Here is a 56259-nt window from a genome sequence, read left to right on the forward strand (position 1 = left end):
CGGCAAAACCGCGTCCCTGTTCGCCGGCGCGCGCCGCCTCGACCGCGGCGTTCAGCGCCAGGATGTTGGTCTGGAAAGCGATGCCGTCGATGACGCCGATGATTTCGGCGATCCGCTTGGACGAGTCATTAATCGACGCCATCGTGCCGACCACTTCCGACACCACTTCGCCGCCCTTGACCGCCACTTCCGATGCCGACACCGCCAGCTTGCTGGCCTGGTGGGCGTGGTCGGCGTTCTGCTTGACGGTGACGGTGAGCTGCTCCATCGACGACGCCGTTTCTTCAAGCGACGCCGCCTGCTGCTCGGTGCGCGCGCACAGGTCGATGCTGCCGGTGGAAATTTCGCCGGCGCCGCAAGTGATCGATTCGGTGCCGGAGCGCACCTGCACGATCATGCCGACCAGCTTGTCGCTCATGTCCTGCATGGTGCGCAGCAGCAAGCCCGCTTCGCCACGCGCCGAGCTGTCGATCTTGGTGCTGAGGTCGCCCGCGGCGACGCGCCGCGCCACCAGCACCGCCTCGTGGATCGGGCGCGCCACTTCGGCCGCCAGCCAGATGCACAGCACTACGGCCACCACCAGGTTCAGCGCCAGCAACACCATGCTCCAGCTGCGCACCGCGCCAAATTCCGCCTGCGTTGCCTTGGCGCCGGCCTGCACCACCAATTCGCTGATCTGCGCCATCTGTCCCAGCAGCCACACCGAGGTCATCACGCCAAGCAAGAGGACGATGGCGAAGCACGCAAACAGCTTGGTGCTGGTTTTCAGCTGGCGAATCGATTTCATGGAGAATCCTTTGCGCAGACAGGGGGCGGGTTCTTTATGTTAGGGAAACTGTATGCCAACACTATTGCGTGAAATCAAATTAGCAGGCGGGTGGGGAACGGCGCGGTGGCCAGTTTTATGTGGCGAAAATCATCAGAATGCGAAAAAACTGCAGAAAATAGGTGTTTAACTATTGCCTTGTGGAAATAATCTGCCAAAATGGGATGGCGCATAGAAAGTTGCGATCAAGGCAAACAGACCCATGGCGATTACCATTCCAGCACCGCAGCCGATACCGATGACGACAGTCGCGTCCCCGCACGCGCAATTGGATGCGCTCGTTGTGCTTGCCACGGGCCAGCTCAACGAGCAACTGATGCCGATGATCACCCGGCTGGTCGGCGTGATGCTCGACATTACCGATCCGGCGCTCGACGCCCATAGCGTCTACCACCGCGTCAAGTCCGGCAACCTGCTCAAGAATAACGCCTACGCCTATTTCCACTTGGCCTGCACCGCGATCGACCGTAGCCTGCGCAAGGAAATTGCGCTGCTGGCGCCGCTGCGCAAGAAAGCCAGCGCCGCGGCCGAAGCGCTGACCCTGGTACCGCTGGCCGACATGGACCGCAGCGTCGCCTTCGGCGGCATCAGCCGCCCGTTCGAGGCCGTCTGCGCCGAGCAGCTCGCCACCCTCAACGTGCGCCTTGGCTACCTGATGGGGCGCGACACGCTGCGCATCGGCCAGAACCCGTTCCGGCCCGACCTGATCTTGATGGGGCTGCACCAGGCCTGGACCGAATTCGAGCCCGACGCCGAAGCCCACGCCTTGCTCGCGCCACTGCTGCGCCCGGCCGTGCTGTTCGATTTCGCCCCCGTCTACGAGGCCTTGAACCAGTCGCTGATGGATGGCGGCGGCCAGGGCGACTCGCTGCGCATCCGCAAGACCGATAACGCCGCCCGCGCCAAGGCGCAGCGCGCCACCGGCCAGGCCGCGCTGGCCGAACAGCTGCGCCAGTTCTTTTCCGGCACCGACGCCAGCCTGGCGGACGAATCGGGCATCCCGCTGATTCCCGATTTACCGTCAATGCCTTCCGGGGCAGGCGGCTGGCGCCCGAGCGGCGCCGAAGCGTTCCGCGGCGCTATTGCCGCCCAGCCGGCCGTTGAGCCGGCCGCCGCCGGTCCGATGCTGGCCGGCACACATGACGGCCGCGCGCCCCAGGTCGCGCAGTTTCACGGCGCCCCCGGCCAGGCGGGCGCGGCGCAGTGCATAGGCGCACCGGGCCAGCCGGGCGCGGCGTACCCGGGGTTTGCCGTGCAGCCCGGCGCCCATCATGGCGCCCAGCAGGCGATGCAAGTACCCTCCGGCGCCAGCCATCCGGGCCTGCTCGAGATGCTTGCCAAGCTCCAGTTGCATTTGCCTCAACAAACTGGCGGCAGCCGCGGCCTTCATGGTCCTGCCGCCGCGGCCGGCGCACCTGGCAACGTGTTCTACTTGCCACGGCTGAAAGAAAGCCTGCCGAAGGGCAGCCTGACGCGCGGCGACGAGAGCACCATCGACTTGCTGACGCGCATCTTCGAAACCGTCTACGTCGACGAGAACATCCCGCAGGAAACGCGCGACCTGATCCAGTACTTGCAGGCGCCGGTGCTGAAGGCGGCACTGCAGGACAAGAATTTCTTCTTCCAGGATGCGCATCCGGCGCGCCGCATGATCGACCTGATGTCGCGCATGGGCTGGGAGCAGCGCCACGGCGCCGACGATCCGCTGTTCCAGGCGATGCAGCGCGGGGTCAATCGCGTCGGGCGCGACTTCGATGCCGAGGTCAGCGTGTTCGCCGATGCCGTCGCCGAGCTCGAAGCGAGCATCGCCGCCGAAGACAGTGTCGCGACGGCCGAGATTTCCGCGCCGATCGCCGCCGCGCTGAAGCAGGAAAAAGTCACTGCCGCCAACAAGTCGGCGAAAACGGCGGTTGCGATGCGCGTCGGCATCGGCGACGTCGTCGCGGTTGTCGAAACCTTCCTCGAAAAGAAATGGACGTCGGTGCTGACGATCGCCTACAGCGTCGAGCCAGACAAGCCGGGTGCAGTCGGCAGCGCCACCCGCACCATGGACGACCTGATCTGGAGCGTCAAGCCCAAGATCACGCAGGAGCAGCGCAAGCAGCTCATCGGCAAGTTGCCGGGCCTGCTCGCCACGCTCAACAAGTGGCTCGACATCATCAAGTGGCAGGATGCCGAGCGGCTGCAGTTCTTTGCCGAACTGGCCGAATGCCACGCTTCGATCGTGCGCGCGCCGATCGTGCTGTCGCCCGAGCGCCAGCTGGAAATTGCGATCGAGGTCGCGCAGCAGGACGCCCAGAGGCGCCTCGAGAATGAGCAGGCGCTGGCGGCGGCCGAGCAAGCCGAGGCGCAGCAGGCCGAAGCGGACCCGGCGGTCGTCACCATCGACGGGCTCGAACGTGGCATGTGGCTCGAATTTAGCCAGCCCGACGGCAGCGCGCAGACGGTCAAGCTAGCTTGGATCAGTCCGCTGCGGACACTGTTCATCTTCTCGACTGGCGCGCGCAAAGAAGCGTTTTCACTGACGGTCGAAAAGCTGGCCGAGGCTTACCGCGACGACACGGTGCGCATGGTGCGCCAGGATGGGGTGGTCGCCCGCGCGCTGGCCGAGGCGATGGGGCAGGCTGTCAACGACGTCAACGTCGCCGCTACCGCCTAGCCGACTACGCGATTTCCTTGAGCTGCACTACATCTGCTTGAACTGCTCCAGATAATTGCGGCTCACCACCAGCTGCTCGCTGCGCCCCTTCAGCTTCACCATCAGCCGTCCGCGAAAATCGGTATGCGTTGCCTCGATAAACTTTGCCGCCACAATCATGCCCCGATGAATCTGCCAGAACTGCGCCTCCGGCAACTGCTCGCGCAACTGCCGCAGCGGCGTGCGGATCAGGCTCTCGCCGTCCTGCAGGAACACGCTGGTGTACTTGTCGTTGCTCTGAAAATACACCACCTCCTCGATCGAGATCAGCCTGGTCTCGCGCCCATGCGCGGCGCGGATCCATTGCAGTGGCGCCACCGCCGGCACTGCCGCCGGCGCCACGCCCAGCTGGCGCAGCAGCGCGCGCAAGGAGTCGACTTCGCCCGCCGGCTTGTCGCGCAGCGCCGCCTTGAGCTTGCCGACGGTGCGCGCCAGGCGTTCCAGGCTGGCCGGCTTCAACAGGTAGTCGCAGGCCGAATGCTCGAACGCATCGACCGCGTAATGGTCGTGCGCGGTAATGAAGACGATGTGCGGCCCGCTCCCACTGGCGGCCAGCCGCGCCGCGACGTCGAGGCCGGTCATGGCGGGCATCTGAATGTCGAGAAACACGATGTCGGGCGACAGTTCGTCGATCAGGCGAACAGCGTCGATGCCGTTGGCCGCCTTGTCGAGCACGCGTAGTTCAGGCCAGACGCTGGCCAGCTGGGTTTCCAGATAGTCACGCAGGTGCGGTTCGTCGTCTGCGATCAGGGCGGTGGGTTGGTCGATGGCGACACCATTTCTTCAGGCAGCAGCACGCGTACAGTCATGCCGCAAGGTTGATTTTCAAGAAGTTGAAGTTGCGCGCCGGCGCCGTACAGGCTGCGCAGGCGCGAGCGCAGATTGGCCAGGCCGACGCCGCCGCCGTCACGCGGCGGCGCCGCACTGATCCCGGCGCCGGTGTCGGCCACCTCGATGAGCAGGTGCGCGCCATCGAACAGCGCGCGCAGCACGATCTCGCCGCCGTCGATCTTCGGCTCCAGACCGTGCATGACGGCGTTCTCGACGATCGGCTGCAGCAGCATCGGCGCGATGCGGGCGGCGCGCGCGGCGCCGTCGGCCTCGATGCGGTAGCGCAGCCGCTCGCCCAAGCGCACGGTCAGCACGTCGAGATAGGCCGCCGCCAGGTCGAGTTCGGCGCCCAATGTGGCGTGCTCGGCGCGGCTGGCGGTCAGGCTGGCGCGCAGGAAATCGATAAAGCGCTCGAGCATGTGGCGCGCCTTGGCCGGTTGCGTGTCGATCAGGCCGAGCACGTTGGCCAGCGTGTTGTACAGAAAATGCGGCTCGATCTGCGCCTGCAGCCCGCGCAACCGCGCTTCGGCGAGCAGTTGCCCAGCGGCGGCGATCTGCTCGCTCTGGCGCGCCGCCAGCGTTTCGTTGGCGATCCGCTTCTCGCTCGACATCAGCACCAGGAACACGAACAGCGCCATCAGCAAGGCAAACGGTACCAGCGGCGCGAGCTGCGTGGCGCGTTCGAGATAGTGAAACGGCGGCAAGCCTTTTAGCACGGCATTGCCGATCGCGATTCCAAGCAGTACGCAGATGCTGATGACGGTCACGTGATAGGCCGCCGTCGGCAGACCCTTGATGCGCGAAGGCCAGCCGCGCAGCAGGTAGTCGAGCCCGCTCAGGGTGCCGTGGACCATGTAGCCGATCACGTTCGAGATCAGCCACACCGGCACGAAGTGCTCCAGGAAACTGCCGTCGTGGCGGTCGAACATCATGCCGGCGCCGGTCAGGAACACGGCGATCAGCGTATTCCATACGCCGGTGTAGACAATGTTGCGAAAGTGCGAACGCGGCCAGCGCCGGAACAGCGGAATCAGGTCCAGCGGGTGGGAGCCGCACTCAGCGGTTGTATAAGTCATGGTGAACGATTCAACAATACGTTAAGTCGGCAAGAAGTTACCATGAAAACATATCGGCGTCCGATATCCCAGCCGCGCCAGCGCCAGCGGGCCGTCGGCCACATGTGCCGCATCGAAAACCGACAGCAACGTGTCGCCGCGCCGCGCGTCCTGTACCACGCCGAGCAGGTAGCCGTCCGTTTCCGAGCGGGCATTGCGGCGCGGCACCAGCACATGCTCCTCTGCCAGCCAGCCTGCGTCGAAGCGGAAGCTGTCGCCCTTGCCGGTGTCGGTGTCGACCAGGTTGACGGTGTCAAGGATATGCTCGGCATTGCGCGCCGCGCTGCTGAGCACCGCCAGCTTGCGGTGCCGCCGGCCCACCGACTGCGGCATCACGCGGGGAAACTCGCTGTTGCCGAACAGACGCACCTGCTGCGCCTTGCCGCTCGCATAGTCAAGTGTGATCTGCGCCGTAAAACTGGGCTCGTCCAGGTTACCCGCGCGTTCGCCCCGCATGAGCGCGCCAAACGACGCCAGCGCGCCGCCGCCATGCAGCACCGCATCGAAGCGCGTGGTCTGGCCATCGTCGAACGCATTACCGAAGTGAAAGACCAGATGCGGATCGAGCTCGAACACCTGGCGCAGCTGCAGCGTTGCCTTGGACACCACTACCGCCCGCATCGGCCGCGCCGCCACTCCGCTGCCTGCCCACGCATGGCGCTCGGCATAGCTGAGCGACGTGTCGGCCAGCAGATCGTACGGCGGCACCAAAAAGACCAGGTGCTGCCCGCTGATGACGAAGTCGTGCACCATCGCCAGTTGCGGCACCTGCACCGCGCCGGCCGCCAGCAGCGTGCCGTCGGCGCCGATGTGGTACACCGCCAGGCGGCCGGCGCCGGGCAGGCCGCCGAAATTCCACATGCTGCCGTCCTGGTCGATCTTCGGGTGCGCCGAAAACGGCATCGACTTCAGGTCGTCGCGCCAGGTGCGGATGCCGACAGTGTCGAGCGTGCGCGGATCGAGTTCGATGGCCGAGCCGCCTTCCCACAGCGCGTAAAGGCGCCCGCCGAACGGTAGCAGGTTGGTGTTGGCCGCATTCATCGTGTCGTTGCCTTTGATGCCGCGCCGCGTGATCTGCGTACCGAAGCCCGGGTACAGGAACTGGCCGGCCTCCGACTCGTCGATAAATTTTTGGGTGGCGACGAACTTGCCGCGATGGCTGACCTTGCCCTGCGAAATCTGCCAGCGCTGGGCGAAGCCGTCGCCGTCGAACCAGTGGTGGTAGCGTTCGCCGCCCAGCTCGAAGCGGCCGGGGCCGTTGCGAAAGAACACGCCATCGAGGTCGGCGGGGATACGGCCCTTGACGATGGCGTCGCCGGCGCGCTCGCCGACCATGTTGGCCAGCACCGCGAGGGTCGGGTCGCGCTCGAGCGCGGTGTGAAATTGCTTGAAGGTATCGGTATTGGCAGAGGCGCTGCCCGGCAGCAGGGCGATGGCGGCGCTCGAGGCGAGCAGTTGGCGGCGATTCATCCTGTTCTCCCGGTCAGCGAAGGCTGACGCGCACGGTGGCGCCGGCGGCCGGCAGCGTGAAGCGGGCGCTGTCGTAGCTCGGCGGCCCCATCTTGCCGACGGCGTTGTTGCTAAATGCGTAGTCCTCGGTCGGGATGCCGAACATGTTCTTGTCGAGCTTCTCGTTCGCATTCGCGTCGTGGAACAGCGCGAACGCGTACTCGCCTGCCGGCAGGTTCTTCAGCACGATCGTGTCGGCCTGGCCGGTCGCCGCCGTCTTGCCGATGCCGGCGACGGACTTCATGAAGCTGTCCGCCGAATTGTAGAGTGCTACGTGGATCATGCCGCCGGCCGCGTTGACGTCGTCGACATGGATGGTCAGGTCGGCCGCGCCGGCCGGGGCAGCGGCCAGCACTGCGGTGCAGAAGGACAGGGTGCCAAGGGGGGTCATGCTCGTCTCCGTTGTGTTCGATGGAGACCACTGTATCTGGCAGTTGGCCGGCCTGGGGGCCGATGCGACCAAGCGCCACGGCGCGGCGCGAGTGGCGCCCGGCTGGCGCGAAATGCGGCGGCCGCTGCGCGCTCGCCGGGCTCAGCTGTCCGCCCAGGCCTTGAGACGGGCGAGGATCGACGTTCGCGCCGGCTTTGCCCGAATGCGCGCGCTGGCGCTGGCGACCAGCGGCGCCCATTGCTGCGAAAGTTGCGTGCAGGTGCCGCGCAATACCGGCGCCACGCCCGGCATGCTCGACAAGGCCTGGAAATGGCGTTCGATCGCAACCGACAGATTGGCCCCGGTTCCGGCGGTGTCCATGTCGACAACGTAGTGCGACATCAGGTGCAGCAACGACGCAATCAGCATTTCGGGTGCGGGCGTCGCGGCGGTGGACCGGTCATCGTCAGCCATTGCATATCCTCAAAATTGCAGCCACGGAAATCCATAGATGCGAATGATTCGCATTCAATATAAGTCCGATGGTCGCCGGATGCAAGCGCTATTTGCAAAGCTGGCTGCGGTCCGCAAGGGGCCCCCACGCCAGCCGGTCCCTAGTCTCCCGGGCCGTCGCCTGGCATGGTGTCGGCCATCAGCCGCAGTTCTTCCGCCGTCAGTTCCGGTTCGGCCGGCGCAGCGTCCGCGGCGCCCTTTTTGTCGGCGTCCGGCTGTTCACCGGCAGTGGGCGTCTGTTCGGCAGCTTGCTGGTTTGCGCTGCCGTCTGGCGAACAAGGAAACGGCACCGCGCCCTTGTCTTGGGAAGTCGGAAAATGGATCTCGGACGATTGCTTCGTATGCATGATATCGGCTCGAATGAAAGGGTGAACGCCATTGGACCGCACCGGCGCGCCGCAGTTCAGGCTGACAAATAATCACTAATTTCCAAATTGCAACACGATCTTGGCGAGGGCCAAAGCAACAAATGGTATGATCATCGCTTTCCTGTTTTCGACCTCGCCATAGGATAGTCCAAGCAACGTGCGCCTCTCTTCCATCAAATTGTCGGGATTTAAGTCATTCGTCGATCCCACCAATTTCCAGGTGCCGGGCCAGCTTGTCGGCGTAGTCGGCCCGAACGGCTGCGGCAAGTCGAACATCATCGACGCGGTGCGCTGGGTGCTGGGCGAGTCGAAGGCGTCGGAGCTGCGTGGCGAATCGATGCAGGACGTCATCTTCAACGGCTCGACGCACAGGAAGCCGGCCGGACGCGCGTCGGTCGAACTGGTGTTCGACAACAACGACGGCAAGGCCGCCGGCCAGTGGGGCCAGTACGCCGAGATCGCCGTCAAGCGCACGCTGACGCGCGACGGCACCTCCACCTATTACATCAACGGCCAGCCGGTGCGCCGGCGCGACATCCAGGACATCTTCCTCGGCACCGGCCTTGGGCCGCGCGCCTACGCCATCATCGGCCAGGGCATGATCTCGCGCATCATCGAGTCGCGCCCGGAAGAGTTGCGCGTGTTCCTTGAGGAGGCCGCCGGCGTCTCCAAGTACAAGGAGCGCCGCCGCGAGACCGAGAACCGCCTGGGCGACACGCGCGAAAACCTGCTGCGCGTCGAAGACATCCTGCGCGAGCTGAACGCCAACCTCGAAAAACTCGAGGCGCAGGCAGTGGTGGCGAACCGCTTCCACGCGCTGCAGGGCGACCAGGAAGAAAAGCAGAAGCTGCTTTGGCTGCTGCGCAAGAACGAAGCGCACGCCGAGCAGACCCGGTACTTCCGCGAGATGGAACAGGCGCAGACCGACCTGGAACAGCAGACCGCCAAGCTGCGCCACGTCGAACTCGAGCTCGAACACATGCGCCAGGGGCACTTCGCCGTCGGCGACCGCCTGCACACGGCGCAAGGCCACCTGTACCAGACCAACTCCGAGATCGGCAGCCTGGAGGCGCAGATCAAGTTCGTCATCGAGTCGCGCAGCCGGCTGCAAAACCAGCTCGCCACCCTGGGCGCCCAGCGCAACCAGTGGCAGGCGCAGGGCCAGGATTACCGGGAGCAGCTCTCCGAAGCCGAGTTCACGCTGGAAGAACTGGGCGCGCGCGTCGAGCAGTCGCAGATGGCGGCCGAACAGCATACCGAGGGCCTGCCGGCGCTGGACGCCGCCTGGCGCGAAGCGCAGCACAAGACGACCGAATCGCGCTCGCGCATCATGCAGGCGCAGCAGCAGATCGAACTGTCGTCGGCGCACCAGCGCAACGCCTCGAACATCCTGGCCGGTCTCGCCACGCGGCGCGAGCGCCTGCAGCAGGAGAAAAATGGCCTGAACCTGCCCGACAGCGCGCACCTGTCGAACCTGCGCATGCAGCTCGAAGAAAAGCAGCAGGCGCTCGAAGAGCAGACCATGGTGCTCGAAGAAGCGGTCGAACAGCAGGAGCACCTGGAGCAGGAACGCGCCACCGCGCAGGCCCAGGTCAACGCCGAGACGGCCGCCAACGCGCAGCTCGAAGCGCGCCTGGCGGCCCTGAAGCAGATGCAGGAGCGCGTGCAGACCGAAGGCAAGGTACAGCCCTGGCTGAAAAAACACGAACTTGAATCGCTGCCGCGCCTGTGGCAAAAGCTGCACATCGAGCAGGGCTGGGAGACCGCCCTCGAAGCGGTGCTGCGCGAGCGCACCGCGGCGCTCGAGATGTCCAACATCGAGTGGGCCAAGGCCTTCTTCGCCGATGCGCCGCCGGCCAAGCTGGCGCTGTATGCGCCGTCGCTGGCCAGCGCGCAGTCGGCCGAGATCCCCGGTTTCAGGCCCTTCACCAGCCTCCTGAAGATCAACGAAGCGGGCCTGCGCGGCGTGCTGCACGACTGGCTGCACAACGTCTTCGTCGCCGACGACGCTGCCAGCGCCTTCGCCGCGCGCGCCTCGCTGCCGGCCGGCGGCTCGTTTATCACGCGCCAGGGCCACGTCGTCACCGCGTCGAGCGTGCGCTTCTACGCCGCCGACTCCGAGCAGGACGGCATGCTCGGGCGCCAGCAGGAAATCGACAACATCGGCAAGCAGTTGCGCGCGCAGGCGTTGCTGGCCGACGAGGCGCGCGCGCGATCGGTGCGCGCCGACGCCGCCGTGTCCGACCTGTCGCGCCGCCTGCAGGACGCGCGCCTGCGCATCGGCACCCTGACCCAATCGGTCCATACGCTGCAGATCGAGGTCGTCAAGCAGTCCGAGGTCGAGGCGCGCTTCAACCAGCGCAGCACGCAGATCGAAGCCGACCTGGCCGAGATCGCGATGCACGAGGAAGAGCAGCAGCAGGTGCGCATGGAGTCGGAAGAAAAATTCGAGCAGCTCGACATGGAGCTGGCCGAGCTGCAGGGCGCCCACGAGGACGGCCAGACCGCCTTCCTCGAGCGCGAGCAGGCGCTGGCCGACGCGCGCGACAAGCTGCGCGAACTCGAACGCGCGGCGCAGGAAGCGCAGTTCGCCGAGAAGTCACAGCGCAGCAAGATCGAGGAACTGCGCCGCAATATCGCCACCGCCACGCAGCAGGCGTCGCAGGTCGGCGAAAGCCTGGAGCTCGGCCAGCAGGAACTCGAGTCGCTCGAGACCGGCGCCGCCAACGACGGCCTGCAGGACCTGCTCGATCGCCGCACCACACAGGAGCGGGCGCTGTCGGACGCGCGCCACGAACTCGACCAGATCACCCAGCAGCTGCGCCACGCCGATGAGTCGCGCATGGCGGCCGAACGCAGCCTGCAGCCGCAGCGCGACAAGATATCCGAGATGCAGCTCAAGGAACAGGCCGCGCGCCTGAACCAGGAACAGTTCGCCGAAGCGCTCAAAGCGGTCGACGCGGACGAGGCGGCGCTGGCGGAAAAACTGCTGCCGGAGATGAAGGCGCAATACCTGCAAAGCGAGGTGACGCGCCTGACCAACTCGATCGCCGCGCTTGGCGCGGTCAACCTGGCCGCGCTCGACGAACTGGCGCAGGCGTCCGAGCGCAAGAACTTCCTCGACGCCCAGAACCAGGACCTGACCGAGGCGATCAACACGCTGCAGGACGCGATCCACAAGATCGACAAGGAAACGCGCGAGCTGCTGCAGGATACCTTCGACAAGGTGAACCTGCATTTTTCCGAGCTGTTCCCGATCCTGTTCGGCGGCGGCAACGCGCGACTTGTCATGACGGGCGACGAGATCCTCGACTCCGGCGTGCAGGTGATGGCCCAGCCGCCGGGCAAAAAGAACGCCACCATCCATCTGCTGTCGGGCGGAGAAAAAGCGCTGACGGCGACGGCGCTGGTGTTTTCGATGTTCCGCCTGAACCCGGCGCCATTCTGCCTGCTCGACGAGGTCGACGCGCCGCTCGACGACGCCAACACCGAGCGCTTCTGCCGCATGGTCAAGCGGATGTCCGAGCACACCCAGTTCCTGTTCATCTCGCACAACAAGATCGCCATGGAGATGGCGCACCAGCTGATCGGCGTGACGATGCAGGAGCAGGGCGTGTCGCGCATCGTCGCTGTCGACATGGAGGCGGCGGCCGGCTTCGCCGCCGAGGCGCAAGCGGCATAAATTCTGTCGGGAAATTTTGCAAGGGCTGCAGAAACAAATCTAACTGGCATTCACGGTCTGGCCGGTTTGCGCCGCCAGCGCCGCACGCTGAGCTGATCGCGCTTTCCCGCTAGGCGAAGGCCGGCCGCGCGCGGGCTTTTTGCGGCCACGGGCGCGGGCGCGCGCGCCGAGGCCTGCCGTGCATGGCGTAGACCCCTTGTTATTGGTATCATGGTAGCTATTTTGCTACCTGCGGCGTGTTACCCTCGCAGCTATGCGGCGCAAATGCGCAACTGACACGCCATGACCGAATTATTCAGTACTTAAAGGGCCTTGCACATGCTGGGAAATCTTAACGTTGCAGCAGACATCGCGTTCGCCGCGAAATTCGCTAGCGGGGCATACACAGCATGACCGATCTTCAAATGAGCCTGATTGGCGGCGCCGTCGTTTTTGTCGGCGCCGTATTCGTCTATAACAAGTGGCAGGAGCACAAGGCGCGTAAAAGCGTCGAGCGCGCCTTTTCGTCCGAGCACGACGACGTGCTGATGCGCGCCGGCGAAGCGCCGGCGCCGGTGCCTGCCACCGCGCGCCAAGAGCCGAGCTTTGAGCTCGGCAGCGGCGGGCGCGGCGGCGACAGCGGCGACGCCGAACAGCGCTACGAGCCGGTCGTCTCCGACACCGTCATCGGCGCCGACGACGTCGTCGCGCCTGCCACCGAGCAGGCCACCAGCCTGGTCGACCCGCTGATCGATTGCCTGATTCCGCTGGCGCTGGAGAATGCCGTGCGCGGCGACAAGATCCTGCCGGTGCTGCACACGCTGCGCCACGTCGGCAACAAGCCGATCCACTATATCGGCCTGGCCGTCTCCGGCGAGTGGGAGCCGATCGCCCACGGCGGCGTCTACACCAAGCTGCAAGCGGGCGTGCAGCTGGCCAGCCGCACCACCGCGCTCAACGAACTCGAATACTCCGAGCTGGTAACGCGTCTGCGCACGGTGGCAGACGAAATCGGCGCCGAAGCCGAAATCCCCGACATGATCGACGTGATGGCCGAAGCGAAAACGCTGCACCGCTTCGTCGCCGGCCACGACGCCCAGCTGGGCGTGAACCTGATGTCGAACGGTGCCCCGTGGGCGATGTCGACCTTGATCGGCGCGCTTGAAAAGCAGGGCTTCGACGTGCGCCCGGACGGCCGCTTCGCCATGCCCGACGGCGACGGCGGCGTGCTGTTTACGCTGTCGACCAACGTCACGCTCGGCGCCGACACCACCTCGCACCTGACGTTGCTGCTCGACGTGCCTGTGGTGGCGCCGGCGCGCGACGGCTTCGGCAGCATGGTGGCGTGCGCGCGCTCGATGGTGGCGCGCCTGGACGCGACCATCGTCGACGACAGCAACCAGCCGCTGATGGACGAGGCGCTAGGAGAGATCAACGGCCAGGTGCTCGAGTTCTACCAGGAGATGGAAGCGGCCGACATCCCGGCCGGCTCGATCCGCGCGCTGCGCCTGTTTAGCTAGACGCAGGCGATCGTGACGAAAGAGGCAAGCATGGAATCGGCATTTCGCGAGCGGATGGCGTGGCTGACGACTGAACTCAATCGCCACATCTACGCCTACCACGTGCTCGACGCGCCGACCATTCCGGACGCCGAGTACGACAGCATGTTCCACGAACTGCAGCAGCTCGAAGCGGCCCATCCCGAATCGATGACGCAGGATTCGCCGACGTTCCGCGTCGGCGCCGCGCCGATCCCCGAGTTCAGGCAGGTCACCCACACGGTGCCGATGCTCTCGCTCAGTAACGGCTTCTCGGAGGAAGACGTCGACAACTTCGACCGCCGCGTGCGCGAAGGCCTCGGCGCCGAGCAGGTCGAGTATTGCGGCGAACTCAAATTCGACGGCCTGGCCATCAGCCTGCGTTACGAGAACGGCGTGTTCGTACAGGCGGCCACGCGCGGCGACGGCGCCACCGGCGAAGACGTCACCACCAACATGCGCACCGTGCGCGCCATTCCACTGCGCCTGCATGGCGACGACGTCCCCGGCGTACTTGAAGTGCGCGGCGAAGCGCTGATGTTCAAGGCCGATTTCGCCAGGCTCAATGCGCGCCAGCGCGAGGCCGGTCTGAAGGAGTACATGAACCCGCGCAATGCGGCCGCCGGCAGCTTGCGCCAGCTCGATTCGCGCATCACGGCCGCGCGCAACCTGCGCTTTTTCAGCTACGGCATCGGCGCGCTGGAAGGCGCGGACATGCCCGAATCGCATTCCAAGCTGCTCGACTGGCTCGACCAGCTTGGCCTGCCGGTATCGAAAGAGCGCGCCGTGGTGGTGGGCGCCGCCGGCATGCTCGGCTACTTCACCGACATCGGCCAGCGCCGCGCCGACCTGGTGTACGAAATCGACGGCGTCGTCTACAAGGTCGACCGGCTCGAAGACCAGCGCAAGCTTGGCTTCGTGTCGCGCGCGCCTCGCTTTGCGATGGCACACAAGTTCCCGGCCGAGGAAGCGCTGACGCAGGTGAAAGACATCGGCGTGCAGGTCGGCCGCACCGGCGCGATCACCCCGGTGGCGCGCCTGGCGCCGGTGTTTGTCGGCGGCGTGACGGTCGAAAACGCCACCTTGCACAACGAAAGCGAAGTGCGCCGCAAGGACATTCGCATCGGCGACACCGTCATCGTGCGCCGCGCCGGCGACGTCATTCCCGAAGTGGTCGCGTACGTGCCCGAAAAGCGCCCGGCCGACGCGCGCGAATTCGTCATGCCGGTGAGCTGCCCGGTGTGCGGCTCGCCGATCGTGCGGCTCGAAGACGAAGCGGTGGCGCGCTGCTCCGGCGGCTGGACCCATTGCAGCGCGCAGAAAAAGGGCGGCCTGATGCACTTCGTTTCGCGCCGCGCGATCGATGTCGAGGGCCTCGGCGACCAGCTGATCGAGCAGCTGGTCGACAAGGGCGTGATCGACACCGCCGCCGACCTGTACCTGCTCGACCAGGACAAGCTGTGCGCGCTCGACCGCATGGCCACGAAGTCGGCGCAGAACGTGCTCGCCGCGCTCGAAAAATCGAAGGACACGACGCTGGCGCGCTTCATCTTCGGGCTTGGCATCCGCAACGTCGGCGAGTCCACCGCCAAGGCGCTGGCCCAGCACTTCGGCAACCTCGACGCGCTGCTGCACGCGGCCAGCTTCGAAGGCGGCCTGCAACTGCTGGAGGTGGCCGACGTCGGCCCGGTGGTGGCGCGCTCGATCGCCGAGTTCCTCACCGATCCTGAAAATATCCAGCTGGTGCAACAACTGCGTTCGCACCTGCGCTGGAAAGAGGGCGAGCACGTGCTCAAAAATACCGGCGCGCTGGCCGGCAAGACCTTCGTGCTGACCGGTACGTTGCCCACGCTCAGCCGCGACGAAGCGGCCGCGCTGATCGAAGCGGCCGGCGGCAAGGTGGCCGGCTCGGTATCGAAGAAGACGTCGTACGTGGTCGCGGGCGAAGAGGCCGGCAGCAAGCTGGTCAAGGCGCAGGAACTTGGCATCGCCATCCTCGACGAGGCCGCGCTGCAGCACCTGCTCGCGCTCCCATCACCAACTGAAGAATGACCATGAAAAAAATCACCAAGGCTGTCTTTCCAGTCGCGGGGCTGGGCAGCCGTTTCCTGCCTGCGACCAAGGCGCAGCCGAAGGAGATGCTGCCGATCGTCGACAAGCCGCTGATCCAGTACGCGGTGGAGGAGGCGGTCGCCGCCGGCATCGACGAGATGATCTTCATCACCGGCCGCAACAAGCGCGCCATCGAGGACCATTTCGACAAGGCCTACGAGCTCGAAAGCGAGCTCGAAGCGGCCGGCAAGGAACAGCTGCTCGAGTTCGTGCGCAACGTCATCCCGAAGCACATCACCTGCATCTACATCCGCCAGTCGGCACCGCTGGGCCTCGGCCACGCGGTGCTGTGCGCGCGCCCGGTGGTCGGCAACGAGCCGTTCGCGGTGCTGCTGGCCGACGACTTCATGGACACCGCGCCTGGCCGAAAACCGGTGCTGGCGCAGATGACCGACATCTACGGCTACGAGAAATGCAGCATCCTGGCGGTGCAGGACGTGGCGCGCGCGGACACCCGCCATTACGGCATCGTCAGCGCATCGTCGTACCGCGCCGACCTCGAACTGGTCTCCGGCATCGTCGAGAAACCGCAGCCCGATGAGGCTCCGTCGACGCTGGCCGTGGTCGGCCGCTACGTGCTGTCGCCGAAGATCTTCGACTACCTGCAGCACCTCGGCAGCGGCGCCGGCGGCGAGATCCAGCTCACTGACGGCATCGCCGCCCTGATGGCAGCCGAACGTGTGCTGGCCTACCGCTACGCCGGCCAGCGCTACGATTGCGGCTCCAAGCTCGGTTACCTGAAGGCGATGACGGCGATGGGCCTGAAGCACCCCGAAACCGGCGAGGGCTACCGAGCTTTTCTCGAACAGATGCACTTGGGAGCCGAAGCAAAATGACCGTACGTGAAATCCTCAAGATGGGCGATCCGCGGCTGCTGCGCGTGGCCGAGCCGGTACGCGAATTCAACACGCCCGAAATGGACGCGCTGATCGCCGACATGTTCGACACCATGCACGCGGCCAACGGCGCCGGGCTGGCGGCGCCGCAGATCGGCGTCAACCTGCAGCTGGTGATCTACGGCTTCAAGGAAAACCAGCGCTACCCGGACGCGCCGCCGGTGCCCGAAACGGTGCTGATCAACCCGGTGCTGACGCCTTTGTCGGACCAGATGGACGAGCAGTTCGAAGGCTGCCTGTCGGTGCCCGGCCTGCGCGGCGTGGTGTCGCGCTACACCAGATTGCATTACGAAGGCGTCGACCAGCACGGCGAGCCAATCGTGCGCGACGCCGAAGGTTTTCATGCGCGCGTGGTGCAGCACGAAGTCGACCATCTGCTGGGCATCCTGTACCCGATGCGGATCACCGACTTTTCGCAGTTCGGCTACACCAGCGTGATGTTCCCGGACCTCGATCCGGACGACGACGAGTAACGCCTGCGGCGCGGGTCGGCCGTCAGCGCTTTACTTTGCCGAGCGGGTCATCCCGATTCCAGACAGGCAGCGCCGTCGCGTTCGCCACCGCGTAGCCCAGGTTCAGCGTGAACTGCGCCTGCTGCACCATGCCCGACAAGTCCCAGTCCGGATTGTATTGGTCGCTGACCTGGTGGTAGTCCTGCTTGAAGGCGACCATGCGCGCGCGCGAGGCGTCCGGATCGGTCGCGAACGCGAACGAGCCGTCGCCGGAAAACACCGCCGAGCCGACGTTAAAGGCGGGAACACCTGCCTTGGCGAACATGAAATGGTCGGCGCGGAAGTAGGCGCCGCCCAGGTCCGGCACGGTGGGCGCCAGACGCAGGCCCATGCGCCTGGCCACCTGCTCGGCGCTTGCGTGCAGGCTGCTGCGTTCACTGCCGGCCACGCCCATGTCGCGCGTCTTGCCGACAAAATTCATGCTGTCGAGGTTCAGGTCGGCGGCCGTCTTCGCCAGGGGCCATAACGGGTTGCGCACATACGCGAGGGCGCCGAGCAGGCCCTGCTCCTCCGCGCACGGCCACAGGAAGATTTGCGTGCGGCGTGCCGGCTTTGCCAGCGCCGCCTGCGCCATCGCCAGCAGCGCGGCCGAGCCGGAGGCGTTGTCGATCGCGCCGTTCCAGATGTGGTCCGGTTTGCCGTCCGCCGCGCCGATGCCGAGGTGGTCCCAATGCGCCGAGTAGATCACCGCCTGGTCTTTCAGCGCCGGGTCGGTGCCCGGCACGAGGCCGGCGACGTTGAACTGCTCGACCTGCCGGATGGTGCTGTCGACTGCGGCGTGGGCGACTATCCCCAGGTCGACCGGCTTGAAGCCGCGCACCTCGGCTTGGGCGCGCAGTGCGTCGAGGTCTTTGCCGGCGGCGGCGAACAGCGTACGGGCGGCGTCCTCATGAATCCAGCCCTGCAGCGCGTTGCCGGCGCCGGCCAGCTGGAAGCGTTCGTGGCTGAAGCTGGTGGCCGGCACGCTCCATGGATACGACGCCGATTCGGTCGTGTGGATCAGCAGGATGCCGGCCGCGCCTTGGCGCACCGCCTCCTCGTACTTGTACATCCAGCGGCCGTAATAGGTCAGCGATTTGCCGCCGAAGCGATTCGGCTCGGCAGCGGTCGGGCGCGGATCGTTGACCATCACGATCAGCAGCTTGCCCTTGACGTTGACGCCGCGAAAGTCGTTCCACCGCTCGTCGGCGCCGTCGATGCCGTAGCCGGCGAAGAGCACCGGCGCATCGAAGCGCACCGCGGCGTTGCCGTTGGCGTTGCCGAGCAAGATCGCGCTGCCAAGCGCCGGCGCGATGACCTTGCCGGCCACCTCGAAACGCACCGTGCTCGTTGGCAGCGTGCTCGTCCCCACCAGCTGCACCGATTGCCGGTAGCTCTTGCCGGCGGCCGGCTTCAGGCCAATTGCCGCCGCCTGCGTTTCGAGGTAACGCACCGCCAGATCGCCGCCGCGCTGGCCGGTGCCGCGTCCTTCCAGCAGGTCGTCGGCAAGAAACGCCAGATGGGCGCGCAGCGGCGCTTCGGCTACCACCGGCTGCTGCCGCGCGACCGCGCTCAGGCTCGTCAGTGCGAGGCAGGCGGCAAAAAGAGGAAAACGATGCATCGATGCTCCTGGAGAAAAGGCGCGGCAAGAGCGCGCCATTGATAATTGGTCACCAACGCAATGCCATCGGGCACCGCTGCGCGCAATGAAACACTGGTGTCAGGTCTGACATTCGGACATTTGGAAAATGAAATGTCCGAATGTCAGACCTGACACCAGAACGCCGCATCACGAGCACGCCCGCTCAGACGGCGTGCCGCGGCGCGACTGGCCGCACAGCTCGCGCCAGAAACGGGCGGTAAATTCGGGGTAGGCGCGCCGGAATCGTTTGCTAACCGGTGCGTAGCGCTGCGTCTCCCGTACCGGCGGCAGCAGCCGGCGCACCGCGCGTGCCTCGGCGCCGGACAAATAGGGGCCCACCACAACGTCGGGCTCGAGGATGACGTCGACCCTGCCGGCGATGAGCTTGCGGACATCGGCCTGCGGCGTTGGCGCCGATTCGATCGACCAGCCATGCGAGCGCGCGGTCGCCGCGGTGGCGCCGCCACCGGTCGAACTACCGACCAGCCGATTCGGGCTCGTGAGCGTGACGCCGTCCCAATGAACGCGCGCGTCGCCCGCGCGGACGTACAGCGACACGCTGTCGCTCAGTAGCGCAAGGCCAGGATTGACGCTGCCATCCTTCATCGGAAACGCCATTTCACTGTCGACGCCGGGGACAAACGAGAAGCCGGGCAGCACGTCGATCTGGCCGCTGGCCAGTTCGGCCAGCTGGCGATTCGGCGGCCGCCGTACGACCACGATGCGCGGCTTGCATCCGCTTCGCGCCAGCGCAGCGCGGGTCCATTCCACCAGCAACCCGGGTGGCTCCGGTACCTCGTCGGTGCCAAGCACGTACGGCGCGATTTCGAAGTTCGGCAGGCTCACGCGCACTTCGGCGGGGCAGTTCATCGCCGCGGCGGCCCCGCGCCATAGCAGCACGGCGGCGCAGAAAATGGCAAGACGGATCATCGGCGGCTCAGAACTGTTCATCCGGGCGCAGGTAGCGCCACTGCCCGACCGGCAGGTCGCCCAGCTTGACCTTGCCGATGCGCACGCGCTTGAGGCCAATGACCTTCAACCCGACCATGTCGCACATGCGGCGGATCTGGCGCTTCTTGCCTTCGCGCAGGGTGAAACTGAGCTGGTCGTCGTTCTGCCAGCGCACCTTGGCCGGCAGCAGCGCCTTGCCGTCCATCCAAAGGCCGAAGCACAGCTTCTTCAGGTCCGAGTCGGGCAGGGTGCCCGGCTTGCTGTACTGCACCCTCACCAGGTATTCCTTCTCGATCGCGGTGTCCTGGCCGATCAAGGTCTTGGCCACGCGGCCGTCCTGGGTCAGCACCAGCAGGCCGACCGAATCGATGTCGAGCCGGCCGGCCGGCACCAGCGAGCGCAATTGGGTCGGGTGGAACTGCTCCGGCGACGGGTCGTCCGGCCAGCGGTTCTCGGCCTTGATCAGCGCGATCGCCGGCGTGTAGCCGTCTTCGGCCTGGCCGCTGACGTAGCCCATCGGCTTGTTGATCAACACCGTGACGCGCTTGGACTGCTCGGCGGCGGCCTGGCGCTCGACCGTGATCTTCTGCTCGGGAATGACCTTGCTGCCCAGTTCGGACACAACCTGGCCATCGACCCGCACCCAGCCGCGGGCGATCCATTCATCGGCTTCGCGGCGCGAGCACAGCCCGAGTTCGGACATGCGTTTGGAGAGGCGTAACAGTTCACTCATTGGTTCGGTCGTCTTTACTTAAACTTAAACTTTAAACTTTTAAGGCGTCCAGCAGCGCCGTTTCGAGCTGGATCTGGTTGCGTTGGCTGGAGAGCACGGCGCCGTCGACCAGGAACACGTCCTCGACGCGCTCGCCGAGCGTCATGATCTTGGCGGTGTGCACGTTGATGCGGTAGCGCGTCAGCACGTTGGCGATCGAGTACAACAGGCCGGTGCGGTCGTTGGCCGAAATCGACAGCAGGTAGTGCTGGCCGCGCTCGTCGGGCCGCAGGTCGACCGTCGGCGTGATCGGGAAGGTGCGCGACAGGCGCGACAGGCGCCCGTGCGAGGGCCCCGGCAGCGGCGCCTGCGACGTCAACAGCTCGCACAGTTCGTGCTCGATCAGGTTGATGATGTCGCGGTAGCTCTTGGCGAAATTCTGCTCGGTGACCATGAAGGTGTCGAGCGCGTAGCCGTTGCGCGTGGTGTGGATCTTGGCGTCGAGGATGCTGAAGTTCTTGCGGTCGAAATAGCTGCAGATGCGCGCGAACAGGTCCGGCTGGTCCTTGATGTAGACGGCCACCTGCAAGCCTTCGCCGATCGGCGCCAGGCGGCACTTGATGACCGGCTTTTGCGCGTCGATGCGGTCGTGCAGCGCGCGCGTCTGCCAGGCGATGTCGGCGGCGTCGTGGCGCAGGAACCAGGCCACGTCGAGCTGGTTCCACAGCGCTTCGTGCGCGTTCACCGGCAGCCCCCACAGGCGCAGCATGGCGCGCGCCTCGTCCTGGCGGTTCTTCAGTTCGCGGTCGGCAGAATGCGGCTCGCCGCCCAGCACCCGCAAGGTGACGCGGTACAGGTCTTCGAGCAGCTTGGCCTTCCACGCGTTCCACACCTTCGGGCTGGTGCCGCGGATGTCGGCCACTGTCAGCAGGTACAGCGCCGTCAGGTGGCGCTCGTCGCCGACCACCTTGGCGAACGCGGAAATGACGTCCGGGTCCGACAGGTCCTGCTTTTGCGCCACCTGCGACATCGTCAGGTGCTGCTCGACCATGAACGTCACCAGTTCGGTGTCTTCTTCATCGATGCCGTGCTCCTCGCAGAACTGGCGCGCGTCGGCGATGCCGAGCTTGGAATGGTCGCCGCCGCGGCCCTTGGCGATATCGTGGAACAGCGCGGCGACGTACAGCAGCCACGGGTCGCGGAAGTTGGCGATCAGCTGGCTGCAGAACGGGTATTCGTGCGCGTGCTCGCTCATTGTGAAGCGGCGCATGTTCCGCACCACCATCATGATGTGCTGGTCGACCGTGTAGACGTGAAACAGGTCGTGCTGCATCTGGCCGACGATGCGGCGAAACACCGGCAGGTAGCGACCGAGGATGCTCATGTCGTTCATCCGGCGCAGCGCGTGCACCACGCCGACCGGCGCCTGCAGGATGCGCAGGAACAGCGCGCGGTTGACCGGGTCGGCGCGAAAGGGCGCGTCGATGCGGTCGCGCGCGTGCCACAGCGCGCGGATGGTGCGCGCCGTCATGCCCTTGATGTCGGGGCGCTCGGTCATCACGACGAAGATCGCCAGCATCGACGACGGATGCTTTTCGAACGTGTCGTCGTCGCGGATGTCGATGAAGCTGCTGACGGCGTTGAAGTAGTCGTCGATGATGACCGCTTCGGACGGCTGCGGGAACAGCTGCGCCTCGATGTTTTGCAGCAGGATCGTGTTGAGCTGGGTGACCGCCTTGGCGGCCCAGTAGTAGCGCTGCATCAGAAATTCGCTGGCGCGGCGCGCGTTCGGCCCGGCGCCGCTGTCGCGCAGCCCGAGCGAGCGGGCGATCGCGTCCTGCACGTCGAACACCAGCCGGTCTTCGCGCCGGTTGGTGTGCAGGTGCAGGCGCACGCGGATGTCCTTGAAGGCGCGCTCCTTTTCCATCAGCGCGCGCGCTTCGGTCTGGGTGATCAGCCCGCGCGCGGCGAGCTGGCCGAACGAACTGGCCAAACCGGCCGCCTTGGCCACCCACAGGATCACCTGCAGGTCGCGCAGGCCGCCCGGGCTCTCCTTGCAGTTCGGCTCGAGCGAGAAAGCGGTGTCTTCGTACTTGGCGTGGCGCAGGCGCATCTCGGCCGTCTTGGCCTGAAAAAAAGCCTGCGGATCCATCGCTGCCTGGTAGCGCTGGTGCAGCTGGTCGAACACGGCACTGTCGCCGGCGACCAGGCGCGCCTCGAGCAGGCTCGTTTGCACCGTGATGTCGGCCTGCGACTCGGTCATGCATTCGTCGACGGTGCGGATGCTGCTGCCGATCTCCAGGCCCAGGTCCCACAGCAGCTGCACCAGCTCTTCCAGCTTGCCGCGGGTGATGGCGTCGGCCGGCTCGGACAGCAAGATGAGCAGGTCGACGTCGGAGTAGGGGAACAGTTCGCCGCGGCCGTAGCCGCCGACGCCGACCAGCGCGCTGGTGGCCGGCAGGCCGGCTTCGTTCCACGCCACGGTGAGCACCGTGTCGACGCTCTGGCGCAGCGCGCGCAGCAGCTTTTCCGGCTTGCCGTCTTCGTGGAAGGCGGCAGTCAGCAGCGCGCGGTCGGCCTTGAGCTGAGCCTTGAGCTGGTCGCGCGTGTCGGCTTTGCGTTCGGCGGCCGGCATTGGCTTACGCCGCTACCGCGGGCGCCTGCTTGACAACAATGGCCGGCGGCGGCGGCGTGCCGGCCGAGGTGGTCAGCACTTCGTAGCCGGTTTCGGTCACCAGCACCGTGTGCTCCCACTGCGCCGACAGGCTGCGGTCCTTCGTCTTGATGGTCCAGCCGTCGCCCATTTCGCGAATGTCGCGCCGGCCGGCGTTGATCATCGGCTCGATCGTGAAGATCATGCCAGCTTCCAGGCGCTCGAGCGTGCCCGGTTTGCCGTAATGGAGAACCTGCGGCTCTTCGTGGAACACGGTGCCGATGCCGTGGCCGCAAAATTCACGCACCACGCTGTAGCCGTGCTTTTCGGCGTGCTGCTGGATCACGTGGCCAATGTCGCCCAGGTGCGCGCCCGGCTTGACCTTCGAGATGCCCAGCCACATGCATTCGTACGTCACTTCCGACAGGCGGCGCGCCAGGATCGACGGCTCGCCGATGAAGAACATGCGGCTGTTGTCGCCGTGGAAACCGTCCTTGATGACGGTGATGTCGAGGTTGACGACGTCGCCGTTCTTCAGCACCTTGTCGCCCGGAATGCCGTGGCAGATGACGTCGTTGACCGAGGTGCAGATCGCCTTCGGGTATGGCGTGTAGCCGGGCGGGCAGTAGTTCAGCGGCGCCGGGATCGAGCCCTGGACGTTGGTCATATATTCGTGGCACAGACGGTCGAGCTCGCCCGTGGTGACGCCAGGCTGGACGAACGGGGTGATGTAATCGAGCACTTCGGCGCCGAGCCGGCCCGCCACGCGCATGCCGGCGATTTCTTCGGGGGTCTTGATGGAGATAGAGGACATAGAGATCGCAATCGGCTAAGAAACAATAAGAATGGTGCTCATTATAAGGGAAGTGCGGTGCGACCGTTACGTTCGGGCCCGGTCGTTATTACTGGAAGTGCGATGCGAGCGTCACCTGCGGCGTGCGCCCCCCCCCACCATCGTCATTCCCGCGAAGGCGGGAACCCATACTGAGCTGGCAGGGGCGGTGCTGCATGCTCAGCAGGGATTCGCGCCTTCGCGGGAATGACGGTGCGGGGGGCTGCCGAGCGGGCAAGAGGCGCTGCAAGGCTTCTGTTTTACTTGAACTAAACCCCATTCCGGGTTAGAATCTTGGGTTGCTTGATCTGGTTTTTCGAGCAAAGAAGTAAATCAGCAGCAAATTATTGTTAAATCGCGAGTCCGGTCGCAAAGGGTGCCTGAATGGTGACTGACCGGATTCCAGACCCAACCCTGGAGAAATACATGTCCGTAACAATGCGTGAAATGCTGGAAGCCGGTGTCCACTTCGGTCACCAAACCCGTTTTTGGAACCCAAAAATGGCGCCGTTCATCTTCGGCCACCGCAACAAGATCCACATCATCAACCTCGAAAAGACGATGGCGATGTATCAGGAAGCGATGAAAACCGTCAAGCAAGTAGCAGCTTCGCGCGGCACCATCCTGATGGTCGGCACCAAGCGCCAGGCGCGCGACATCATCGCCGCTGAAGCCCAGCGCGCAGGTGTCCCTTACGTCGACCAGCGCTGGCTCGGCGGCATGCTGACCAATTTCAAGACCATCAAGACCTCGATCAAGCGCCTGAAGGACATGGAAGCCCAGATCGAAGACGGTTCGGTCGAGAAGCTGTCGAAAAAAGAAGGCCTGATGTTCGAACGCGAAATGATCAAGCTGCAAAAGTCCATCGGCGGCATCAAGGACATGGGCGGCGTTCCTGACGCAATCTTCGTCGTCGACGTCGGCTACCACAAGGGCGCGATCACCGAAGCGGGCAAGCTGGGCATCCCGGTCATCGGCATCGTCGATACCAACCACTCGCCAGAAGGCGTCACCCACATCATCCCGGGTAACGACGACTCAAGCAAAGCGATCATGCTGTACGCCCGCGGCGTCGCTGACGCGATCATCGAAGGCCGCGCCAGCGCGACCAACGAAGTGGCCGACATGGTCAAAGCTTCCGGCGGCGACGAATTCGTCGAAGTGTCCGAGCAGGCGTAATAATGACAGCGGCGCCTCGGCGCCGCATCATTGAAAAAAGGGTGGCATCGAGCTCACCCTTTTTTTTAAACAGAATATGCATCACGCGCGGCGCCCGAGCGGCGCCCCATTCGAATTGACTAATTAGGAGAAACACATGGCAGCGATTACAGCAGCGATGGTAGGCGAACTGCGCGGCAAGACCGACGCACCGATGATGGAATGCAAAAAAGCACTGACCGAAGCCGAAGGCGACATGGGCCGTGCGGAAGAAATCCTGCGCGTCAAGCTCGGCGGCAAGGCCTCGAAGGCGTCGTCGCGCATCACCGCCGAAGGCGTGGTCGTTGCCTACATCGCCGGCAACATCGGCGCGCTGCTGGAAATTAACAGCGAAACGGACTTCGTCGCCAAGAACGACGACTTCCTGGCGCTGGCCAACAACGCCGCCAAGCTGGTCGCGGAAAACAATCCGGCCGACGTCGCCGCGCTGCTGGCCCTGCCGCTCGACGGCAAGACGCTCGACGACGTGCGCGCCGCACTGATCGGTAAAATCGGCGAGAACATGTCGATCCGCCGTTTCCAGCGTTTCGACACCACCGGCAAGCTCGCTTCGTACCTGCATAACTCGCGGATCGGCGTGATCGTCGAATTCGACGGCGCCGACGAGCAGATCGGCAAGGACATCGCCATGCACATCGCGGCGATGAAGCCAGTGTCGCTGTCGTCGGACCAGGTGCCGGCCGAAATGATCGAGAAAGAGCGTTCGGTCGCCGCCCTGAAAGCACAGGAAGACGCCGACAAGGCCGCCGCTGAAGGCAAGCCGGCGCAGTCGCCGGAAATCCTGGCCAAGCGCCTCGAGGGTTCGGTCCAGAAGTACCTGAAGGAAGTGTCGCTGCTGAACCAGCCGTTCGTCAAGAACGACAAGCAGTCGGTCGAGCAGACCTTGAAGGCGGCAAACACCACCGTCAAGTCGTTCACGATGTATGTCGTCGGCGAAGGCATCGAGAAGAAGCAGGACGACTTCGCGGCAGAAGTTGCAGCGCAAATGGCTGCCTCGAAGCAGTAAGTTGACAAGCGGGCCGGAAGGCCCGTTTTCTTAACTGAAGTAAAATTCTGCACCTGCCCCCCGCGCGGGGCGGTGCGACTGCCGCGCGGCCCACCAGGCTGCCAGGGCCAGTCAGAACCGAATAAACCGTCACTCAGGAGCCTCTACATGACCAAACCAGCCTACAAACGCGTACTCCTCAAATTGTCTGGCGAAGCACTGATGGGCGATGATCCTTACGGTATCAACCGCGGCACCATCGAGCGCATGGTCGCCGATGTGGCGGAAGTGGCGAAGGCGGGCGTGGAACTGGCGGTCGTCATCGGCGGCGGCAACATCTTCCGCGGCGTCGCCCCCGGCGCCCAGGGCATGGACCGCGCCACCGCCGACTACATGGGCATGCTGGCCACCGTGATGAATGCGCTGGCCCTGGCCGACGCCATGCGCCACGCCGGCATTACCGCGCGCGTGATGTCGGCGATCGGCATCGACCAGGTCGTCGAGCCGTACGTGCGCCCGAAGGCGCTGCAGTACCTGGAAGAGGGCAAGGTCGTCGTGTTTGCCGCCGGCACCGGCAACCCGTTCTTCACCACCGATACCGCGGCCGCGCTGCGCGGCGCCGAAATGAGCGCCGAGATCGTGCTCAAGGCAACCAAGGTCGATGGCGTATATACTGCCGATCCACAGAAGGACCCGCATGCGACGCGCTATGAATCGATCACGTTCGATGAGGCAATCTCGAAGCACCTGCAGGTGATGGACGCGACCGCGTTCGCCCTGTGCCGCGACCAGAAATTGCCGATCAAGGTGTTCTCCATCGTCAAGCCGGGCGCGCTGATGCGCGTCATCATGGGCGAGGATGAGGGAACGCTGGTTCACGTGTAAAATAACGCAATACCTAAAAGCAACAATTCCAGAAGATACAGGAGAGCAGCATGACAATCGCTGACATCAAGAAAAACGCGCAAGAGCGCATGAGCAAATCGATCGAAACCTTGCGCGCCGACCTGGCCAAGGTCCGTACCGGCCGCGCCCACACCGGCATCCTCGACCACATCACGGTCGACTACTACGGTTCGCCGACGGCGCTCAGCCAGGTCGCCAACATCACCCTGATCGACGCCCGCACCATCGGCGTGGCGCCGTTCGAAAAGAAGATGGCCGCCGCCATCGAGCGCGCGATCCGCGATTCGGACCTGGGCCTGAACCCGTCGTCGCAAGGCGAGCAGATCCGCGTGCCGACGCCGATGCTGACCGAAGAGCGCCGCAAGGAAATGGTCAAGCTGGTCAAGAACGAGGCGGAAGACGCCAAGATCGCGATCCGCAACATCCGCCGCGACGGCAACGAGCAGGTCAAGAAGCTGGTCAAGGACAAGCTGGCGTCGGAAGACGACGAGCGCCGCGCCACCGACGAGATCCAGAAGCTGACCGACAAGTTCATCAGCGACGTCGACCGGATGGTTGTCGACAAGGAAAAAGAAGTGCTGACGGTATAGATCGACGGTATTGATGCGCAACTACAGTCTGGATTTATGATCTTTAACAGTTCGACGACAGCGGTGCCGGAAGTTGCCGCGGTACCGCGCCATGTCGCCATCATCATGGACGGCAACGGCCGCTGGGCCACCAAGCGCCTGTTGCCGCGCGTCGCCGGCCACGTCAAGGGCGTCGAGGCCGTGCGCGGCTGCGTCGAGTCGTGCGTCGAGCGCGGCATCGAATACCTGACCCTGTTCGCTTTCTCGTCCGAAAACTGGCGCCGCCCCGAAGAAGAAGTGTCGCTGCTGATGCGCCTGTTCGTCACCGCGCTCGGGCGCGAAGTGTCGAAGATGCACGCCAACGACATCCGCCTGAAGGTGGTCGGCGACCTGTCGCGCTTCGACGCCAAGCTGCGCGACATGATCGCCAACGCCGAGCGGCGCACCGCCAATAACAGCCGCCTGACCCTGACCATCTGCGCCAACTATGGCGGCCGCTGGGACATCATGCAGGCGACCAACAAGATGGTGGCGGCCAATCCGGGCGTGACCGACTTTACCGAAGCGCAGCTGGCAGCGCACCTGGCGATGGCCTACGCGCCGGAGCCGGACCTGTTCATCCGCACCGGCGGCGAAGAGCGCATCTCGAATTTCCTGCTGTGGCAGCTGGCCTATTCGGAGCTGTACTTCACCGACACCTTCTGGCCCGACTTTTCAATCGAATCGCTCGACACCGCGATCGCCTCCTACCAGAGCCGGGAACGGCGCTTTGGCCGCACCGGCGACCAACTCGCCGAAAAGAAGACCTAATGCTCAAAACCCGGATCATCACCGCAATCGTCCTGCTGGCGGTATTGCTGCCGGTGCTGTACTTCAACAATCCAATCGCCTTTGCCGTCATCGTCACGCTGTTTTTCGGCGCCGCGATCTGGGAAGGCTTTCGCCTGTTCAATCCGGCCTCGAAAAACGCGCTCGTCATCAGCGTGTTCTGGGCGGCGGCGTTCTGCTACACCTTCTTCTACGCCGAGCCGCGCCAGGCCACGTTCTGGTTCGTCATCAGCGTCATGGTCTGGCTGCTGCGGCTGGTGCCGTCGCTGAAGATCGGCCTGCCGGCGCTCGACAGCGGCGGCAACACCTTGCTGAGCATGACGTACGCCGTTGCCATCGTCGCCTGCTTTGCCGCCATCGTGGTGCTGTACCGCCATTCGCCGCTGTACCTGCTGTCGGTGATGGTGCTGGTATGGATCGCCGACATCGGCGCCTACGCCGCCGGCCGCGCGTTCGGCAAGCGCAAGCTGGCGCCGACCATTTCGCCGGGCAAGTCGTGGGAAGGCGCCATCGGCGGCGCCATCGCCGTCGTGCTGCTGGCGAGCTTGTCGGTGCTGTTCGGCGGCCCGGCGCTGGCCGACACCTTCGCCGTGCGCGTGCAGGCGAGCCTGGGCTGGGCCGGGTTGACGGCTATACTGCTGTTGATCGCTGCCGCCAGCGTCGTCGGCGACCTGTTCGAATCGCAACTGAAGCGCCGCGCCGGCGCCAAGGACAGCAGCCGCCTGCTGCCTGGCCACGGCGGCGTGCTCGACCGGATCGACGCCCTGATCCCCGTATTGCCGCTGGCTGCCTTGATCGACACCTGGCTCTGAGAGAGTTTCATGCAATTTATTACCATCCTAGGCGCCACCGGTTCGATCGGCGTGTCGACCCTCGACGTGCTCGCGCGTCATCCCGATAAATACCAGGTCTACGCGCTGACGGCGCACAGCAAGGTCGACGAGCTGGCCGCGCAGTGCGCGCAGTTCCGCCCGCAGCGCGCCGTGGTCGGCAGCGCCGCAGCGGCAGATCAGCTCGCCCAGCTGCTGAGCGCGCACGACGTGCGCGTTGACGTCAGCTGGGGCGAGCAGGCGCTGTGCGACGTCGCCGCCGCTGCCGGCACCGACACCGTGATGGCCGCCATCGTCGGCGCCGCAGGTCTGGCACCCGTGCTGGGCGCCGCCCGCGCCGGCAAGAAGATCCTGCTGGCCAACAAGGAAGCGCTGGTCATGTCGGGCCAGCTGTTCATGGACGCGGTGCACCAGCACGGCGCCACCTTGCTGCCGATCGACAGCGAGCACAATGCGATCTTCCAGTCGCTGCCGCAGTCGTACGCGCGCTCGCCGCAAGGCGCAGGCGTGGCCAAGATCCTGCTGACGGCGTCGGGCGGGCCGTTTCTCGCGCGCGCCGTCGACACGCTCGAAGACGTCACGCCGGAGCAGGCCTGCAAGCACCCGAACTGGGTCATGGGCCGCAAGATCTCGGTCGATTCGGCCACCATGATGAACAAGGGCCTTGAAGTAATCGAGGCGCACTGGCTGTTCGGCGCCCCGGCCGCGCAGATCGAGGTGGTGATCCACCCGCAAAGCGTGATCCACTCGATGGTGTCCTACGTCGACGGCTCGGTGCTGGCGCAATTGGGCAACCCCGACATGCGCACGCCGATCGCCCACGCGCTGGCCTATCCGGAGCGGATCGACTCCGGCGTCGCGCAGCTCGACCTGACCAGCATCGGCACGCTGCAGTTCGAAAAACCCGATTTCGCCCGCTTTCCGTGCCTGGCGCTGGCGTTCGAAGCGCTAGAAGCGGGCGGCACCGCGCCGGCGCTGCTCAACGCCGCCAACGAAATCGCGGTCGACGCTTTCCTCGACAAGCGCATCGGCTTTCGCGACATCGACCGCGTGATCGCCCGCGTGATGCATGAAAACGCGCACGGCGCCGCCAGCAGCATCGAGGCGGTGATGGCGCAGGACGCGCTGGCGCGCCGCGCCGCCGGCGCCATCGTGGCGGGGCTGGCGCGATGAACTTCATCACCACCGTGCTGGCGTTCCTGCTTGCGCTGGGACCTTTGATCATCTTCCACGAGCTTGGCCACTACGCGGTGGCGCGCCTGTGCGGCGTGAAGGTGCTGCGCTTTTCGGTCGGCATGGGCAAGGTCGTCTGGTCGCGCCGTTTCGGCCCCGACCAGACCGAATGGGCGGTGTCGGCGCTGCCGCTGGGCGGCTACGTCAAGATGCTCGACGCGCGCGAAACGCCCGGCGTCGATATCGATCCGGCCGACCTGAAACGCGAATTCACCCACCAAAGCGTATGGCGCCGCATCGCCATCGTCGCCGCCGGCCCGCTGGCCAACTTCATCCTCGCCATCGCGCTGCTGGCGGCGCTGGCCATGGCCGGCACCACCGAGCCGTCGACGCGCGTGCGCGCCGCCGCCGAAACGACGGCCGCTTACCAGGCCGGCCTTCGCGGCGGCGAAAAAGTCATCGCCGTCAACGGCACGCCGGTGGCCAGCTGGCCCGAGATGCGCTGGGAGATCTTGCAGGCGATCGTCGACAAGCGCGACGCGCGCCTTGACGTCGCCCAGCCGCAGGGCGGCCAGTCCGCCGCCATCCTGCCGGCCTCGAAACTGGCCGGCCTGAACGTCGAGAGCGACGTGATGGGCGCGCTCGGACTGGAGATGGCGCTGATGCGCCCCGTCATCGAGCAGGTCATCGCCGGCGGCCCGGGCGAGCGCGCCGGTCTGCAGACGGGCGACGTCATCGCCACCGTCGACGGCAAGCCGGTCGCCGACGGCATGGCCTTGATCGCCGCGGTGCGCTCCTCGGAAGGGCGGCCACTGGCGCTGGCCGGCCAGCGCGGCGCCGGCGGCTTCGCCGTCACCGTCGCGCCGGTGTTCGACTCTAAAGCGAAAGTGTGGGCGATCCGTGTGGCCACCAGCATGATCGAGCGGGTGACCATTACCGCCGGCCCGCTGGAGGCGCTCGGCAAGGGCGCGCGCAAGACCTGGGACACCAGTGTACTGAGCCTGAAAATGATCGGCAAGATGATCACCGGCGAAGTATCGCTCAAGAACGTGACCGGCCCGATCACCATCGCCGACTACGCGGGCCAGACCGCGCGCCTGGGTCCCGAGGTGTTTTTGGGCTTTATCGCCTTCGTCAGCATCAGTCTTGGCGTGATGAATCTGTTACCAATTCCGATGCTGGATGGCGGCCATTTGCTGTATTATTCGCTGGAAGTTTTGACCGGCCGTCCCTTGCCCGAGCGGATCGGGGCATATGCACAGCGCGCCGGCATGGGCCTGCTGGCCTTGCTGATGGCGCTCGCTGTATTCAACGACCTCGCCCGGCTCCTGTAGTTGCGGTCTTTCCCGACCATGATTTTGTCCATGATTGAACCTTGATTTAGCCAATGAAATTACACTCAGATCGTTTTGCCCTGCCTTTCTTTCGCCGCAGCCTGATCGGCGCCGCCGCCCTGGCGATGTGCGCCGGCCATGCATATGCAGTCGCTCCATTCGTGGTCAAGGACATCCGCGTCGAAGGCATCCAGCGCACCGAAGCTGGCACCGTGTTCAGCTACCTGCCGGTGCGGGTCGGCGAAACGTTCGACGACGAGAAGAGCATCACCGCCATCAAGGCGCTGTACGCCACCGGTTTTTTCAAGGACGTTCGCCTCGAGGTCGACAACGGCGTGCTGGTGGTGATGGTCGAAGAGCGGCCTGCCATCTCCACCGTCGACTTCACCGGCACCAAGGAATTCGAGAAGGACGTGCTGGTCAAGGCGCTCAAGGAAATCGGCGTCGGCGAGACCAAGATCTTCGACAAGGCGTCGGTCGACCGCGCCGAGCAGGAGCTCAAGCGCCAGTACCTGTCGCACGGCCTGTACGGCGTCAAGATCACCACCACCGTCACGCCGATCGAGCGTAACCGCGTCACCGTCGTCTTCAACGTCGACGAGGGCGACATCGCCCGCATCAAGGGTATCAACATCGTCGGCAACAACGCGTTCTCCGACAAGGAACTGCGCGAAGTCATGGCGCTCAACACGAGCGGCTGGTTCACCTGGTACTCGAAGGCCGACCAGTACTCGAAGACCAAGCTGACCGGCGACATCGAGGCGCTCAAGTCGTTCTATCTGAACCGCGGCTACCTCGAGGTCAATATCGAGTCGACCCAGGTGTCGATTACGCCGGACAAGAAGGACATCTTCCTGACGGTGAATATCTCCGAAGGCGTCAAGTACACCGTCGCCGACGTCAAGCTCGAAGGCGAGATGTTCGGCCGCGAAGATGAACTCAAGTCGCTGATCGTGCTCAAACCCGGTTCGACCTATTCGGGCGAGCTGCTCACCCTCAGCAACAAGCGCATCTCGGACCGCCTCGGCACCTTCGGCTACGCTTTTGCCAACGTCAATGCCAATCCAGAGCTGGACCGGGAAAAGCGCGAAGTGCGCTTCACCTTTTTCATCGATCCGGGCAAGCGCGCCTACGTGCGCCACATGAACATCTCGGGTAACACCACCACGCGCGACGAAGTGATCCGCCGCGAATTCCGCCAGTTCGAGTCGTCCTGGTACGACGGCAACAAGATCAAGGCCTCGCGCGACCGCGTCGACCGCCTGGGCTTTTTCAAGGACGTCACCATCGACACGCCGGAAGCGCAGGGCACGTCCGACCAGGTCGACGTCAACCTGACCGTGGTCGAAAAGCCGACCGGTAACTTCATGATCGGTGGCGCCTTTTCGCAGTCGGAGAAGTTCACCTTCACCGCGGCGATCCAGCAGGCCAACTTTGCCGGCAGCGGCAACACCGTCGGCATCGAGCTCAATACGAGCCGCTACAGCCGCACGATCGCGTTCTCGCACACCAATCCGTACTTCACCGACGACGGCGTGTCGCGCTCGTTCGAGATCTACCACCGCACCACCCAGCCGCCGGCGCTCAACACCGGCAGCTTCACGGTCAAGCAGACCGGTGGCCGGATGAGCTTCGGCGTGCCGTTCTCGGAAACCGACACCGTCTTCTTCGGCGCCGGCCTGGAACGCACCAGCATCGTCACCGACGATTCCAGCCCGACCCGCTACAAGGATTACGTGCGCACGTTTACCGGCATCCCGAGCGGCGTCGGCACGGCCAACACCAATGCGTTCCCGCTGACGGCCGCCTGGCAGCGCGACAGCCGCGACAGCGCCATCACGCCGACGACCGGCCGCTTCCAGCGCGCCAACCTCGAGCTCGACCTGTTCGGCAACTCGAAATACTATCGCGCCGTGTACGAGCAGCAGTGGTACCGTCCGCTGACGCGCCTGGTCACCCTGGCGCTGAAGGGCGAGATCGACTACGGCCATGGCTTGCGCCGCACCAACTATCCGGTCTTCAAGAACTTCTACGGCGGCGGCATCGGGTCGGTGCGCGGCTACCTCAGCTCCTCGCTCGGCGTGGTCGACCCGTTCTCGGGCGACGCGCTGGGCGGCGCCAAGCGGGTCATCGGCAATGCCGAACTGCAGCTGCCGTTCCCCGGCGGCGGACCTGACCGCAGCCTGCGCTGGTTCGGTTTCCTCGACGGCGGCCAGGTCTACCAGGAAGGCCAGAAGATCCGCGCCTCCGAGCTGCGCTTCTCGGCCGGCCTGGGCGTGTCCTGGATTTCGCCGGTGGGCCCACTCAAGTTGAGTTATGCTAAGCCCCTGAACGCGAAGCCGGGCGACCGCCTGGAGCGCTTCCAGTTCCAGATGGGTACCGGTTTCTGATCGATGTGCCTGAACACTGTCCAGAATACGGAGAATTAATTTGAAAAAGCTGACTGCCTCGCTGCCCAAGCTGCTTGCCATCGCGGCGCTGTGCGCCGGCGCGACGGCGCAGGCACAAACCACGCCGGGCGCGCCGAGCCGGATCGGATTCGTCTTCACCGAGCGCCTGATGACCGAGTCGAAGCTGGCCAAGGCCGCCGACGCCAAGATCGAAGCCGAGTTCTCCAAGCGCCAGAAGGCGATCAAGGACATGCTGTCGCGCCTGAAAACGCTGTCGGAGAAGTTCGACGCCGACAACGCCAGCCTCGGTGAACCGGAGCGCACGCGCCGCTACCGCGAACTGGGCGAGCTGGAAAAAGACGTCCAGCGCACCCAGCGCGAGTACAACGAGGACCTGTTGCAGCGCAAGAGCGAAGAGCGCGCCAACATCGCGCAGAAGGCCTACAAGCTGATCGAACAGATCGCCGAGCAGGAACAGCTCGACGTGGTGCTGCAGGAGTCGGCCTGGTCGAGCCCGCGCATCGACATCACCGACAAGATCATCAAGCTGCTGGACAAGTAGAACGGTGACCATGCTTAACAAGCGCCGCGCCGCACTGGCGCTCTCACTAGGCTTGCTGGCGGCAGGCGCGGCCCAGGCGCAGGGCGGGCCGGGCCGCATCGCCGTCGTCACCACCGAACGGCTGTACACCGATTCGAGGATGGCCAAGGCGGCCGACGCCCGCATCGCGGCCGAGTTTTCCGGCCGCGACAAGGCGAACCAGGAAATGCTGGGACGGCTGAAAAAGCTGACCGACAAATTCGAGCTCGACGCGCCGGCGCTGGCCGACGTCGAGCGCACCCGCCGCGTGCGCGAGGTGCTCGACCTCGAAAAGGAAGTGCAGCGCAAGCAGCTTGCCTTCCGCGACGACCTGGTACACCGCCGCACCGAGGAGCGCGCCCGCATCGCCGAGCGCGCCGCGGTCCTGATCGGCCAGGTCGCGCAGCAGGAAAAAATCGATATCGTGCTGATCCGCGACGTGATGTGGACACGGCCGGGCAACGACATCACCGACAAAATCATCAGGCAGCTCGACAAGTAGCGCCTGAACACAGCGAACGGACAACCAGGATGGGCACGCGACTAGGTCAATTGGTCGAACGCTTGGGCGGCCAGCTGGTGGGAGATCCGAACCTGGAAGTGACCGGGATCGCACCATTGGCCGACGCCACAGGCGCCGACATCAGCTTTCTGAGCAATAGCAAACTGCGCGCCCAGGCGGCGCACAGCGGCGCGGCGGCGCTGATCGTCTCGCCGGCAGACGACGACACCGTCGCCGTCACGTACCGCGGCGCGCGCATCGTCACCCCCAACCCGTACGTGTATTTCGCCCGCGCCGCGCAGTACTTCGCCGCGCTCGTCGAGGTGCTGCCGGCAGCGGGCATCGATCCGACGGCCAGCGTCGCCGCCGGCGCCAGGGTCGATCCGAGTGCGCACATCGGAGCGCACGTGACGGTCGAAGACGGCGCCGTCATCGATGCCGGCGCCATCATCGAGGCCGGCAGCTTCATCGGCCGCGGCGCCGTCATCGGCGAAGGCACGCGCCTGTTCGCCAACGCCACCTTCCATGCGCGCTGCCAGATCGGCAAGCGCGGCATCATTCATTCGGGGGCGGTGATCGGCACCGACGGCTTCGGCTTCGCCAACGAGAACGGCGTCTACATCAAGATTCCGCAAACCGGCCGCGTGATGATCGGCGACGACGTCGACATCGGCGCGAACACCTGCATCGACCGCGGCGCACTGGCCGACACGATCATCGAAGACGGCGTCAAGCTCGACAACCAGATCCAGATCGGCCACAACTGCCACATCGGCGCGCACACGGCGATGGCCGGCTGCGTCGGCGTGGCCGGCAGCGCAAAGATCGGCAAATACTGCACTTTCGGGGGCGCCGCCATGGTGCTGGGCCACCTGACGATTGCCGACAAGGTGCACATCTCGTCGGGCAGCATGGTGTCGCGCTCGGTCCTCGAGCCGGGCCAGTACACGGGATTTTATCCGTTGGCGAAAAACGCCGACTGGGAAAAAAGTGCGGCAATCGTTCGCAATCTGGACGCCATGCGGGATAAAATCCGGGCGCTGGAAAAAACACTTAAAACGCTGACAGAACAAAAATGACAACTACCGAAAACAAGACCCTCGACATCTGCGCCATCAAGAAGCTGCTGCCGCACCGCTATCCAATGCTGCTGGTCGACCGCGTGCTGACGTGGGAAGCGAACAAGTCGATCACGGCCATCAAGAACGTCACCGCCAACGAGGAGTTCTTCAACGGCCACTTCCCGCACAAGCCGGTGATGCCGGGCGTGTTGATGATCGAAGCGCTGGCGCAGACGGCGGCGATCCTGTCGTTCCTGACGATGGGCGTGACGCCCGACGAGAATTCGGTGGTCTACTTCGTCGGCATCGACAACGCCCGCTTCAAGCGCCCGGTCGGCCCCGGCGACCAGCTGAAGATGGATGTCGAGATCGTGCGCGTCTCGCGCGGCATCTGGAAGTACAAGGCGGTCGGCACGGTCGACGGCGCCGTCGCGCTGGAAGCTGACCTGATGTGCACCATTCGCGCCACCGACGACGCCAGCAAGGCAGCGGGGCAGTAGCATGGCACTGATCCATCCAAGCGCGATCGTCGACCCCAGGGCGCAGCTCGACAGCACGGTGGAAATCGGCGCCTATTCGATCGTCGGTCCGGACGTCAGGATCGGCGCGCGCACGGTCGTCGGGCCGCACGTGGTGATCGAAGGGCACAGCACCATCGGCGAGGACAACAAGTTCTTCCAGTTCTCGTCGATCGGCGCGGCGCCGCAGGACAAGAAGTGGGCTGGCGAACCGACCCGGCTCGAAGTGGGCGACCGCAACACGGTGCGTGAATTTTGCACCTTCAACCTCGGCACCGCGCAGGACGCCGGCGTCACGCGCCTGGGCAACGACAACTGGATCTCGGCCTACGTGCACCTGGCGCACGACTGCCAGGTCGGCAGCAACACGATCTTTTCCAACAACGCCCAGCTGGCCGGGCACGTGATCGTCGGCGACTGGGCCATCTTGTCGGGCTACGTCGGCGTGCACCAGTTCTGCAAGATCGGCGCGCACGCCTTCATCGGCATGTACACCAGCCTGACCCAGGACGTGCCCCCATTCGTGCTGGTGTCGGGTAACCCGGCCGGCGCGCGCGGCGTCAACATCGAGGGCATCAAGCGGCGCGGCTTCACTCGCCCGCAGATCGACGCCATCCGCGTCGCCTACAAGCTGGTGTACCGCAGCGGCCTGACCCTGGAAGAAGCGAAAACCGCGCTGGCCGAGGCGGAAGCGGGCGGCGACGACGAGTCCGCGCCGCAGTTGCGCGCCTTCCGCGAGTTCCTCGGGACCGCGAGCCGTGGCATCGTCCGCTGACATTTCGGTCGCCGTTGTCGCCGGCGAGGTGTCCGGCGACATGCTTGCCGGGCGCCTGCTGGCGGGCCTGCGCGCGCAGCTGCCGAACGCGCGCTTTCACGGCATCGGCGGGCCGCGCATGGCCGAACAAGGCTTCGTGTCGGACCTGCAGATGGACACGCTGACCGTGCGCGGCCTGTTCGAAGTGATCCCGCGCTACCGCGACATCAAGCGCATCCAGAACACCTTGCGCGACCGCCTGCTGGCCGAACGGCCGGCCGTTTTCATCGGCGCCGACTATCCCGGCTTTAACCTCGGCCTCGAGATGCAGCTGAAAGCGGCCGGCATCCCGACGGTGCACTTCGTCAGCCCGCAGATCTGGGCCTGGCGCGGCGGGCGCATCAAGAAGATCCAGAAGGCGGTCTCGCACATGCTGGTGATCTTCCCGTTCGAGGAAGAGATTTACCAGAAGGCCGGCGTGCCGGTCACCTACATCGGCCACCCGCTGGCCGAGATGATTCCGCTGCAGCCGGACCAGGACCGGGCGCGCCGCGCGCTCGGCATCGACACCGGTGCGCGCGTGGTGACGGTGATGCCGGGCAGCCGCATGGGCGAACTGAAGTACCTGGCCGAGCCGTTTGTCGGCGCCGTCAAGCTGCTCGCAGCGCGCGACCCTGGCCTGCGCTTCGTCGTGCCGATGGCGGGCGACAAGCAGCGCGCCTACTTCAATGAACTGGTGGAGCGCGCTGGCCTGTCCGACGTCGACATCCTGCTGGTCGACGGCCAGTCGCACAGCGCCATCGGCGCCGCCGACGCCGTGCTGGTGGCGTCGGGCACCGCGACGCTGGAAGTGGCGCTGTTTAAAAAGCCGATGGTGATCGCCTACAAGGTGATGGGAGCGTCGTGGCAGATCATGCGCCACATGGGCTACCAGCCGTGGATCGGCCTGCCGAACATCCTGGCGCGCGAGTTTCTCGTACCCGAACTGCTGCAGCACGCCGCCACGCCGCAAGCGCTGGCAGACGCCGTATGGCAGCAGCTGAGCGACGCGCCTGGCCGCCTGCGCCTGGTGCAGCGCTTCACCGACATGCACCACAGCCTGCTGCGCAACAGCGCGCAGGAAAGCGCCGCTGCCGTCATGCGCATCATCGAGGCTTCACCGTCATCATGACCAAAAAGAAAATCAATTTTTATCCCGGGCTGAAGAAGTCCCAGTATCCGTTCACCGCCGACGACATCGTCTGCGGCGTCGACGAAGCCGGCCGCGGGCCGCTGGCCGGCCCGGTGTTTGCCGCCGCCGTGATCCTCGACCCGCGCCGCCCGATCGACGGCCTGCGCGACTCGAAGAAGCTGACCGCCGAACGGCGCGACGAACTGGCGCCGCAGATCAAGCAGTACGCGCTGGCGTGGGCGATCGCCGAATGCTCGCACGAAGAGATCGACGCCATCAACATCCTGCAGGCGACCATGCTGGCGATGCGCCGCGCCGTCGAGGCGCTGCACATGCTGCCGACGATCGCCCTGATCGACGGCAACCGCAGCCCGGTGATGTCGGTGCGCTGCCACCCGATCATCGAGGGCGACGACAAGGTCCATTCGATTTCGGCCGCCTCGATCCTGGCCAAGACGGCGCGCGACGCCGCGCTGGTGACCTTGCACCAGCAGTATCCGCAATACGGCTTCGACCAGCACAAAGGCTACAGCACCCGCATGCACATGGAGCGCTTGCGCGAACACGGCGCCTGCCCGGTGCACCGCCGTTCGTTCGCGCCGGTGCGCCTGGTGCTGGCCGGCGAAATCAACCTCGACACGCTGCCGCTCGACTTCGACCTGGCGAACGAAGAATGAAAACCATCACCTCGCGCGACAATCCGCTGTACAAGGAACTCAAGCTGCTGGCGGCCAGTTCGCAGGCGCGCCGCAAGGCCGGCCGCACCTTGCTCGACGGCGTGCACCTGTGCCAGGGCTACCTGCAGCTGCGCGGCGCGCCGCTGCAGTGCATCGTCAGCGAAGCGGCGCTGGCGAACCCCGAAGTGGCCGACATCGTGCAGCGCTGTGAAGAAGCGCGCGCCCACGTCACGGCGCTGCCCGATGCGCTCTACAACGCCGTCAGCCAGGTCGAGCATGGCGTCGGCCTGATGTTCCTGGTCGATACGCCGGCGCGCGAGGTGGCCGGTGCGCTGACGTCGTCCGCCGTCCTGCTCGACAACCTGCAAGATCCCGGCAATGTCGGCTCGATCCTGCGCAGCGCCGCCGCGGCCGGCATCACCCAGGTCTACTGCAGCGCCGGCACCGCGTTCTGCTGGTCGCCGAAGGTGCTGCGGGCGGCGATGGGCGCCCACTTCGTGCTCGAGATTTACGAAAATGTCGACCTGGCCGACCTGGTCAAGAACGCCACCGTGGCAGTGCTGGCCACCAGCGGCTACGCCGAGCAGCGCCTGTACGACGTCGACCTGCGCCGGCCGGTGGCGTGGCTGCTGGGGCACGAAGGGCAGGGCGTGGCCGACGACCTGCTGGCACTGGCCACCCACCAGGTGGTCATTCCCCACCTCGGCCAGATCGAGTCGCTCAACGTCGCTGCCTGCGCCGCCGTGTGCTTTTTTGAGCAATTGCGCCAAAATCAAGCGTAGACGGGTTGGTTGCTCTAGGTTAATCTTTGAGCTTGAAGCTTAAGGAGTAGAGATGGATATCGGGCATTTGCATTTTTTGGTGGCGGAAGCGGATCCCTCGCAGCGCCTGACGCTCGTCGAGCTGCTCGGCAGCCTTGGCGCCAGCCAGGTCACCGAGGTGCCGGATGGCCATACGGCGCTGCGCTGTTTCCAGGATTCGTTCACGCCGACGGTCAACGTGGCGATCATCGACCTGGCGCTGCCCGGCATGGATGGCCTCGAGCTGATTCGCCAGCTGGCCGCGATGAACTGCCGCGCGCGCCTGATCGTCGTCGGCTCGCAGCCGAGCAATCTGATGTTCTCGGTCGAGACGATGGCGCAGGCGTACGGCTTCGAGCTGCTCGGCGCCATCAGCAAGCCGGTATCGGCCGCCAGGCTGCAGGCGCTGCTCGACAACTACGTCCCGCCGCGGCTCGCCTCGAGCCAAGCGAAGGGCCCGAGCTTCACCTTTTCCGACGTCGGCATCGGCATGCAGGCCGGCCAGTTCGAGCCATTTTTCCAGCCGAAGATCGAACTCGAAACCGGCCAGGTCAAGGGCTTAGAGGCGTTCGCGCGCTGGCGCCATCCGGAGCACGGCATGCTCGGTCCCGGCTCGTTCATCGACGCGCTCGAGCAGAACAACCGCATCGACTTCCTTGACTGGAGCATGATCGAAAAGTCGGTGAAGGCGTGCCGCCGCTTCCACGACCAGGGCGTGCCGATATCGATCTCGATCAACCTGGCGCCCGAGACGCTGGCCCATCCGGCGTTCATGCAGCAGATCTCGGCCTGCGTCGGGCGGCACCGCGTCATGCCCGACTACATCACCTTCGAGATGCCCGAGTCGTCCGTGCTGACGACCGACCCGAGCTTCCTCGAGCGCCTCGTGCGCCTGCGCATGGCCGGCTACGGCCTGGCGATCGACGACTACGGCACCGGGCGCTCGAACCTGCAGCTGCTGGCGCGCATTCCCTTTTCGGAGCTGAAGATCGACCGCAGTTTCGTCGACGGCGCTTCAAAAAAGCGGGCGCTGGGCACCGTGCTCAGTTCCTGCCTGGGCCTGGCGCGCAGCCTGGACCGGATGTCGGTGGCGGTCGGCGTCGAGACCAAGCAGGACTGGGATTTCCTGCAAGGGCTGGGCTGCACGTACGCGCAGGGTTATCACATCGCCAGCCCGATGGAAGCCGACGCGTTTCCAGGCTGGCTCGAGGACTGGCGCCTGTTTTTCTGACGGAAAGTATTCAAATTACGTCAGCGCGAACGTACGTTTGACTGCGTTCAGTGCCGGTACTAATATCGGCATATGGAAACGCGCATTGCAGAACTCGAGTCAGACATTGCCGCAATGAAAATCGATATCGCGGTGATCAAGGCGCATGGCGCGACCAAGTCGGATATCGCCGAGTTGAAACGATCCTTTGCCGAGTTAAAGGGGTCGATTGCCGCGGACATGGCCGAGTTTAAGGGATCGATTGCGGCGGACATGGCCGGGTTTAAGGGGTCGATTGCGGCGGACATGGCCGAGTTGAAGGGATCGATTGCGGCGGACAACGCTGAGTTGAAGGGTTCGATTGCCGCGGAGTTTGCCGAGATGAAGGGAGTGATTGCCGCGCATATCGCCGAGACAAAGGCATCGATTGCCGAGGCGAAAACCTCGATGATCATGTGGGTGGTGAGCGCGATTTTTCTCGCTCAACTTCTCCCCATTTTGGCTAACATGCTGGCCGAGTAACGGACTTGAACACTCGCATTGCAAGAATTGAGGCAGACATTGCCGAAATCAAGATTGATCTCGCGGTCATCAAGGCGCGGTTTGCCACCAAGGCTGACTTCGCCGAGTTAAAGCGGTCGAATGCGGCGGACCTTACCGGAATGAAGTCATCGATTGCTAAGGCGAGAACCTCCAATCATCATTTCACTGATCGCCGCAGTTTTTCTTGCGCAACTGCCCGCCATTCTGACTGAAGTGCTGAACAAGTAGCCGCCGTGGTATGACGGGACGCCGAGCCCCCGGTTCTTGGGTCGGACCTCGGAATTGCTTGCGCCGTCAGTGCCGAATGCCGCTGACGCTAACACCGTCTCTCCCGCCGAGGCGGGAATCGATAAGACACCGCAGCCTAATACTCCCGGCGGTTCGGCTTGATCTCCTGCAGGATTGTCGTCGCGATCTCTTCGATCGACTTGGTCGTCGACGACAGCCAGCGAATCCCTTCGCGCTTCATCATCAGCTCGGCCTCGTTGACCTCATAGCGGCAGTTCTCGATCGAGGCGTACTTGCTGCCTGCGCGCCGCTCGTGGCGGATCTCGGAGAGGCGCTCGGGCGTGATGCTGAGGCCGAAAATCTTCTCCTTGAACTCGGGCAGCGACGACGGCAGCTTGCCGCGCTCGAAGTCGTCCGGGATCAACGGATAGTTGGCCGCCTTGATCCCGTACTGCATCGCCAGATACAGGCTTGTTGGCGTCTTGCCGGAGCGCGACACGCCCACCAGGATCACGTCGGCCGACGACAGGTTCTTGTGCGACTGGCCGTCGTCGTGCGCCAGCGAGAAGTTGATCGCCTCGATGCGCGCCTTGTACTCCTGGCTGTCGACGATGTTGTGCGAGCGCCCGATGGTGTGGGTCGACATCACGCCGAGCTCCTGCTCGAGCGGTGCGACAAAAGTCTGGATCAGGTCCATGTGCATGCCGCTGGCGGTGCGGATCACCGCCGACAGGTCCGGCTTGACGAGGGTCGAAAACACGATCGGGCGCTGGCCGTCGGCGGCGAACGCCTCGTTGATCTTGCGGGCGGCATCGCGCGCCTTGTCGATGGTGTCGATGAAGGGCAGGCGCACCTGGCGAAAGCGCATCTCGAACTGCGACAGCACCGCGTGGCCGAACGTCTCGGCGGTGATGCCGGTGCCGTCCGAGACGAAAAACACCGTGTGCTGCGAGGCGGGCATGGGAGGGCGGGCTTCAATACTCATAGGATGTGGTCGTTAAGATAACGTTTATTCAAGATTGTGCGGTGTACATTGGAAGGGTCCGGGGTAAAATGCTCGGCATTGGATTCAATTGTGCTGCACGCGGACAAGAATAACAAGAAAACCCTCCGCCGGCCTCCCGCGACGATTTCTATCATCAGTAAGGTGTTTATTATGACCAGCATGACTAACGCAGCAACCAAGGAGCCCGACGTGGCCGCCGGCGCAGAAGCAGTCTACGTCGCTTCGTTCGAGCACTTGCGCATGACCGATGTCGAATCGGTCGGCGGCAAGAACGCTTCGCTCGGCGAGATGATCAGCCAGCTCGCCGAAGCGGGGGTGCGCGTGCCGGGCGGCTTTGCCACCACGGCGCAGGCGTTCCGCGACTTCCTCGATCATGCCATCGACGGCGGCGCTTCGCTGGGCGACCGCATCGCCACCCGCCTCGAGGGCCTGAACATCGACGATGTGCGCTCGCTCGCCGTCGCCGGCGCCGAGATCCGCAAGTGGATCGTCGAGACCCCGTTCCAGCCACGCCTGCAACAGGAAATCGAACAATTCTACGACCGCCTGGTCGCTGATTCAGAAACCGAAATGTCGTTCGCCGTGCGCTCGTCGGCCACCGCCGAAGACCTTCCGGATGCGTCGTTCGCCGGCCAGCAGGAGTCGTTCCTGAACGTCGTCGGCATCGACAACGTGTTAGAGGCGATGAAGCACGTGTTCGCCTCGCTGTACAACGACCGCGCCATTTCGTACCGCGTGCACAAGGGTTTCACCCACGCTGAAGTGGCCTTGTCGGCCGGCGTGCAGCGCATGGTGCGCTCGGACCTGGGCGCAGCCGGCGTGATGTTCACCATCGACACCGAGTCCGGCTTCAAGGACGTCGTGTTCGTCACCTCCAGCTACGGCCTGGGCGAGACGGTGGTGCAGGGCGCGGTCAATCCGGACGAGTTCTACGTCCACAAGCCGATGCTCAAGCTGGGCAAGTCGCCGGTCATCCGCCGCAACATCGGCTCGAAGCTGATCAAGATGGAATTTACCGCCGAGGCGAAAGCCGGCCGCTCGGTCAAGACCGTCGACGTGCCGATCGAAATGCGCAACCGCTATTCGCTGACCGACGCCGAAGTGGTCGAATTGGCCAAGTACGCCGTCATCATCGAAGACCACTACGCCCGTCCGATGGACATCGAGTGGGGCAAGGACGGCCGCGACGGCAAGCTGTACATCCTGCAGGCGCGCCCGGAGACGGTCAAGTCGCAGCAGAAGTCGACCGATGCGCAGCAACGCTTCAAGCTCAAGGGCAGCGGCACCGTGCTCACGTCGGGCCGCGCGATCGGCCAGAAGATCGGCGCCGGTCCGGTGCGCGTCATCAACGACCCGTCGGAGATGGACCGCGTGCAGCCAGGCGACGTGCTGGTGGCCGACATGACCGACCCTAACTGGGAGCCGGTGATGAAGCGCGCTTCGGCGATCGTCACCAACCGCGGCGGGCGTACCTGCCACGCGGCGATCATCGCGCGCGAACTGGGCGTGCCGGCAGTTGTCGGCTGCGGCGACGCCACCGAAGTGCTCAAGGACGGCACGTTCGTGACCGTCGTCTGCGCCGAAGGCGACGAAGGCAAGATCTACGACGGCCTGCTCGAGACGGAAGTGTCGGAAGTGGCGCGCGGCGAACTGCCGCCGATCGACGTCAAGATCACCATGAACGTCGGTAATCCGCAGCTCGCGTTCGACTTCCAGTCGATCCCGAACCACGGCGTCGGCCTAGCGCGTCTCGAGTTCATCATCAACAACAACATCGGTGTGCACCCGAAGGCGATCCTCGAGTACCCGAACATCGATGCCGACTTGAAAAAGGCGGTCGAATCGGTCGCCCGCGGCCACGCTTCGCCGCGCGCGTTTTACGTCGACAAGCTGGCCGAAGGCATCGCCACCATCGGCGCGGCGTTCTGGCCGAAGCCGGTCATCGTGCGCCTGTCCGACTTCAAGTCGAACGAGTACAAGAAGCTGATCGGCGGCTCGCGCTACGAGCCGGACGAAGAGAACCCGATGCTGGGCTTCCGCGGCGCGGCGCGCTACCTGGCGGCCGACTTTGCCGGCGCCTTCGAGATGGAATGCGCGGCGATGAAGCGCGTGCGTAACGACATGGGCCTGACCAACGTCGAGATCATGGTGCCGTTCGTGCGCACGCTGGCCCAGGCCGAAAAGGTCATCAACCTGCTCGCCAAGAATGGCCTCGAGCGCGGCAAGGACGGCCTGCGCATCATCATGATGTGCGAAGTGCCGTCGAACGCCATCCTGGCCAAGGAATTCCTGAAGTTCTTCGACGGCTTCTCGATCGGCTCGAACGACCTGACCCAGCTCACGCTCGGCCTGGACCGCGATTCGGGCATGGCGCTGCTGGCGGCCGACTTCGACGAGCGCGACCCGGCAGTCAAGGCGCTGCTGTCGATGGCGATCAAGGCATGCCGCGAAGAGGGCAAGTATGTCGGCATCTGCGGCCAGGGTCCGTCCGACCATCCCGACTTCGCTGCCTGGCTGGTCGAGCAGGGCATCGGCTCGATGTCGCTCAATCCGGATTCGGTGATCGATACGTGGCAGAAGCTGGCCGCGCTGAAGGCGTAACCGGCTCGCCGGCGACGTAAAAAAAACCCGCTGCCGGCAAAGGCAGCGGGTTTTTTTTGACCTGAGAATATGCGCGGCGCCTAGAACTCGGTGCTGGCAGAAACGACCAGGGTGCGCGGCGCGCCCAGCACCAGGTAACCGGCGCCCGGATAACCGCCGGCCGACGCCCAGTAGTTCTTGTCGGCGGCGTTGTCGAGGCGCGCGCGCAAGGTGACGGCGCGCCCGACCAGGCGGGTAACGTAGCTGGCGCCGAGATCGAGCCGGGTCCATGACGGCAGCTTCTGCAGGTTGGCGCCATCGGCGAACTGGCCGGAGGTGTAGAGCGTGCGCGCGGTCAGGGTCAGGCCCGGAACAGCGGCGATATCGAATTCCGCGCCGAGGTTAAGCTGGGTGTCGGGCACGCCGATCACGTCCTTGCCCTGGTTGATGGCGCCGGCGGTGACGCGCTGCTCGGCGTCGAGCAAGGTCAGGCCGCCCAGCACGCGGATGCCGCGCAGCGGCGTGCCGAAGGCGGACAGTTCAAGGCCGCGGTTGCGCTGTTCGCCGAACACGCCAAAACGCCGGTTCAGCACATACGCCGACGGCTGGGTGGTGGTAAATAAGGCCGCGCTCATGCCGACCTTGCCGGCGTCGACCTTGACGCCGAATTCCTTTTGCCGCGAGGTGTACGGGGCGAACGTTTCGCCCGTGTTGTCGATGTCGGTGCCGGAAGCGACCGCGCCTTGCTGGAGGCCTTCGCTGTAGTTGGCGTACACCGACACGCCCGGCATCGGCTTTACCACCACCCCGGCCACCGGCGTGACGGCGTCGCTGTCGTAGCGCGCGTTCTCGGCGCCGCTGGTGTAGTCGTAGCTGAAGTCCTTGATGCGCTGGTGGCGCGCGCCCACCGTCAGCAGCACCTTGTCGCCGGCAAAGGAGATCGTATCGGCTACCGCATAACTGGACAAGATGGTGTTGCGCGTGACCTGCGGCGCACGCAAGCTGCCGCCGGCAAAAAAGTCGGCGGCCGGCGCGGCGACGTCGACGGGAGCGTAGATGCTGGTTTTAAAGCCGGTAATGAAGTCGCTGAGCGCATACGCGTTGCGCGACTTCTGCGACAAGCCGGAAGCGGTGGCGCTCAGCGTGTGCTTGACCGCGCCGGTGCGGACGGCGCCGCGGATGCCGACTTCGCCGGTGCGCACCTGGTCTTCGCGCACGTTGTCGAAGCGGTACATGACGGCGTCGCCGTTGACCCCCGCCAGGGTAGGCGAGGCCAGGATGTTCGACTCGTCGCCCGAGCGCGTGCCCAGCGCGGCCCACGCCACCACGTCCGGCGCCACGTCAAGTTCGCCGCGCAGCGTGGCGAAGGTGTCGCGCTCGTCGGAGCGGGTCCAGCGCTGCGCCCAGCTGCGGTGCGCGTCCGGGGCGGCAGGCAGCGCCAGGCCGGCGCCCGGCGTCACGCTCGGGCGCGGTCTGCCCAGCTGGTGATCCTGATAGCCGACATCGGCCGACAGGCGGTAGTTGCGGGCGCGGTGATCGAGCCCGATTGACAATACGGTCAAGCCGCGCTGTTCGCGATCGACGCCGGTGTCGCCGCTGCGCCGAACAGCGTTGATGCGCACGCCGTTTTGCTCATTCGGGCCGAAGCGGCGGCCGATGTCGGCGGCGGCGTACCGCTGGCCGCCGCTTTCGGTGCCCAGCGTGAACTGGGTCAGCGGCGTATTCGCCGCGCGCTTGGGCACCAGGTTGATGGTGCCGCCGATGCCGCCGCCGCCCGGAGCGGCGCCGTTGAGGAAACTGCTGGCGCCGCGCAGCACTTCCACGCGCTCGAGCAGTTCAGAGGCGACGAACTGGCGCGGCAGCAGGCCGTACAAACCGTTGTAGGCCAGGTCGTCTGAGTTGACGGCAAAGCCGCGGATCACATACAGCTCCTGGTAGTTGCCGAAGCCGCGCGCCACCCGTACCGACGGGTCGTTCTGCAGCACGTCGGCCACGCTGCGCGCCTGCTGGTCCTGGATCAGCGCCTGGGTGTAGTTGGTGCTGTTGAACGGCATGTCCATCACGTCGACATTACCGAGCAGGCCGAGGCGACCGCCGCGCGCCACCTGGCCGCCGGCGTAGGACCTCGGCAGGCCTTGCGCCGAGGCGTCCGCCGAAGCGCTGATGACGACGGTGGCGATCGGGCCGGATTGTTCGGTGACGACCTGGGCCTGGGCGGCGGCGCTGGCGAGCAGCATGGCGGCCAGCGCGAATGGGGAGAGGGGGAAGCGGGCAGGGTGCATGATCGGTCTTGGTGGGATGAGAATGATTATCATTATGCCCAGCGACCTTGCGTTTGTAAATGAGAACCATTATTATTTGCATTTTCGATCTTGTTCCGGCACTTTCACAACATGACTCCCGTTACCGTCCGCCGCTGGGCCTGGATCCACAAGTGGAGCAGCCTGGTGTGCACGCTGTTCATGCTGCTGCTGTGCCTGACGGGCCTGCCGCTGATCTATCACCACGAGATCAGCCACCTGCTGGGTAACGACGTCGAGGCGCCGGTCATGGCGCCAGGCACGCCGAAGGCCGATCTCGACCGCGTGATCGCAGCCGGCCGCGCGATGTATCCCGACAAGATGATGATGTACATGTCGCAGGAAGCCGACGAGCCCGATATCTGGAACCTGACGCTGGGCGACACCCCGACCGATGAAAACTACAAGCCGATCGCGGTCGACGCGCGCACCGCGCAAGTGCTCGCCGAGCCGGCTTTCGAAGGCGGCGGCTTCATGTCGATGATGTTTCACCTGCACGTCGACCTGTACGCCGGCATCTGGGGCAAGCTGTTTCTCGGCGCGATGGGCCTGCTGCTGATCGTCGCCATCGTCTCCGGCGTGGTGCTGTACGCGCCGTTCATGCGCAAGCTCGAATTCGGCACGGTGCGGCGCGAGCGCACGACGCGCCTGAAATGGCTCGACCTGCACAACCTGCTCGGTATCGTCACGCTGGTGTGGGCGCTGGTGGTGGGCGCCACCGGCATGATCAACACCTGGGCCGAACTGCTGCTCGACGTGTGGAAGAGCACCGAACTGGCCGAGATGGTCAAGCCGTACCAGGGCGCGGCGGCGGCGCCGGCCAGCGCGCCGGTGCGGCAGGCGGTGGCGCATGCCGAAGCGGCCGAGCCGGGCATGAAGGTCGCCTTCGTGGCCTTTCCCGGCACGCCGTTTACCAGCACCCACCACTACGGCGTGTTCATGCGCGGCGAGTCGGCACTGACCTCGCGCCTGTATCAGCCGGTGCTGGTCGACGCGCAGAGCGGGCAGGTGACCGACCGGCGCCGCTTGCCGTGGTATCTGAGCGCGCTGTTCCTCTCGCAGCCGCTGCATTTCGGCGACTACGGCGGCGCATGGATGAAGTTCTTGTGGGCGCTGCTCGACATCGCCACCATCATCGTGCTTGGCAGCGGCGTGTATCTGTGGCTGCGGCGCGGCGCCACGGCCGGCAAGGCCACGCGCGCCGCGGCCGGCTCCGGCGTTGAGGCGCTGTGAGGCGCCGCTTCATCGCGTTGTGGGGCGCGCCGCTGCTGCTGGGGATGCTGACCGCGCTCGGCCTGGTGGCGGCGTTGCTGGGCGACGGCATGTGGGACACCGTGTCGGCGCTCGCGCTGGGCGCGCCGGTACTGGCGGGCGCCTGGTTCGGGCTGCGCCGCCGGGGTTGACTCTTTGCTAAAACCGGATAGACTGCTGCTATCGAACAGAAGGACAGAACAGCCATAGATACCTATCTCATCGCCGCACAAACCCTCGTCGCCCATCATGGGCCTCGGGGGTTTTTGTTTTTTGAATTACTGAAGTCGACTACTCGTGCAAGGAACTGATATGGCCGATTGGATTTACTGGCTGGTGGCAGCGGGCGTGCTGGTGTTGTTCGAACTGTTCACCGGCACGTTCTACCTCTTGATGATCGCCATCGGCGTGGGCTTCGGCGCGCTGGCCGCGCTGATGGGTTTGAGCCTGCCGGCGCAGACCATCGCCGCCGCCGTGGTCGGCCTGGTCGCCACCGGGCTGCTGCACCGCAGCCGCTTTGGCCGGCCGGCGCGCGGCGACCCGGCGCGCGACCGCAATGTCAACATCGACATCGGCCAGCACCTCACGGTCGAGGCCTGGCGCGACGGCAAGGCGCGCGTCATGTACCGCGGCGCCTTGTGGGACGTCGAGCTGGCGCCGGGTGCGCAGTCGCAGGCAGGCGTTTTCAAGATCGTCGAAGTGCAGGGCAGCCGGCTGATCGTCGCCGGCGCGTAAGTACCATCATCTAATCAAAAGGCTCAACATGGAATTCAATTTCGGAACTGTGGCGCTGGTGCTGTTCGTCGTCGCGATGGTGTTTGTGTTCAAGACCATCAACGTGGTGCCGCAGCAGCACGCCTGGGTGGTCGAGCGGCTCGGCAAATACCACGCGACGCTGGCGCCTGGCCTGAACATCGTGGTGCCGTTCATCGACCGCGTGGCGTACAAGCATATTCTCAAGGAGATCCCGCTCGACGTGCCGCCACAGGTCTGCATCACCAAGGACAATACGCAGCTGCAGGTCGACGGCATCCTGTACTTTCAGGTCACCGACGCGATGCGCGCCTCGTACGGATCGTCGAACTACATCGCAGCGATATCGCAGCTGGCGCAGACGACGCTGCGTTCGGTGATCGGCAAGATGGAGCTCGACAAGACGTTCGAGGAGCGCGACCACATCAACACCACGATCGTCAACGCGATCGACGAATCGGCCGCCAACTGGGGCGTGAAAGTGCTGCGTTACGAGATCAAGGACCTGACGCCGCCCAAAGAGATCCTGCACGCGATGCAGGCGCAGATCACCGCCGAGCGCGAAAAACGCGCGCTGATTGCCGCCTCTGAAGGGCGCAAGCAGGAGCAGATCAACATCGCCGACGGCGAGCGCGCCGCGCAGATCGCCCGTTCCGAAGGTGAGAAGCAGGCGCAGATCAACCGCGCCCAGGGCCAGGCATCGGCGATCATTGCACTGGCCGACGCCAGCGCCACGGCGCTGCGCCAGATCGGCGCGGCCATCAGCGAGCCGGGTGGACAGGAAGCGGTCAATCTGCGCGTGGCGGAGAAGTACGTCGACGCGTTCGCCAACCTGGCCAAGACCAACAACTCGATCATCGTGCCGGCCAACCTTGGCGAGATGAGCGGGCTCATTGCCAGCGCCATGCAGATCGTCAAAACCCAAAAATGACGGTTGCGCGGCCGCCGGTCACGGCCGCAACAAGATGCCGGGATAGTACTTTCTGGAGCCCTTGAATTTGGTGCGTTCGTCATCCCGGTTGTCGCCTTTGAACGAACAGTGCACCCAACCCGATGATTTAATCCCGGGTATGAAGTTCTCCAGCATCAGCTGGTCGTCATCGATATTCTCTTTCATCCAGGACGCCACCTCGTAGACGGAAAAGCCGCTGACGTGAAAATCAACGGCTTCGCCCTTGCAATGCTGGGACGATTCGCTGCCGCCGACCGCGGTGTTGACCGCGCGGCATCGATAACCGCTATGGACGACAATCGCTCGCTGGAAATGCGCTCGCACCGGCTCCAGCACGTTGCGGCAAAGCGAACGCAGGTTCGCCATGACGACGGGCGAATCGGGCGCATTCGCAATCTTGCAGGAAGTGCGCGCGCCCGGGCAAGAATGTCAGTTCTGGCCGGCGGCAATCCCCGGCGTGACGCGCCCATTGCCCCAGCATGAAATGGGCGGACGCTTCCGTGCATGCAGCCGCAGTGCTGAAGGCGAACAGCGAGCCGACGAACGCAGCGACGGCGAAAGGCTTGCTCATCTCGTCCCCTGGGAAGTGATATGCCAGCTGAAATCATGCGCGCCAGGCGCGGCGTTTGGCTGATGTGTGAGGTCGCACAATGCCCATGCCCGAACTTTATCAATACCAAGGATTCTTGATGGGCAATAAATTACGCGGAGCATGGTAATCTCGCCCGTGTCAATCTGTTGGTCAACCGAGGAGCAGCAATGGCGGCATTGAAAGTCATAGTCATCACCGGCAGTTCGGACGGCATCGGCGCGGCGATGGCGCGCCAGCTGGCCGCCGGCGGTGGCGTGGCACTGGTACTCGCCGCGCGCAATCGCGCCGCGCTGGAAACGGTGGCCGGCGCATGCAGCGCGCTCGGCGCGCAGACACTGGTGGTGCCGACGGACGTCGGTGTGCAGCAGCAGTGCTGCGACCTGGTGGCGCAGGCGGTGGCGCGCTTCGGGCGCATCGATGCGCTGATTAACAACGCCGGCCGTTCGGCCCATGCGCTGTTCGCCGATGTCGATGACCTGGCCTGGTATGAAGAGCTCATGCGCGTCAATTTCTGGGGCAGCGTGTGGTGCACCCACGCCGCGCTGCCGCACCTGTTGGCGTCCGGCGGCAGCATCGTCGCGGTATCGTCGCTGGCAGGGCTGGTCGGCGTGCCGGGACGCACCGCGTATGGCGCTACCAAGTTCGCCATGACCGGCTTTTTCGAAGCGCTGCGGGTCGAATTGAAGGAGGCCGGGGTCAGCGTGACGACCGCGTATCCGGGCGTGGTGGCGACGATGATTCGTCACCACGGCTTCAATGCCGCCGGCGGACAGGCTGGCGTGAGCTCGCTGAAGGAGGAGGGGGCGATGCCGGTCGAGGAGTGTGCGCGACTGATCGTCGACGGCATGGACCGGCGCCGGCGCGAGGTGGTGATGACGGCCAAGGGAAAGATCGGCCGCTTCCTCAAGCTGCTGGCGCCCGGGCTGGTCGACATGCTGGCGCTGGCGGCGGTCAAGGATGATGCAAAGCCGCATTAGCGGTTCACGACGGTGTTGAAATTAACGATCCGATCGTGGCGCCGGCGGGTTATTTAAGCTTGGTTAAAGGAAACCGGCTTATAACGTAGTGACACCAACTGCCGGGAGACGGGACATGCAACGATTCATTCGCGCCAACAAGGGCTTGCTGATGTTCCTCTTCTTGTTCGGTATTTTCCGCACCGCTGTGGCGGACTGGAATCCGATCCCGTCCGGCTCGATGCGGCCCAACCTGCTCGAGGGCGACGTGGTGCTGGTGAACCGTCTCGCGTTCGACCTCAAGGTGCCGCTCACCGACATCATCGTCACGCACCTTGGCGACCCGCAGCGCGGCGACGTCGTCACCTTCAGTTCGCCGAAAGACGGCACGCGCCTGATCAAGCGCGTCATCGGTCTGCCGGGCGACGTGGTGGAAATGCGCGACGAGCAGCTGACCATCAACGGCCAGCCGGCCACGTACTCGCAGCCGATTGAGGCGACCGAGCCGCTCGCCGGCAGCATCATCAGCGCGCTGCAGCTGACCGAAACGGTAGGCGGCGGACAGCGCCGCATCCAGGTCATGCCGCAAGTGGCGGCGATGCGCAATTTTGCGCCGCTGACGATCCCGCCGGGCGAGTACCTGATGCTGGGCGACAACCGCGACAACAGCGCCGACTCGCGCGTCATCGGCCTGGTGCCGCGCGCGCTATTGATCGGCCGCGCCGAGCGGGTGCTGGTGTCGGCCGACATGCTGGGCAACTGGATGCCGCGCACGGAGCGCTTCGGCAAGTCGCTGGCGCGCTGAGCCAGCCTCAGCGGAAAGAGGGCCGATACGGTAAAATTCGCGTCCGGTTGTTCGCATGTGCGGCGCCAATTTTTTTTAGGCACTGACGCATGCAGCGAATGTTGACCGTAATGCTTGCTTTTCTCGGCATGGTGGGCGCGCTCGCGATCGACACCTACCTGCCATCGATGCCGGCGATCGGCCGCGAATTCAATGTCGGAGCCGTTGCGGTCCAGCAGACGCTGTCGATCTTCCTGTTCGCCTTCGCCTTCATGATGCTGTTCTACGGCACGCTGTCCGATTCGCTCGGCCGCCGCCCGGTGATCATGGTCGCGCTGGTGGTCTACACGCTGGCCTCGATCGGCGCGGCGCTGGCGCCGAGCTTTGGCTGGCTGCTGGTGTGCCGCGCGCTGCAGGGCCTGTCGGCCGGCTCCGGCTCGGTGATCGGCGCGGCCATCGTGCAGGACCGCTTTTCCGGACCGCAAGCACAGAAGATGATGTCGCACATTATGATGGTGTTCGGCCTGGCGCCGGCCATCGCGCCTGTTCTTGGCGGCTGGCTGCACGTGCACTTCGGCTGGCGCTCGACATTCTGGTTCCTGGCCGGCTTCGGCGCGCTGATGGTGCTGCTGGCCTGGCGCGCGTTGCCGGAAAGCTTGCCGAAGGAAAAACGGCACGCGTTCCACCCCGGCGCCATCGCCGCCAATTACCTGATGGTGCTGCGCAACCCGCGCTTCTTGCTGCTGTCGCTGGCGGTCGGCATGGCGTTCGGCGGGCTGTCGCTGTACATCGGCTCGGCGGCCAACTTCGTCATGGAAATTCTGCATTTGCCGGAAACGGCGTTCGGCTGGATGTTCATCCCGCTCATCGGCGGCATGGTGCTGGGCTCGGCGTGGGGCGGCAAGGCGGCCGCCAGGATTGCGCCGACGCGCATGAAGTGGATCGGCTTCGCCGTCATGGCGCTCGGCGCCGGCATGGGCGTGGTCTACAACCTGCTGTTCGTGGCGCAGGTGCCGTGGGCGGTGTTGCCGCTGATGGTGTTTACTTTCGGCCTGGCCGCCGCAATGCCGCCGATTCAGCTGAGCGCGTTTGCGCTGTTTCCGGACAACCGCGGCCTGACGTCGTCGATGCTGTCATTCATCCAGATGATCAGCTTTGCGATTGTCTCGGGCGTGGTGGCGCCGCTACTGTTCGATAGCGCGCTGCACTTGTCGCTGGGGATGATGGGCGGACTGGTGCTCAGCTTTATTTGCTGGCGGCTGAGCGGGTTGGAGCGGTTTGCGGCCAAACCGGCCGCTGGTACTACCTGACGTTCGTCTTCATCGCCGCGGCAACTTCGCGCTTGCCGTCGCGTTCTTTCTCGCTGGCGCGCTTGTCGTGTTGCTTCTTGCCCTTGGCCAGGCCGATCTCGCACTTGATGCGGCCGCCTTTGAAGTGCAGGTTCAGCGGTACCAGCGTGAAGCCGGAACGCTCCACTTTGCCGATCAGCTTGTCCATCTCGGCGCGGTGCAGCAGCAGCTTGCGCGTGCGCACCGCATCCGGGTGGGTGAACGCGGACGCTGTCGCCAGCGCGCTGACGTGGGCGCCAAACAGGTACAGCTCGTCGCCGCGCACGACCACGTACGCTTCCTTGATCTGCACGCGCGATTCGCGGATAGCCTTCACTTCCCATCCCTCGAGCACGATACCGGCTTCGTAGCGGTCCTCGATGAAATAGTCGTGAAAAGCTTTTTTGTTGTCTGCAATACTCATGAATTAGCTAAAATACGCGTGTCGGTTAAACTACTGTGTCGCGCTGCGAACGCGGGACTGATGCAACATATCCAACATCATAGCAAACGGCAGACTCATGGCAGTAGTGCACAAGACAGTTTTTATCGGTTATAGCGCGGAACAGATGTTCGATCTGGTCGCGAAGGTCGAAGATTACCCCAAGTTTTTACCCTGGTGCGGCGGCGTCAAGGTGCTCGAGCGCAGCGAGGAACGGCTTGTCGCTTGCCTCGCGATCAACTTCCACGGCGTAAAGCAAAGTTTCACTACCGCAAACACCAATCAGCGCCCGACCCAGATGACGATGAAACTGGTGGACGGCCCGTTCAAGGTGATGGACGGGGTCTGGACGTTCAAGGCGCTGCGCGCCGACGCCTGCAAGATCGAGTTCGATCTGCGCTACGAGTTTTCCAGCTTGATCCTGGAGCAACTGATTGGGCCCGTCTTCGGCATGATCGCCAACAACATGGTCGACTCGTTCTGCAAGCGCGCCGAAATCGCGTATGGCTGAGATGCTGCCGGTTGCCGTGTGCTATGCCACGCCGACGATGGAACTGTTGCGCGAGTTCGAGGTGGCGCCAGGCACCACCATCGGCGAGGCGCTGACGCAAAGCGGCGTGCTGGACGAACTCGGCATCGGTCTGGACACTTGCCCGGTTGGCATTTTTGCCAAGAAGAAGCAGCTTGACACCGTGCTGCGCGCGCAAGACCGCATCGAAATCTACCGGCCGCTGTTGGCCGATCCGAAGGACAGCCGGCGACGCCGCGCGGTCAAGAAGCACGCCTGACGCCCGGTGTCCACCGCTACTGGCAGCCGGCCACGCCTTTGTCGATTTTAGCCGACTCGACCGCGCGTTGCTGGTCCGTCATGTAACCGCGCTCGCCGTTCTTCTGCTGCACGCCGATGCGTGCGCCCGACTCGAACGTGCGCTTCGACAAGCGCAGCGCTTCGCACTGTTCCGCCTTGGCCAGCTTCGCTTCGCGCTCTTCCTTTTCTTTCAGCTCGACATCGGTCTTTTCCTTCTGGCGCCGGTTGTAATCGGCGTTGCGGTCGGCCGTCGTCGGCGCCGCTTTGGCCTTGGCGGCAGCCGGTGCGGCAACGGCAGGCGTGGCGGCAACGTCGCTCGGCACCAGCACCGGCGGCGCGGTCAGCACGCCGGGCGGCGCTTTCAGGATGTTTTTCAGCCGAATCGATGGCGGCGGAGCGCGGTCGGAAAATTGCTTGATGCCTTTTTCGTCGATCCACATGTATTGCGCCTGCGCCAGCGTGGCAAACGCCATCAGGGCGGTGGCCGCCAGCAGGCGCGCGCGGGAAGTAGT

At 64.9% G+C, this 56259-nt stretch carries 54 protein-coding genes (2 of these 54 running past the window's edge); 37 read left to right on the top strand and 17 right to left on the bottom strand.

The genetic code is table 11. The annotated features are described in order from the left end of the window. Positions 1–787, bottom strand: partial view of a methyl-accepting chemotaxis protein gene (locus ACP7DD_RS14335; protein WP_426175497.1) — the 5' portion only. The gene continues 536 nt to the left of window position 1, outside the view; the window shows 787 of its 1323 coding nt (coding positions 1–787); the start codon lies at positions 785–787; its stop codon lies beyond the left edge, outside the window. Between the two features lie 241 nt (positions 788–1028). Between ACP7DD_RS14335 and ACP7DD_RS14340 the strand changes: the two genes are divergently transcribed. Next, complete coding sequence (locus tag ACP7DD_RS14340; RefSeq protein ID WP_426175498.1) at positions 1029–3485, top strand: DUF1631 family protein; 2457 nt, start codon at positions 1029–1031, stop codon at positions 3483–3485. Between the two features lie 27 nt (positions 3486–3512). Here the strand turns inward: ACP7DD_RS14340 and ACP7DD_RS14345 are convergent, their stop codons facing one another. The 6 genes from ACP7DD_RS14345 to ACP7DD_RS14370 form a co-directional block, all read right to left on the bottom strand. Then, a complete protein-coding gene (locus ACP7DD_RS14345) occupies positions 3513–4292 on the bottom strand; it encodes a LytR/AlgR family response regulator transcription factor (protein ID WP_426175560.1) in 780 nt (259 codons plus the stop codon). After that, the gene (locus tag ACP7DD_RS14350) at positions 4271–5431 is read right to left on the bottom strand and encodes a sensor histidine kinase (protein ID WP_426175499.1); all 1161 of its coding nucleotides are present in this window, start codon (positions 5429–5431) and stop codon (positions 4271–4273) included. Before ACP7DD_RS14350 ends, ACP7DD_RS14345 begins: the two co-directional genes overlap by 22 nt. Positions 5432–5452: 21 nt before the next feature. Then, positions 5453–6940 (bottom strand): carotenoid oxygenase family protein, encoded by a 1488-nt coding sequence (locus tag ACP7DD_RS14355; RefSeq protein ID WP_426175500.1) that lies wholly within the window; start codon positions 6938–6940, stop codon positions 5453–5455. Between the two features lie 13 nt (positions 6941–6953). Further along, positions 6954–7370, bottom strand: coding sequence for a DUF2141 domain-containing protein (locus tag ACP7DD_RS14360; RefSeq protein ID WP_426175501.1), 417 nt, complete (start codon positions 7368–7370; stop codon positions 6954–6956). Between the two features lie 141 nt (positions 7371–7511). Next, the gene (locus tag ACP7DD_RS14365) at positions 7512–7823 is read right to left on the bottom strand and encodes a hypothetical protein (protein ID WP_426175502.1); all 312 of its coding nucleotides are present in this window, start codon (positions 7821–7823) and stop codon (positions 7512–7514) included. 140 nt (positions 7824–7963) lie between these two features. Then, positions 7964–8209, bottom strand: coding sequence for a hypothetical protein (locus ACP7DD_RS14370; protein ID WP_426175503.1), 246 nt, complete (start codon positions 8207–8209; stop codon positions 7964–7966). A 178-nt stretch (positions 8210–8387) separates the two neighbouring features. Between ACP7DD_RS14370 and smc the strand changes: the two genes are divergently transcribed. The 5 genes from smc (at position 8388) to def (ending at position 16910) form a co-directional block, all read left to right on the top strand. Further along, positions 8388–11912 carry a chromosome segregation protein SMC gene (gene smc, locus ACP7DD_RS14375; RefSeq protein WP_426175504.1) on the top strand — a complete coding sequence of 1175 codons (3525 nt, stop codon included), beginning with the start codon at positions 8388–8390 and terminating at the stop codon, positions 11910–11912. 389 nt (positions 11913–12301) lie between these two features. Next, on the top strand, positions 12302–13411 hold the full coding sequence (locus ACP7DD_RS14380; protein WP_426175505.1) for a cell division protein ZipA C-terminal FtsZ-binding domain-containing protein: 1110 nt from the start codon (positions 12302–12304) through the stop codon (positions 13409–13411). A gap of 30 nt (positions 13412–13441) precedes the next feature. Then, entirely contained in the window at positions 13442–15481 is a 2040-nt protein-coding gene (gene ligA, locus ACP7DD_RS14385) for an NAD-dependent DNA ligase LigA (RefSeq protein ID WP_426175506.1), read from the top strand. A 2-nt stretch (positions 15482–15483) separates the two neighbouring features. Continuing rightward, positions 15484–16377 carry a UTP--glucose-1-phosphate uridylyltransferase GalU gene (galU, locus tag ACP7DD_RS14390; RefSeq protein WP_426175507.1) on the top strand — a complete coding sequence of 298 codons (894 nt, stop codon included), beginning with the start codon at positions 15484–15486 and terminating at the stop codon, positions 16375–16377. Beyond that, entirely contained in the window at positions 16374–16910 is a 537-nt protein-coding gene (def, locus tag ACP7DD_RS14395) for a peptide deformylase (RefSeq protein WP_426175508.1), read from the top strand. The genes galU and def overlap by 4 nt, the downstream gene beginning before the upstream one ends. Before the next feature lie 22 nt (positions 16911–16932). Here def and ACP7DD_RS14400 read toward each other — a convergent pair whose 3' ends face one another. The 5 genes from ACP7DD_RS14400 to map form a co-directional block, all read right to left on the bottom strand. Further along, on the bottom strand, positions 16933–18549 hold the full coding sequence (locus tag ACP7DD_RS14400) for a M28 family peptidase (RefSeq protein WP_426175509.1): 1617 nt from the start codon (positions 18547–18549) through the stop codon (positions 16933–16935). Positions 18550–18717: 168 nt separating this feature from the next. Next, entirely contained in the window at positions 18718–19500 is a 783-nt protein-coding gene (locus ACP7DD_RS14405; RefSeq protein ID WP_426175510.1) for a hypothetical protein, read from the bottom strand. 7 nt (positions 19501–19507) lie between these two features. Then, on the bottom strand, positions 19508–20254 hold the full coding sequence (locus ACP7DD_RS14410; RefSeq protein WP_426175511.1) for a pseudouridine synthase: 747 nt from the start codon (positions 20252–20254) through the stop codon (positions 19508–19510). A 31-nt stretch (positions 20255–20285) separates the two neighbouring features. Then, the gene (locus ACP7DD_RS14415; RefSeq protein ID WP_426175512.1) at positions 20286–22868 is read right to left on the bottom strand and encodes a [protein-PII] uridylyltransferase; all 2583 of its coding nucleotides are present in this window, start codon (positions 22866–22868) and stop codon (positions 20286–20288) included. A gap of 4 nt (positions 22869–22872) precedes the next feature. Continuing rightward, positions 22873–23700, bottom strand: a complete 828-nt coding sequence (gene map / locus ACP7DD_RS14420) for a type I methionyl aminopeptidase (RefSeq protein ID WP_426175513.1) — start codon at positions 23698–23700, stop codon at positions 22873–22875. A gap of 444 nt (positions 23701–24144) precedes the next feature. Here map and rpsB point away from each other — a divergent pair, with 444 nt between their 5' ends. From rpsB to ACP7DD_RS14520, 20 genes are all read left to right on the top strand, one after another. Next, entirely contained in the window at positions 24145–24897 is a 753-nt protein-coding gene (rpsB, locus tag ACP7DD_RS14425; RefSeq protein WP_426175514.1) for a 30S ribosomal protein S2, read from the top strand. Positions 24898–25033: 136 nt separating this feature from the next. Continuing rightward, positions 25034–25942, top strand: coding sequence for a translation elongation factor Ts (tsf, locus tag ACP7DD_RS14430; protein ID WP_426175515.1), 909 nt, complete (start codon positions 25034–25036; stop codon positions 25940–25942). A 147-nt stretch (positions 25943–26089) separates the two neighbouring features. Next, entirely contained in the window at positions 26090–26806 is a 717-nt protein-coding gene (gene pyrH / locus ACP7DD_RS14435; RefSeq protein WP_426175516.1) for a UMP kinase, read from the top strand. A gap of 50 nt (positions 26807–26856) precedes the next feature. Further along, on the top strand, positions 26857–27417 hold the full coding sequence (gene frr, locus ACP7DD_RS14440) for a ribosome recycling factor (RefSeq protein WP_099787783.1): 561 nt from the start codon (positions 26857–26859) through the stop codon (positions 27415–27417). Between the two features lie 36 nt (positions 27418–27453). Beyond that, complete coding sequence (gene uppS / locus ACP7DD_RS14445) at positions 27454–28206, top strand: polyprenyl diphosphate synthase (RefSeq protein ID WP_426175517.1); 753 nt, start codon at positions 27454–27456, stop codon at positions 28204–28206. Further along, positions 28206–29036, top strand: coding sequence for a phosphatidate cytidylyltransferase (locus ACP7DD_RS14450; RefSeq protein ID WP_426175518.1), 831 nt, complete (start codon positions 28206–28208; stop codon positions 29034–29036). The genes uppS and ACP7DD_RS14450 overlap by 1 nt, the downstream gene beginning before the upstream one ends. 9 nt (positions 29037–29045) lie before the next feature. Beyond that, complete coding sequence (ispC, locus tag ACP7DD_RS14455; RefSeq protein WP_426175519.1) at positions 29046–30227, top strand: 1-deoxy-D-xylulose-5-phosphate reductoisomerase; 1182 nt, start codon at positions 29046–29048, stop codon at positions 30225–30227. After that, on the top strand, positions 30224–31561 hold the full coding sequence (gene rseP / locus ACP7DD_RS14460) for an RIP metalloprotease RseP (RefSeq protein WP_426175520.1): 1338 nt from the start codon (positions 30224–30226) through the stop codon (positions 31559–31561). The genes ispC and rseP overlap by 4 nt, the downstream gene beginning before the upstream one ends. 53 nt (positions 31562–31614) lie before the next feature. Further along, on the top strand, positions 31615–33951 hold the full coding sequence (bamA, locus tag ACP7DD_RS14465) for an outer membrane protein assembly factor BamA (protein ID WP_426175521.1): 2337 nt from the start codon (positions 31615–31617) through the stop codon (positions 33949–33951). Positions 33952–33991: 40 nt separating this feature from the next. Next, positions 33992–34513, top strand: coding sequence for an OmpH family outer membrane protein (locus tag ACP7DD_RS14470; RefSeq protein WP_426175522.1), 522 nt, complete (start codon positions 33992–33994; stop codon positions 34511–34513). 10 nt (positions 34514–34523) lie between these two features. Then, positions 34524–35033, top strand: coding sequence for an OmpH family outer membrane protein (locus ACP7DD_RS14475; protein WP_426175523.1), 510 nt, complete (start codon positions 34524–34526; stop codon positions 35031–35033). Between the two features lie 29 nt (positions 35034–35062). Then, complete coding sequence (gene lpxD, locus ACP7DD_RS14480) at positions 35063–36112, top strand: UDP-3-O-(3-hydroxymyristoyl)glucosamine N-acyltransferase (RefSeq protein ID WP_426175524.1); 1050 nt, start codon at positions 35063–35065, stop codon at positions 36110–36112. Beyond that, on the top strand, positions 36109–36594 hold the full coding sequence (gene fabZ / locus ACP7DD_RS14485; RefSeq protein ID WP_426175525.1) for a 3-hydroxyacyl-ACP dehydratase FabZ: 486 nt from the start codon (positions 36109–36111) through the stop codon (positions 36592–36594). Before lpxD ends, fabZ begins: the two co-directional genes overlap by 4 nt. 1 nt (position 36595) lies before the next feature. Continuing rightward, positions 36596–37387: an acyl-ACP--UDP-N-acetylglucosamine O-acyltransferase gene (gene lpxA / locus ACP7DD_RS14490; protein ID WP_426175526.1), complete on the top strand. Its 792-nt coding sequence runs from the start codon at positions 36596–36598 to the stop codon at positions 37385–37387. Continuing rightward, complete coding sequence (gene lpxB / locus ACP7DD_RS14495) at positions 37371–38537, top strand: lipid-A-disaccharide synthase (protein WP_426175527.1); 1167 nt, start codon at positions 37371–37373, stop codon at positions 38535–38537. The genes lpxA and lpxB overlap by 17 nt, the downstream gene beginning before the upstream one ends. Next, on the top strand, positions 38534–39214 hold the full coding sequence (gene rnhB / locus ACP7DD_RS14500; RefSeq protein ID WP_426175528.1) for a ribonuclease HII: 681 nt from the start codon (positions 38534–38536) through the stop codon (positions 39212–39214). Before lpxB ends, rnhB begins: the two co-directional genes overlap by 4 nt. After that, a complete protein-coding gene (locus ACP7DD_RS14505) occupies positions 39211–39996 on the top strand; it encodes a TrmH family RNA methyltransferase (RefSeq protein WP_426175529.1) in 786 nt (261 codons plus the stop codon). Before rnhB ends, ACP7DD_RS14505 begins: the two co-directional genes overlap by 4 nt. A 52-nt stretch (positions 39997–40048) precedes the next feature. Then, positions 40049–41245: an EAL domain-containing protein gene (locus ACP7DD_RS14510; RefSeq protein ID WP_426175530.1), complete on the top strand. Its 1197-nt coding sequence runs from the start codon at positions 40049–40051 to the stop codon at positions 41243–41245. 114 nt (positions 41246–41359) lie between these two features. After that, a complete protein-coding gene (locus tag ACP7DD_RS14515) occupies positions 41360–41746 on the top strand; it encodes a hypothetical protein (protein ID WP_426175531.1) in 387 nt (128 codons plus the stop codon). Between the two features lie 5 nt (positions 41747–41751). Continuing rightward, positions 41752–41979, top strand: coding sequence for a hypothetical protein (locus ACP7DD_RS14520; protein ID WP_426175532.1), 228 nt, complete (start codon positions 41752–41754; stop codon positions 41977–41979). Positions 41980–42131: 152 nt separating this feature from the next. Here the strand turns inward: ACP7DD_RS14520 and ppsR are convergent, their stop codons facing one another. Then, positions 42132–42980 carry a posphoenolpyruvate synthetase regulatory kinase/phosphorylase PpsR gene (gene ppsR, locus ACP7DD_RS14525; protein WP_426175533.1) on the bottom strand — a complete coding sequence of 283 codons (849 nt, stop codon included), beginning with the start codon at positions 42978–42980 and terminating at the stop codon, positions 42132–42134. Positions 42981–43160: 180 nt separating this feature from the next. On the opposite strand from ppsR, the gene ppsA reads away from it, so the two are divergent. Next, positions 43161–45602 carry a phosphoenolpyruvate synthase gene (gene ppsA / locus ACP7DD_RS14530; protein WP_426175561.1) on the top strand — a complete coding sequence of 814 codons (2442 nt, stop codon included), beginning with the start codon at positions 43161–43163 and terminating at the stop codon, positions 45600–45602. Positions 45603–45682: 80 nt separating this feature from the next. Here ppsA and ACP7DD_RS14535 read toward each other — a convergent pair whose 3' ends face one another. Further along, the gene (locus ACP7DD_RS14535) at positions 45683–47863 is read right to left on the bottom strand and encodes a TonB-dependent receptor (protein ID WP_426175534.1); all 2181 of its coding nucleotides are present in this window, start codon (positions 47861–47863) and stop codon (positions 45683–45685) included. A 111-nt stretch (positions 47864–47974) separates the two neighbouring features. Here ACP7DD_RS14535 and ACP7DD_RS14540 point away from each other — a divergent pair, with 111 nt between their 5' ends. The 4 genes from ACP7DD_RS14540 to ACP7DD_RS14555 all read left to right on the top strand — a co-directional run bounded on the left by ACP7DD_RS14540 (position 47975) and on the right by ACP7DD_RS14555 (position 50816). Continuing rightward, positions 47975–49114, top strand: coding sequence for a PepSY-associated TM helix domain-containing protein (locus ACP7DD_RS14540; RefSeq protein WP_426175535.1), 1140 nt, complete (start codon positions 47975–47977; stop codon positions 49112–49114). Then, entirely contained in the window at positions 49111–49284 is a 174-nt protein-coding gene (locus ACP7DD_RS14545; protein ID WP_426175536.1) for a hypothetical protein, read from the top strand. The genes ACP7DD_RS14540 and ACP7DD_RS14545 overlap by 4 nt, the downstream gene beginning before the upstream one ends. A gap of 160 nt (positions 49285–49444) precedes the next feature. Continuing rightward, positions 49445–49867, top strand: coding sequence for an NfeD family protein (locus tag ACP7DD_RS14550; protein ID WP_426175537.1), 423 nt, complete (start codon positions 49445–49447; stop codon positions 49865–49867). Positions 49868–49895: 28 nt separating this feature from the next. Further along, entirely contained in the window at positions 49896–50816 is a 921-nt protein-coding gene (locus ACP7DD_RS14555; RefSeq protein WP_426175538.1) for an SPFH domain-containing protein, read from the top strand. Between the two features lie 18 nt (positions 50817–50834). Here ACP7DD_RS14555 and ACP7DD_RS14560 read toward each other — a convergent pair whose 3' ends face one another. Beyond that, positions 50835–51203, bottom strand: coding sequence for a D-Ala-D-Ala carboxypeptidase family metallohydrolase (locus tag ACP7DD_RS14560; RefSeq protein WP_426175539.1), 369 nt, complete (start codon positions 51201–51203; stop codon positions 50835–50837). Here ACP7DD_RS14560 and ACP7DD_RS14565 point away from each other — a divergent pair. From ACP7DD_RS14565 to ACP7DD_RS14580, 4 genes are all read left to right on the top strand, one after another. After that, on the top strand, positions 51202–51471 hold the full coding sequence (locus tag ACP7DD_RS14565) for a hypothetical protein (protein WP_426175540.1): 270 nt from the start codon (positions 51202–51204) through the stop codon (positions 51469–51471). The genes ACP7DD_RS14560 and ACP7DD_RS14565 overlap by 2 nt on opposite strands. Positions 51472–51605: 134 nt before the next feature. After that, the gene (locus ACP7DD_RS14570; protein WP_426175562.1) at positions 51606–52406 is read left to right on the top strand and encodes an SDR family oxidoreductase; all 801 of its coding nucleotides are present in this window, start codon (positions 51606–51608) and stop codon (positions 52404–52406) included. Positions 52407–52521: 115 nt separating this feature from the next. Next, positions 52522–53190, top strand: a complete 669-nt coding sequence (lepB, locus tag ACP7DD_RS14575) for a signal peptidase I (RefSeq protein ID WP_426175541.1) — start codon at positions 52522–52524, stop codon at positions 53188–53190. 89 nt (positions 53191–53279) lie between these two features. Continuing rightward, positions 53280–54479, top strand: a complete 1200-nt coding sequence (locus tag ACP7DD_RS14580; RefSeq protein ID WP_426175542.1) for a multidrug effflux MFS transporter — start codon at positions 53280–53282, stop codon at positions 54477–54479. Here the strand turns inward: ACP7DD_RS14580 and smpB are convergent. Beyond that, complete coding sequence (gene smpB / locus ACP7DD_RS14585; RefSeq protein WP_426175543.1) at positions 54472–54921, bottom strand: SsrA-binding protein SmpB; 450 nt, start codon at positions 54919–54921, stop codon at positions 54472–54474. The two genes, ACP7DD_RS14580 and smpB, sit on opposite strands and share 8 nt — an antisense overlap. A gap of 97 nt (positions 54922–55018) precedes the next feature. On the opposite strand from smpB, the gene ACP7DD_RS14590 reads away from it, so the two are divergent. After that, on the top strand, positions 55019–55450 hold the full coding sequence (locus ACP7DD_RS14590) for a type II toxin-antitoxin system RatA family toxin (protein ID WP_426175544.1): 432 nt from the start codon (positions 55019–55021) through the stop codon (positions 55448–55450). Next, a complete protein-coding gene (locus ACP7DD_RS14595) occupies positions 55443–55727 on the top strand; it encodes an RnfH family protein (RefSeq protein ID WP_426175545.1) in 285 nt (94 codons plus the stop codon). The genes ACP7DD_RS14590 and ACP7DD_RS14595 overlap by 8 nt, the downstream gene beginning before the upstream one ends. Before the next feature lie 16 nt (positions 55728–55743). Here the strand turns inward: ACP7DD_RS14595 and ACP7DD_RS14600 are convergent, their stop codons facing one another. Further along, positions 55744–56259 carry the 3' portion of a DUF4124 domain-containing protein gene (locus tag ACP7DD_RS14600; protein ID WP_426175546.1) on the bottom strand. Its footprint extends 6 nt past the window's final position, so 516 of the gene's 522 nt are visible here — the last part of the coding sequence; its start codon lies beyond the right edge, outside the window — the gene reads right to left on this strand; its stop codon occupies positions 55744–55746.

It is taken from the genome of Massilia sp. TWR1-2-2, assembly GCF_049897565.1.
Lineage (GTDB): Bacteria > Pseudomonadota > Gammaproteobacteria > Burkholderiales > Burkholderiaceae_D > JAFCUW01.

Coding starts and splice junctions, on each gene's coding strand:
- ACP7DD_RS14340 (WP_426175498.1), top strand. CDS start 1,029: ATGGCGATTACCATTCCAGCACCGCAGCCGATACCGATGACGACAGTC.
- ACP7DD_RS14350 (WP_426175499.1), bottom strand. CDS start 5,431: ATGACTTATACAACCGCTGAGTGCGGCTCCCACCCGCTGGACCTGATT.
- ACP7DD_RS14355 (WP_426175500.1), bottom strand. CDS start 6,940: ATGAATCGCCGCCAACTGCTCGCCTCGAGCGCCGCCATCGCCCTGCTG.
- ACP7DD_RS14360 (WP_426175501.1), bottom strand. CDS start 7,370: ATGACCCCCCTTGGCACCCTGTCCTTCTGCACCGCAGTGCTGGCCGCT.
- ACP7DD_RS14365 (WP_426175502.1), bottom strand. CDS start 7,823: ATGGCTGACGATGACCGGTCCACCGCCGCGACGCCCGCACCCGAAATG.
- ACP7DD_RS14370 (WP_426175503.1), bottom strand. CDS start 8,209: ATGCATACGAAGCAATCGTCCGAGATCCATTTTCCGACTTCCCAAGAC.
- ACP7DD_RS14380 (WP_426175505.1), top strand. CDS start 12,302: ATGACCGATCTTCAAATGAGCCTGATTGGCGGCGCCGTCGTTTTTGTC.
- ligA (WP_426175506.1), top strand. CDS start 13,442: ATGGAATCGGCATTTCGCGAGCGGATGGCGTGGCTGACGACTGAACTC.
- galU (WP_426175507.1), top strand. CDS start 15,484: ATGAAAAAAATCACCAAGGCTGTCTTTCCAGTCGCGGGGCTGGGCAGC.
- def (WP_426175508.1), top strand. CDS start 16,374: ATGACCGTACGTGAAATCCTCAAGATGGGCGATCCGCGGCTGCTGCGC.
- ACP7DD_RS14400 (WP_426175509.1), bottom strand. CDS start 18,549: ATGCATCGTTTTCCTCTTTTTGCCGCCTGCCTCGCACTGACGAGCCTG.
- ACP7DD_RS14405 (WP_426175510.1), bottom strand. CDS start 19,500: ATGATCCGTCTTGCCATTTTCTGCGCCGCCGTGCTGCTATGGCGCGGG.
- ACP7DD_RS14410 (WP_426175511.1), bottom strand. CDS start 20,254: ATGAGTGAACTGTTACGCCTCTCCAAACGCATGTCCGAACTCGGGCTG.
- ACP7DD_RS14415 (WP_426175512.1), bottom strand. CDS start 22,868: ATGCCGGCCGCCGAACGCAAAGCCGACACGCGCGACCAGCTCAAGGCT.
- map (WP_426175513.1), bottom strand. CDS start 23,700: ATGTCCTCTATCTCCATCAAGACCCCCGAAGAAATCGCCGGCATGCGC.
- rpsB (WP_426175514.1), top strand. CDS start 24,145: ATGTCCGTAACAATGCGTGAAATGCTGGAAGCCGGTGTCCACTTCGGT.
- tsf (WP_426175515.1), top strand. CDS start 25,034: ATGGCAGCGATTACAGCAGCGATGGTAGGCGAACTGCGCGGCAAGACC.
- pyrH (WP_426175516.1), top strand. CDS start 26,090: ATGACCAAACCAGCCTACAAACGCGTACTCCTCAAATTGTCTGGCGAA.
- frr (WP_099787783.1), top strand. CDS start 26,857: ATGACAATCGCTGACATCAAGAAAAACGCGCAAGAGCGCATGAGCAAA.
- uppS (WP_426175517.1), top strand. CDS start 27,454: ATGATCTTTAACAGTTCGACGACAGCGGTGCCGGAAGTTGCCGCGGTA.
- ACP7DD_RS14450 (WP_426175518.1), top strand. CDS start 28,206: ATGCTCAAAACCCGGATCATCACCGCAATCGTCCTGCTGGCGGTATTG.
- ispC (WP_426175519.1), top strand. CDS start 29,046: ATGCAATTTATTACCATCCTAGGCGCCACCGGTTCGATCGGCGTGTCG.
- rseP (WP_426175520.1), top strand. CDS start 30,224: ATGAACTTCATCACCACCGTGCTGGCGTTCCTGCTTGCGCTGGGACCT.
- bamA (WP_426175521.1), top strand. CDS start 31,615: ATGAAATTACACTCAGATCGTTTTGCCCTGCCTTTCTTTCGCCGCAGC.
- ACP7DD_RS14475 (WP_426175523.1), top strand. CDS start 34,524: ATGCTTAACAAGCGCCGCGCCGCACTGGCGCTCTCACTAGGCTTGCTG.
- lpxD (WP_426175524.1), top strand. CDS start 35,063: ATGGGCACGCGACTAGGTCAATTGGTCGAACGCTTGGGCGGCCAGCTG.
- fabZ (WP_426175525.1), top strand. CDS start 36,109: ATGACAACTACCGAAAACAAGACCCTCGACATCTGCGCCATCAAGAAG.
- lpxA (WP_426175526.1), top strand. CDS start 36,596: ATGGCACTGATCCATCCAAGCGCGATCGTCGACCCCAGGGCGCAGCTC.
- rnhB (WP_426175528.1), top strand. CDS start 38,534: ATGACCAAAAAGAAAATCAATTTTTATCCCGGGCTGAAGAAGTCCCAG.
- ACP7DD_RS14505 (WP_426175529.1), top strand. CDS start 39,211: ATGAAAACCATCACCTCGCGCGACAATCCGCTGTACAAGGAACTCAAG.
- ACP7DD_RS14510 (WP_426175530.1), top strand. CDS start 40,049: ATGGATATCGGGCATTTGCATTTTTTGGTGGCGGAAGCGGATCCCTCG.
- ACP7DD_RS14515 (WP_426175531.1), top strand. CDS start 41,360: ATGAAAATCGATATCGCGGTGATCAAGGCGCATGGCGCGACCAAGTCG.
- ppsR (WP_426175533.1), bottom strand. CDS start 42,980: ATGAGTATTGAAGCCCGCCCTCCCATGCCCGCCTCGCAGCACACGGTG.
- ppsA (WP_426175561.1), top strand. CDS start 43,161: ATGACTAACGCAGCAACCAAGGAGCCCGACGTGGCCGCCGGCGCAGAA.
- ACP7DD_RS14535 (WP_426175534.1), bottom strand. CDS start 47,863: ATGCACCCTGCCCGCTTCCCCCTCTCCCCATTCGCGCTGGCCGCCATG.
- ACP7DD_RS14540 (WP_426175535.1), top strand. CDS start 47,975: ATGACTCCCGTTACCGTCCGCCGCTGGGCCTGGATCCACAAGTGGAGC.
- ACP7DD_RS14550 (WP_426175537.1), top strand. CDS start 49,445: ATGGCCGATTGGATTTACTGGCTGGTGGCAGCGGGCGTGCTGGTGTTG.
- ACP7DD_RS14555 (WP_426175538.1), top strand. CDS start 49,896: ATGGAATTCAATTTCGGAACTGTGGCGCTGGTGCTGTTCGTCGTCGCG.
- ACP7DD_RS14565 (WP_426175540.1), top strand. CDS start 51,202: ATGACGACGGGCGAATCGGGCGCATTCGCAATCTTGCAGGAAGTGCGC.
- ACP7DD_RS14560 (WP_426175539.1), bottom strand. CDS start 51,203: ATGGCGAACCTGCGTTCGCTTTGCCGCAACGTGCTGGAGCCGGTGCGA.
- lepB (WP_426175541.1), top strand. CDS start 52,522: ATGCAACGATTCATTCGCGCCAACAAGGGCTTGCTGATGTTCCTCTTC.
- ACP7DD_RS14580 (WP_426175542.1), top strand. CDS start 53,280: ATGCAGCGAATGTTGACCGTAATGCTTGCTTTTCTCGGCATGGTGGGC.
- smpB (WP_426175543.1), bottom strand. CDS start 54,921: ATGAGTATTGCAGACAACAAAAAAGCTTTTCACGACTATTTCATCGAG.
- ACP7DD_RS14590 (WP_426175544.1), top strand. CDS start 55,019: ATGGCAGTAGTGCACAAGACAGTTTTTATCGGTTATAGCGCGGAACAG.
- ACP7DD_RS14595 (WP_426175545.1), top strand. CDS start 55,443: ATGGCTGAGATGCTGCCGGTTGCCGTGTGCTATGCCACGCCGACGATG.